Annotated in this window: 64 protein-coding genes, 1 tRNA gene and 1 pseudogene (1 of these 66 running past the window's edge); 41 read left to right on the forward strand and 25 right to left on the reverse strand. The window is 63.9% G+C overall.

What is annotated here, in order from left to right:
• Positions 1–283 (forward strand): annotated as a pseudogene (locus NCS03_RS30085) (hypothetical protein); the annotation flags it as partial.
• 199 nt (positions 284–482) lie between these two features.
• Here the strand turns inward: NCS03_RS30085 and NCS03_RS30090 are convergent.
• On the reverse strand, positions 483–1652 hold the full coding sequence (locus NCS03_RS30090; protein WP_008345760.1) for a zinc-dependent alcohol dehydrogenase: 1170 nt from the start codon (positions 1650–1652) through the stop codon (positions 483–485).
• A gap of 142 nt (positions 1653–1794) precedes the next feature.
• On the opposite strand from NCS03_RS30090, the gene NCS03_RS30095 reads away from it, so the two are divergent.
• Positions 1795–2307 carry a flavin reductase family protein gene (locus NCS03_RS30095; protein WP_250530434.1) on the forward strand — a complete coding sequence of 171 codons (513 nt, stop codon included), beginning with the start codon at positions 1795–1797 and terminating at the stop codon, positions 2305–2307.
• An 86-nt stretch (positions 2308–2393) separates the two neighbouring features.
• Here NCS03_RS30095 and NCS03_RS30100 read toward each other — a convergent pair whose 3' ends face one another.
• The 3 genes from NCS03_RS30100 to NCS03_RS30110 all read right to left on the reverse strand — a co-directional run bounded on the left by NCS03_RS30100 (position 2394) and on the right by NCS03_RS30110 (position 4330).
• Positions 2394–2876 carry a DUF3597 domain-containing protein gene (locus NCS03_RS30100; protein ID WP_175982181.1) on the reverse strand — a complete coding sequence of 161 codons (483 nt, stop codon included), beginning with the start codon at positions 2874–2876 and terminating at the stop codon, positions 2394–2396.
• 67 nt (positions 2877–2943) lie between these two features.
• Complete coding sequence (locus NCS03_RS30105) at positions 2944–3390, reverse strand: response regulator (protein ID WP_008345755.1); 447 nt, start codon at positions 3388–3390, stop codon at positions 2944–2946.
• 64 nt (positions 3391–3454) lie between these two features.
• On the reverse strand, positions 3455–4330 hold the full coding sequence (locus NCS03_RS30110) for a manganese catalase family protein (RefSeq protein ID WP_008345754.1): 876 nt from the start codon (positions 4328–4330) through the stop codon (positions 3455–3457).
• A 324-nt stretch (positions 4331–4654) separates the two neighbouring features.
• On the opposite strand from NCS03_RS30110, the gene NCS03_RS30115 reads away from it, so the two are divergent.
• The 4 genes from NCS03_RS30115 to NCS03_RS30130 all read left to right on the forward strand — a co-directional run bounded on the left by NCS03_RS30115 (position 4655) and on the right by NCS03_RS30130 (position 6773).
• Entirely contained in the window at positions 4655–5755 is a 1101-nt protein-coding gene (locus NCS03_RS30115) for a YihY/virulence factor BrkB family protein (protein ID WP_008345753.1), read from the forward strand.
• A 57-nt stretch (positions 5756–5812) separates the two neighbouring features.
• On the forward strand, positions 5813–6277 hold the full coding sequence (locus NCS03_RS30120) for a hypothetical protein (RefSeq protein WP_008345752.1): 465 nt from the start codon (positions 5813–5815) through the stop codon (positions 6275–6277).
• Positions 6278–6323: 46 nt separating this feature from the next.
• Positions 6324–6527, forward strand: a complete 204-nt coding sequence (locus NCS03_RS30125; protein ID WP_008345751.1) for a CsbD family protein — start codon at positions 6324–6326, stop codon at positions 6525–6527.
• A gap of 72 nt (positions 6528–6599) precedes the next feature.
• A complete protein-coding gene (locus NCS03_RS30130; RefSeq protein WP_008345750.1) occupies positions 6600–6773 on the forward strand; it encodes a hypothetical protein in 174 nt (57 codons plus the stop codon).
• A 6-nt stretch (positions 6774–6779) separates the two neighbouring features.
• On the opposite strand, the gene NCS03_RS30135 is transcribed toward NCS03_RS30130, so the two are convergent.
• Genes NCS03_RS30135 through coxB form a run of 7 tightly spaced genes read right to left on the reverse strand, consistent with a single transcriptional unit; the run spans position 6780 to position 13165 of the window.
• A complete protein-coding gene (locus tag NCS03_RS30135; protein WP_250437854.1) occupies positions 6780–8057 on the reverse strand; it encodes a c-type cytochrome in 1278 nt (425 codons plus the stop codon).
• Positions 8058–8059: 2 nt separating this feature from the next.
• On the reverse strand, positions 8060–8422 hold the full coding sequence (locus NCS03_RS30140) for a c-type cytochrome (RefSeq protein ID WP_008345748.1): 363 nt from the start codon (positions 8420–8422) through the stop codon (positions 8060–8062).
• A 4-nt stretch (positions 8423–8426) separates the two neighbouring features.
• Positions 8427–9353, reverse strand: coding sequence for a cytochrome c oxidase assembly protein (locus NCS03_RS30145; protein ID WP_250530435.1), 927 nt, complete (start codon positions 9351–9353; stop codon positions 8427–8429).
• Positions 9332–9667, reverse strand: coding sequence for a hypothetical protein (locus tag NCS03_RS30150; protein ID WP_250530436.1), 336 nt, complete (start codon positions 9665–9667; stop codon positions 9332–9334). The genes NCS03_RS30145 and NCS03_RS30150 overlap by 22 nt, the downstream gene beginning before the upstream one ends.
• Positions 9664–10293 (reverse strand): cytochrome c oxidase subunit 3, encoded by a 630-nt coding sequence (locus NCS03_RS30155; protein WP_250530437.1) that lies wholly within the window; start codon positions 10291–10293, stop codon positions 9664–9666. Before NCS03_RS30155 ends, NCS03_RS30150 begins: the two co-directional genes overlap by 4 nt.
• A complete protein-coding gene (ctaD, locus tag NCS03_RS30160; RefSeq protein WP_034471079.1) occupies positions 10290–12212 on the reverse strand; it encodes a cytochrome c oxidase subunit I in 1923 nt (640 codons plus the stop codon). The genes NCS03_RS30155 and ctaD overlap by 4 nt, the downstream gene beginning before the upstream one ends.
• Entirely contained in the window at positions 12209–13165 is a 957-nt protein-coding gene (gene coxB, locus NCS03_RS30165; RefSeq protein WP_250504462.1) for a cytochrome c oxidase subunit II, read from the reverse strand. Before coxB ends, ctaD begins: the two co-directional genes overlap by 4 nt.
• Positions 13166–13305: 140 nt before the next feature.
• On the opposite strand from coxB, the gene NCS03_RS30170 reads away from it, so the two are divergent.
• From NCS03_RS30170 to NCS03_RS30180, 3 genes are all read left to right on the forward strand, one after another.
• Positions 13306–13743, forward strand: a complete 438-nt coding sequence (locus NCS03_RS30170; RefSeq protein ID WP_033535648.1) for a CBS domain-containing protein — start codon at positions 13306–13308, stop codon at positions 13741–13743.
• Positions 13744–13848: 105 nt separating this feature from the next.
• A complete protein-coding gene (locus NCS03_RS30175; protein WP_008345740.1) occupies positions 13849–14193 on the forward strand; it encodes a response regulator in 345 nt (114 codons plus the stop codon).
• Positions 14194–14303: 110 nt separating this feature from the next.
• The gene (locus NCS03_RS30180) at positions 14304–14522 is read left to right on the forward strand and encodes a hypothetical protein (protein ID WP_250458505.1); all 219 of its coding nucleotides are present in this window, start codon (positions 14304–14306) and stop codon (positions 14520–14522) included.
• Between the two features lie 18 nt (positions 14523–14540).
• On the opposite strand, the gene NCS03_RS30185 is transcribed toward NCS03_RS30180, so the two are convergent.
• Positions 14541–15668, reverse strand: a complete 1128-nt coding sequence (locus tag NCS03_RS30185) for an L-dopachrome tautomerase-related protein (RefSeq protein WP_175982171.1) — start codon at positions 15666–15668, stop codon at positions 14541–14543.
• A 158-nt stretch (positions 15669–15826) separates the two neighbouring features.
• On the opposite strand from NCS03_RS30185, the gene NCS03_RS30190 reads away from it, so the two are divergent.
• A complete protein-coding gene (locus NCS03_RS30190; protein ID WP_250530438.1) occupies positions 15827–16846 on the forward strand; it encodes an FUSC family protein in 1020 nt (339 codons plus the stop codon).
• Between the two features lie 62 nt (positions 16847–16908).
• Entirely contained in the window at positions 16909–18120 is a 1212-nt protein-coding gene (locus NCS03_RS30195) for a DUF2252 family protein (protein WP_250437863.1), read from the forward strand.
• 14 nt (positions 18121–18134) lie between these two features.
• Here NCS03_RS30195 and NCS03_RS30200 read toward each other — a convergent pair whose 3' ends face one another.
• Positions 18135–19526, reverse strand: a complete 1392-nt coding sequence (locus tag NCS03_RS30200) for an aminotransferase-like domain-containing protein (RefSeq protein WP_008345729.1) — start codon at positions 19524–19526, stop codon at positions 18135–18137.
• Between the two features lie 401 nt (positions 19527–19927).
• Here NCS03_RS30200 and NCS03_RS30205 point away from each other — a divergent pair, with 401 nt between their 5' ends.
• Genes NCS03_RS30205 through scpA form a run of 9 tightly spaced genes read left to right on the forward strand, consistent with a single transcriptional unit; the run spans position 19928 to position 28543 of the window.
• A complete protein-coding gene (locus NCS03_RS30205) occupies positions 19928–20410 on the forward strand; it encodes an MSMEG_0572/Sll0783 family nitrogen starvation response protein (RefSeq protein ID WP_008345727.1) in 483 nt (160 codons plus the stop codon).
• Between the two features lie 5 nt (positions 20411–20415).
• Positions 20416–21423 carry a Nit6803 family nitrilase gene (locus NCS03_RS30210; protein ID WP_250530439.1) on the forward strand — a complete coding sequence of 336 codons (1008 nt, stop codon included), beginning with the start codon at positions 20416–20418 and terminating at the stop codon, positions 21421–21423.
• Positions 21416–22486, forward strand: coding sequence for an MSMEG_0568 family radical SAM protein (locus tag NCS03_RS30215; protein ID WP_008345724.1), 1071 nt, complete (start codon positions 21416–21418; stop codon positions 22484–22486). The genes NCS03_RS30210 and NCS03_RS30215 overlap by 8 nt, the downstream gene beginning before the upstream one ends.
• A gap of 1 nt (position 22487) precedes the next feature.
• Positions 22488–23048: an MSMEG_0567/Sll0786 family nitrogen starvation N-acetyltransferase gene (locus NCS03_RS30220; RefSeq protein WP_250530440.1), complete on the forward strand. Its 561-nt coding sequence runs from the start codon at positions 22488–22490 to the stop codon at positions 23046–23048.
• Positions 23045–23995: a sll0787 family AIR synthase-like protein gene (locus NCS03_RS30225; RefSeq protein WP_250530441.1), complete on the forward strand. Its 951-nt coding sequence runs from the start codon at positions 23045–23047 to the stop codon at positions 23993–23995. The genes NCS03_RS30220 and NCS03_RS30225 overlap by 4 nt, the downstream gene beginning before the upstream one ends.
• 22 nt (positions 23996–24017) lie before the next feature.
• Complete coding sequence (locus NCS03_RS30230; protein WP_008345717.1) at positions 24018–24302, forward strand: MSMEG_0570 family nitrogen starvation response protein; 285 nt, start codon at positions 24018–24020, stop codon at positions 24300–24302.
• A 30-nt stretch (positions 24303–24332) separates the two neighbouring features.
• Positions 24333–25622, forward strand: coding sequence for an MSMEG_0569 family flavin-dependent oxidoreductase (locus NCS03_RS30235; protein ID WP_008345715.1), 1290 nt, complete (start codon positions 24333–24335; stop codon positions 25620–25622).
• Positions 25623–25631: 9 nt separating this feature from the next.
• On the forward strand, positions 25632–26456 hold the full coding sequence (locus NCS03_RS30240; RefSeq protein ID WP_250530442.1) for a Pnap_2097 family protein: 825 nt from the start codon (positions 25632–25634) through the stop codon (positions 26454–26456).
• Positions 26453–28543, forward strand: coding sequence for a methylmalonyl-CoA mutase (scpA, locus tag NCS03_RS30245; RefSeq protein ID WP_250530443.1), 2091 nt, complete (start codon positions 26453–26455; stop codon positions 28541–28543). The genes NCS03_RS30240 and scpA overlap by 4 nt, the downstream gene beginning before the upstream one ends.
• Here the strand turns inward: scpA and NCS03_RS30250 are convergent.
• Both NCS03_RS30250 and NCS03_RS30255 read right to left on the reverse strand, forming a co-directional pair.
• Positions 28536–30845 carry a M48 family metalloprotease gene (locus NCS03_RS30250; RefSeq protein WP_250530444.1) on the reverse strand — a complete coding sequence of 770 codons (2310 nt, stop codon included), beginning with the start codon at positions 30843–30845 and terminating at the stop codon, positions 28536–28538. The genes scpA and NCS03_RS30250 overlap by 8 nt on opposite strands.
• 7 nt (positions 30846–30852) lie before the next feature.
• A complete protein-coding gene (locus NCS03_RS30255) occupies positions 30853–31326 on the reverse strand; it encodes a hypothetical protein (RefSeq protein ID WP_250522693.1) in 474 nt (157 codons plus the stop codon).
• Between the two features lie 353 nt (positions 31327–31679).
• Here NCS03_RS30255 and NCS03_RS30260 point away from each other — a divergent pair, with 353 nt between their 5' ends.
• A complete protein-coding gene (locus NCS03_RS30260; protein WP_008345706.1) occupies positions 31680–32714 on the forward strand; it encodes a methyl-accepting chemotaxis protein in 1035 nt (344 codons plus the stop codon).
• A 15-nt stretch (positions 32715–32729) separates the two neighbouring features.
• On the opposite strand, the gene NCS03_RS30265 is transcribed toward NCS03_RS30260, so the two are convergent.
• A complete protein-coding gene (locus NCS03_RS30265) occupies positions 32730–33692 on the reverse strand; it encodes a LysR family transcriptional regulator (RefSeq protein WP_250437872.1) in 963 nt (320 codons plus the stop codon).
• Positions 33693–33810: 118 nt separating this feature from the next.
• Between NCS03_RS30265 and NCS03_RS30270 the strand changes: the two genes are divergently transcribed.
• A complete protein-coding gene (locus tag NCS03_RS30270) occupies positions 33811–34977 on the forward strand; it encodes a mandelate racemase/muconate lactonizing enzyme family protein (RefSeq protein WP_350029381.1) in 1167 nt (388 codons plus the stop codon).
• Positions 34978–35009: 32 nt separating this feature from the next.
• Here NCS03_RS30270 and NCS03_RS30275 read toward each other — a convergent pair whose 3' ends face one another.
• Positions 35010–35231 carry a DUF2795 domain-containing protein gene (locus NCS03_RS30275; RefSeq protein WP_008345700.1) on the reverse strand — a complete coding sequence of 74 codons (222 nt, stop codon included), beginning with the start codon at positions 35229–35231 and terminating at the stop codon, positions 35010–35012.
• 124 nt (positions 35232–35355) lie between these two features.
• On the opposite strand from NCS03_RS30275, the gene NCS03_RS30280 reads away from it, so the two are divergent.
• The 8 genes from NCS03_RS30280 (at position 35356) to NCS03_RS30315 (ending at position 41398) form a co-directional block, all read left to right on the forward strand.
• On the forward strand, positions 35356–35901 hold the full coding sequence (locus NCS03_RS30280) for a DUF4142 domain-containing protein (protein WP_008345698.1): 546 nt from the start codon (positions 35356–35358) through the stop codon (positions 35899–35901).
• A 149-nt stretch (positions 35902–36050) separates the two neighbouring features.
• Positions 36051–37013, forward strand: a complete 963-nt coding sequence (locus NCS03_RS30285; protein ID WP_250530445.1) for an alpha/beta fold hydrolase — start codon at positions 36051–36053, stop codon at positions 37011–37013.
• A 128-nt stretch (positions 37014–37141) separates the two neighbouring features.
• A complete protein-coding gene (locus NCS03_RS30290) occupies positions 37142–37639 on the forward strand; it encodes a YciE/YciF ferroxidase family protein (protein ID WP_250504472.1) in 498 nt (165 codons plus the stop codon).
• A gap of 24 nt (positions 37640–37663) precedes the next feature.
• Positions 37664–37885, forward strand: a complete 222-nt coding sequence (locus NCS03_RS30295; RefSeq protein WP_008345692.1) for a hypothetical protein — start codon at positions 37664–37666, stop codon at positions 37883–37885.
• Positions 37886–38042: 157 nt separating this feature from the next.
• Complete coding sequence (locus tag NCS03_RS30300; RefSeq protein ID WP_008345691.1) at positions 38043–38558, forward strand: CinA family protein; 516 nt, start codon at positions 38043–38045, stop codon at positions 38556–38558.
• The gene (gene nadE, locus NCS03_RS30305; RefSeq protein ID WP_250504474.1) at positions 38555–39412 is read left to right on the forward strand and encodes an NAD(+) synthase; all 858 of its coding nucleotides are present in this window, start codon (positions 38555–38557) and stop codon (positions 39410–39412) included. The genes NCS03_RS30300 and nadE overlap by 4 nt, the downstream gene beginning before the upstream one ends.
• A gap of 8 nt (positions 39413–39420) precedes the next feature.
• A complete protein-coding gene (locus NCS03_RS30310; protein ID WP_250530446.1) occupies positions 39421–40311 on the forward strand; it encodes an MBL fold metallo-hydrolase in 891 nt (296 codons plus the stop codon).
• Between the two features lie 55 nt (positions 40312–40366).
• A complete protein-coding gene (locus NCS03_RS30315) occupies positions 40367–41398 on the forward strand; it encodes an SDR family oxidoreductase (RefSeq protein WP_034471084.1) in 1032 nt (343 codons plus the stop codon).
• Between the two features lie 25 nt (positions 41399–41423).
• Here NCS03_RS30315 and NCS03_RS30320 read toward each other — a convergent pair whose 3' ends face one another.
• Together NCS03_RS30320 and NCS03_RS30325 are read right to left on the reverse strand one after the other, a co-directional pair.
• A complete protein-coding gene (locus NCS03_RS30320) occupies positions 41424–41615 on the reverse strand; it encodes a DUF2934 domain-containing protein (RefSeq protein ID WP_008345682.1) in 192 nt (63 codons plus the stop codon).
• Between the two features lie 34 nt (positions 41616–41649).
• A complete protein-coding gene (locus NCS03_RS30325) occupies positions 41650–41994 on the reverse strand; it encodes an ElaB/YgaM/YqjD family protein (protein WP_061164684.1) in 345 nt (114 codons plus the stop codon).
• Between the two features lie 171 nt (positions 41995–42165).
• Here NCS03_RS30325 and NCS03_RS30330 point away from each other — a divergent pair, with 171 nt between their 5' ends.
• Together NCS03_RS30330 and NCS03_RS30335 are read left to right on the forward strand one after the other, a co-directional pair.
• On the forward strand, positions 42166–42582 hold the full coding sequence (locus NCS03_RS30330; protein WP_250442213.1) for a hypothetical protein: 417 nt from the start codon (positions 42166–42168) through the stop codon (positions 42580–42582).
• Between the two features lie 58 nt (positions 42583–42640).
• Positions 42641–45058: a glucose/quinate/shikimate family membrane-bound PQQ-dependent dehydrogenase gene (locus tag NCS03_RS30335; protein ID WP_250522699.1), complete on the forward strand. Its 2418-nt coding sequence runs from the start codon at positions 42641–42643 to the stop codon at positions 45056–45058.
• 52 nt (positions 45059–45110) lie between these two features.
• Here NCS03_RS30335 and NCS03_RS30340 read toward each other — a convergent pair whose 3' ends face one another.
• The 4 genes from NCS03_RS30340 to NCS03_RS30355 form a co-directional block, all read right to left on the reverse strand.
• Positions 45111–45380 (reverse strand): hypothetical protein, encoded by a 270-nt coding sequence (locus NCS03_RS30340; protein ID WP_250522700.1) that lies wholly within the window; start codon positions 45378–45380, stop codon positions 45111–45113.
• Positions 45377–45604: a hypothetical protein gene (locus NCS03_RS30345; protein ID WP_008345673.1), complete on the reverse strand. Its 228-nt coding sequence runs from the start codon at positions 45602–45604 to the stop codon at positions 45377–45379. Before NCS03_RS30345 ends, NCS03_RS30340 begins: the two co-directional genes overlap by 4 nt.
• A 113-nt stretch (positions 45605–45717) precedes the next feature.
• A complete protein-coding gene (locus tag NCS03_RS30350; RefSeq protein WP_008345671.1) occupies positions 45718–46359 on the reverse strand; it encodes a DUF1109 domain-containing protein in 642 nt (213 codons plus the stop codon).
• On the reverse strand, positions 46356–46901 hold the full coding sequence (locus NCS03_RS30355; protein WP_033535687.1) for a sigma-70 family RNA polymerase sigma factor: 546 nt from the start codon (positions 46899–46901) through the stop codon (positions 46356–46358). The genes NCS03_RS30350 and NCS03_RS30355 overlap by 4 nt, the downstream gene beginning before the upstream one ends.
• 365 nt (positions 46902–47266) lie before the next feature.
• Here NCS03_RS30355 and NCS03_RS30360 point away from each other — a divergent pair, with 365 nt between their 5' ends.
• Genes NCS03_RS30360 through NCS03_RS30370 form a run of 3 tightly spaced genes read left to right on the forward strand, consistent with a single transcriptional unit; the run spans position 47267 to position 48983 of the window.
• On the forward strand, positions 47267–47896 hold the full coding sequence (locus NCS03_RS30360) for a cytochrome b/b6 domain-containing protein (RefSeq protein ID WP_250530447.1): 630 nt from the start codon (positions 47267–47269) through the stop codon (positions 47894–47896).
• Positions 47897–47910: 14 nt separating this feature from the next.
• Positions 47911–48687: a molybdopterin-dependent oxidoreductase gene (locus NCS03_RS30365; RefSeq protein ID WP_008345666.1), complete on the forward strand. Its 777-nt coding sequence runs from the start codon at positions 47911–47913 to the stop codon at positions 48685–48687.
• 47 nt (positions 48688–48734) lie between these two features.
• A complete protein-coding gene (locus tag NCS03_RS30370; protein WP_250442215.1) occupies positions 48735–48983 on the forward strand; it encodes a pentapeptide MXKDX repeat protein in 249 nt (82 codons plus the stop codon).
• Positions 48984–49024: 41 nt separating this feature from the next.
• Here NCS03_RS30370 and NCS03_RS30375 read toward each other — a convergent pair whose 3' ends face one another.
• Positions 49025–49879 (reverse strand): alpha/beta fold hydrolase, encoded by an 855-nt coding sequence (locus tag NCS03_RS30375; RefSeq protein ID WP_034471088.1) that lies wholly within the window; start codon positions 49877–49879, stop codon positions 49025–49027.
• A 143-nt stretch (positions 49880–50022) separates the two neighbouring features.
• Between NCS03_RS30375 and NCS03_RS30380 the strand changes: the two genes are divergently transcribed.
• Positions 50023–50652 (forward strand): CGNR zinc finger domain-containing protein, encoded by a 630-nt coding sequence (locus NCS03_RS30380; protein WP_175982153.1) that lies wholly within the window; start codon positions 50023–50025, stop codon positions 50650–50652.
• 122 nt (positions 50653–50774) lie between these two features.
• Here the strand turns inward: NCS03_RS30380 and NCS03_RS30385 are convergent, their stop codons facing one another.
• Positions 50775–51158: a hypothetical protein gene (locus tag NCS03_RS30385; protein ID WP_033535688.1), complete on the reverse strand. Its 384-nt coding sequence runs from the start codon at positions 51156–51158 to the stop codon at positions 50775–50777.
• A gap of 245 nt (positions 51159–51403) precedes the next feature.
• On the opposite strand from NCS03_RS30385, the gene NCS03_RS30390 reads away from it, so the two are divergent.
• The 5 genes from NCS03_RS30390 to NCS03_RS30410 form a co-directional block, all read left to right on the forward strand.
• Positions 51404–51844, forward strand: coding sequence for an Hsp20/alpha crystallin family protein (locus NCS03_RS30390; protein ID WP_250504481.1), 441 nt, complete (start codon positions 51404–51406; stop codon positions 51842–51844).
• Between the two features lie 28 nt (positions 51845–51872).
• Positions 51873–52280, forward strand: coding sequence for an Hsp20/alpha crystallin family protein (locus tag NCS03_RS30395; RefSeq protein WP_008345656.1), 408 nt, complete (start codon positions 51873–51875; stop codon positions 52278–52280).
• A gap of 189 nt (positions 52281–52469) precedes the next feature.
• Positions 52470–52542, forward strand: a tRNA-Lys gene (locus tag NCS03_RS30400).
• 81 nt (positions 52543–52623) lie between these two features.
• Positions 52624–52863, forward strand: a complete 240-nt coding sequence (locus NCS03_RS30405; protein ID WP_008345654.1) for a DUF3072 domain-containing protein — start codon at positions 52624–52626, stop codon at positions 52861–52863.
• 104 nt (positions 52864–52967) lie between these two features.
• Positions 52968–53630, forward strand: the 5' portion of a protein-coding gene (locus NCS03_RS30410; protein WP_250530448.1) for a GGDEF domain-containing protein. The gene runs 555 nt beyond the window's last position; the window shows 663 of its 1218 coding nt (coding positions 1–663); the start codon lies at positions 52968–52970; the stop codon falls past the right edge of the window.

Raw genomic sequence — 53630 nt, forward strand, 5'->3', positions numbered from 1 at the left:
GCTCGGCGGGGCGGTGGGTGGCGGCGCCGGCGGCGCGGTCACGTCGAACCGTCGCGAGCGCACGGGCGCGATCATCGGCGGCGCGCTCGGCGGCGGTGCGGGCACGGCGGCAGGCAACGCCATGGGCGGCCGCGGCGGCGGTCTGATCGGCGCGGCGCTCGGCGGCGGCGCGGGCGCGGCATTGGGCGGCAATGTATCGCGCTCGAATTCGTACGCGGACGACTACAGCCGCGGCTATAACGGCCGTCGCGGCAAGCATCACAAGCATCATCGCCACGACTGACGTTCACGCGTCGGCATGCTGTCTGCGCGCGCCTTTCATCGCATCGAGCACGGTCCTTGAATGCGATGGATGCGCGCAATGATCACGCACGTCGCAGAGGCGCCGCTTTCGGCGTCCGCGCGCTCGCGCGCCGCTTCGCCGGCCCGAGCGCGCATCCAAACGCGAAGCGACGCGTCCTCACCCTGCGCGGGTGCGTCGACTAAGGCTTCAAAACCACCTTGATGCACCCGTCTTGCTTATCGCGGAAGGTTTCGTACATCTGCGGCCCGTCCGCCAGATTCATCCGGTGCGTGATGACGAAGGACGGATCGATCTGTCCTTCTTCGATGCGCTTGAGCAAGTCGTCGCTCCATCGATTGACGTGCGTTTGCCCCATGCGCCAGGTGAGACCTTTGTTCATCGCCGCGCCGAACGGAATCTTGTCGATCAGTCCGCCATACACGCCCGGCACCGAGAGCACGCCCGCCGGACGGCACACGTAGATCATCTCGCGCAGCACATGCGGCCGGTCGGATTCGAGCATGACGGCCTGCTTGATTCGATCGTAGATGCCGTCGAACGAGCGCGTCGCGTGCGACTCCATGCCGACGGCATCGATACACTTCTCGGGGCCTTTGCCTTGTGTCAGATCGCGCAAGCGGTCGAGCACGCTTTCGTCCTTGAAGTTGATCGGGATCGCGCCCGCCGCCTGCGCCATCGCAAGCCGCTCGGGAACGTGATCGATGACGATGACCTGTCGCGCCCCCAGCAATATCGCGCTGCGGATCGCCATCTGTCCGACGGGGCCCGCGCCCCAGATCGCGACGGTGTCGGTCGGTTCGATTTCGCAATTGACCGCGGCCTGCCATCCAGTCGGGAAGATGTCGCCGAGAAAGAGCACCTGTTCGTCGGAAAGGCCATCGGGAATCTTGATATGGGTCTTGTCCGCGAACGGCACGCGCACGTATTCGGCCTGTCCGCCCGCATAGCCGCCTGTCAGATGCGTGTATCCGAAGAGGCCGGCCGTCGTATGACCGAAGAGTTTGTCGGCGGCGTCCTTGTTCCGGTTCGAGCGTTCGCAAACGGAGAAATTGCCCCGCTTGCATTGATCGCATTCGCCGCAGATGATCGTGAACGGCACCACGACACGATCGCCCACTTTGAGGGCGGTGTTATCACGGCCGACTTCGACCACTTCGCCCATGAATTCGTGACCCATCACATCGCCCGATTCCATGCCGGGCATGAAGCCATCGAACAGATGGAGGTCCGAGCCGCAGATCGCGCAAGTCGATACCTTGATGATCGCATCGCGGCCGTGCTCGATCACGGGGTCCGGAACGGTGTCGTAACGGATGTCTTTCTTGCCATGCCAGATGAGTGCCTTCAAGGTCGCCTCCTGCGGATTGATCCGATCGTCGGATAGGTGCGTCGTCGCTGCCATTCGACTTGCGCAACGCGTATTCCCGCCGAGGCATGGCACATGCACATGCACGCTTGAACGATTCCTCCGACATAAAGGATAAAGCGCGATGACAAACGGTATGGCCGACCTCTTCCGGCGTCTGACGGCAGGCGTCCATGTGATCGGCGTGGCGGACGGCGCGACCAAGAACGCGTTTACGGCGAGCTCGGTCATGCAGGTCTCGTTCGACCCGCTGCTCGTTGCGATCGCAATCAATCCGGCGCATGCGTCCTATCGGATACTGCAACGCGGACGCGCGTTCTCCATCAACGTGCTGCGTTCGGATCAGCAGACGTTGGCCGCGCACTTCGGGACACAATCGGGCCGCACGATCGACAAGCTGTCGTCGACGCCTTGGAAAACCGGCCGAAGCGGCGCGCCGATACTGCCCGATGCGCTGGCGTATTTCGACTGTCAGGCTATCGGCGATATCGAAGCCGGGGATCATCGCCTCGTGACAGGCAGCGTGATAGACGGTGCGGTGCTTTCTCCCGAAGCGCAGCCGTTGCTCTATGCCGCGACGGAAGATCTGGACCGGAGCGCGCAGCTCTACGCCAAGTCGTTCAACGAATCGAAGTAGAAGTTACGCTTGCGGCGGCCGGTGACGAAGCGCGTCGCATGCTGTGTCGAGATTCGTTCATGGATCGATCAGGGAAAAGCGGGTTCTCATTTCAGATCGGCCGGCACCTTGCCGCCGTTCTCCGCGAGCTTCGTCATGACCTGCTTGTGCAGCCAGATGTTCATCGTGGCGGAGTCGTCGGTGTTGCCGGTGTAGTGCAGTTCTTGCGCCAGCGCCTTGCGCGATTCGAGACTGCTATCGAGATCGAGCAGCTTCAGCAGATCGACGATGGACGATCGCCAGTTCAGCGCCGCGCCGTTTTGCTGCTGCTTTTGCGTGAGGATCGCAATGACGTCCACTTCGGGCAATGGCGTGACCGGTGGCCGTGCAGGCTCGACGCCGGGCGTTGCGGGTGTGCCGGCGGCGCCGCTCGCCGAACCCAGAGGCGTGCTGGTCGGATTGCCCGATGACGTCGTGCTCGATGGCGGCGCCGCATTGGGTGCCGCAGGCGGCACGGTCCCGCCGGAAGCGGTTGCCGCCGGATGGTCGTGCGGAAAGATCTTGTTCAATATGTTCGAGAAGATGCTCATGTTTTCCTCTGTGCGTCAGTGATGTCGATGTTCCGCGCATCGCGCATCGAGCGTGCCGCGCGTCTCGTCATGCGACGGGCCCGTGCACGAAGTAACGAAGCAACGGCGCGAAGGTCATCGCGTCGGTCGGCTTCGCGCAAAACGCGTCGAATCCCGCTTGCTTCGCGCGTTGCAGATCGGCCTCGCTTGCTGCCGCCGAATGGGCGATAAGAATGGTCCCGGACGTGTTCGCGTCCGCGCGAAGGCGGGCGGCGACTTCGAGCCCGGACATGTCGGGCATCCAGATATCCAGCAGGACGACTTCCGGTTTGCATCGCGTGGTCGCGTCGATTGCGCCGAGGCCGCCGTAGACGGCATCGGCATCGAATCCGCACACGGCCAGAACCATGCTGATGGCGTCGGCCGTATCCACATAGTCGTCGACGACGAGCACGCGCGGCGTGCCGGGCGCGGTTTTCGTTCTACGTGTCCAGATCGCGCATTTCGGTACCAGGTATTCGCTCACGGCACTCATGATTCGTTGGCGCATCGATAACGCTCGAGCGGCGCTGCCCCGAACCGGAGCAGCGCCGCGGGTCTTACACCTCGTTCGCCTTTCCAGCGCCCAGGTCGGCGCCGGTGGTCGGATCGGCGGACGGATCCGAAGCCGTGCGCGATGCCATCGCCTGCAGCACTTCGACATCGCGTTCGGTCACGGTCACGGTGGCCGCTCCGTCGCCGCCATCGACGGCCGGTTGCGGATCTTCGACGAACTTCCAATCGCCGCCTTCGTTCCACGGCCCGCGCGCGTCATTGCCCTTCGACATGTTGAAGTACACGCTCGTGAACTCCGGCTCGCCCGGCAGCTTGCCTTGCGGGAAGTTCGGCTGAATCGAATGAAGCGCCTTTTCAAACGACTTCTGATGCGCAATTTCGCGCGTCATCAAAAAGCCCAGCGCTTCCTTGATGCCCGGATCGTCCGTCACGTTGATGAGACGCTCATAGACGATCTTCGCGCGTGCCTCAGCGGCGATATTCGAGCGCAGGTCGGCCGTCGGTTCGCCGATGGTGTCGATATAGGCAGCGGTCCAGGGCACGCCCGCGGAGTTGGTGAGGGCAGGGCCGCCGCCATAGAGCAGCGCGGTGGTGTGCGAATCGTTGCCGCCGCCCGTGAGCGAGCGATACAACTCGGCTTCCGATTCCACTGCTTCCGCGAGCTGGCCCTTTGCGCCCTTGTTCAGCATCGCGACGATCGAGCCGATCACTTCGAGATGGCTCAGTTCTTCGGTGGCGATATCGAACAACAGGTCCTTGCGGCCCGGATCGTCTTCGCCGACAGCTTGCGTGAAGTACCGGCACGCGGCAGCCAGTTCGCCCTGCGGCCCGCCGAACTGCTCGAGCATCAGATTGGCGAGACCCGGATTGGGCGCGCTCACGCGGACGGTGTATTGCAGACGCTTGTTATGCACGAACATTGCATGGCTCCTTTTAGGGCGCACGAAACCCTTCACGGTCCCGGCGCGAATCATCAAGGTTGGACGGTTATGCTCGCAGCGACCAAGAGGACGTCGAAGGCGTCGGTTACGGTCATGCTGCTGCAAGCCTCAGCGCGATGCATCGCGCTGGCGTATCGCGGGGGAAAGCCGCGTCGTGGAATGGAAGGCCGGCTGTCCGGATCGAGTCCGCGGCATCGGCCTGAATGGGAATCAGCAACGCGTATGCCACGCGATCCAACTGACTTCGAAGGAGCGGGCATCGACGATGCTTGATGCCGAGCGGATGAATCAACGGAGACAACCATGAACGTCAAGTCGCTTATGGGACGAACCTTCGCGTGGCCCGCACGCACGTTCAAACGTTTCAGCGCGGATCGTGCTGCGCCGATGGCCGCGAGCATCGCGTTCTATTCAGCGTTCTCGCTCGCGCCGACGCTCGTCATGGTGATCGCCGTCGCCGGCCTCGTGTTCGGCGCGGAGGCCGCTCGCGGTCAGCTCTTTCATCAGATCAACGGCATGCTCGGCAAGGATGCCGCCGCGAGCGTGCAGGCGATCGTCGAGCACGCGCATCAGAGCGGCGGAAGCGGCATTGCCGCGGTGATCTCGTTCGTACTGCTGGCCGTGGGCGCATCGGCGACGTTTTCATCGTTGAACACGGCGCTATCGATCATCTGGCCGAAAAGCGGCAGAGAAAAATCGGGCGTCGCCACGCTCGTCAAGGTTCGGCTGATCTCCTTCGGTCTCGTGATGGGCGTCGCGTTCCTGCTGATCGTGTCGCTCGTGCTGGACACCGCCGTGCAGGCCGCGGGCAAATGGGTGTTCGGGGAATCGCCGCTCGTCGTCATCGGCGACATCGTGCAGTTCGTGCTCGGTCTCGCGATCCTTTCGTGCGCTTTCGCCGCGCTGTTGAAGTATCTGCCCGATGGTCACGTACCGTGGCGCGATGCGCTCGTAGGCGGCGTTATCTCCGCGGTGCTGTTCTCGGTCGGCAAGAAGCTGTTCGCGCTCTATCTCACGCATGCCGGGACCGCGAGCGCATTCGGCGCGGCCGGCTCGCTCGCCGTGCTCCTGATGTGGCTGTATTTCGCGGCAGCCGTCATGCTGCTGGGCGCGGAAGCCGCTGCAACGCGAGTCGAGGCGCGCGAAGGCAAGACCGACGAATCGAACGAGAAGCGCGAGCCTCATGCAGCGCCGGCGACGAACGTGCCCGCCACGACACGTCCGCAAACCGCGCCCGCGATGCAAACGCGCCCGAGCGTCGCGCCGAACGGTTCGCCCGTGATCGCGAAGGTAATCGGTGCGGTAAAAGCGAACCCCAGTCGATTCGCAATCGCCGCGGCAGGCGCGACGCTCTTCGTGTTCGCGAGGGGCGGACATCGACATCACACGGAAAGACGTTCCTGAGCAACTTCGGCACGGCGGATGCTGCGAAACGCGTGAGCGTTCGGCAAGGAGGCACACATGCAAGGGCATTTCGACGACCTGATGAAGCGGGCCATCTATTCAGGCTCCGCTGCGGGACTGGCTTCGGCTTGCGCCGCGTCGACCGCGGCCGTTCGCGCGGGACACGAGCCATACGCGGCGATCAACGCCGTATCCCATTGCTTATGGCCGAGAGCAATCTGGCATGAAGAACCGAGCTTCAGATACAGCGCGTTCGGCGCAACCATTCACATGGGAAGCGCGGCTTTCTGGGGCGTGTTGTTCGAGTCGTTATGCGGACCGCGTTCCCGGCCAGCGACGATCGTCGCCGCCGCCGCGACGACCGCGCTCGTCGCCTATGTCGTCGATTACCACGCCGTGCCCAAACGAGTCACGCCCGGCTTCGAAGCTCATCTGTCGAAGCGCTCGCTCGCGATGACCTACGTCGCGCTCGGCGCAGGCTTCGCGATCGCGGCGCTGATTCGCGGACGCGCGGCGCGCTGAAGGCATCGGCTGTCATCGCCATTTGTCCATCACACAGGAGCACACGATGAACAAGGATCAAAGGGAAGGGATCAAGGAACAGATCAAAGGCTGGACCGATACGGCCATCGGCACCGTGACGGGCAATGAAGATCGCAAGGTGAAAGGCGATGTCGAAATTACCAACGGCGCCAATCGCAAGGACTATGGCGATCAGAAGGACAACATCGAAAAGGGCGTGGAAGACCCGGGCGATCCGACCAACGAGTAATCGATAGCGCGCAAGCGTTGAAACAAGAGTGGCCGTATGGTGCGGCCGCCGTAACCGTAAGGAGCATCGAACATGAGCACGCCATCCCAGCAAAGCGGACAGGACCAGAAGCCCTCCGACGACGAAACCTTCACCACCGATGTCTCCGAAACGGACGACGAAGGCACGACCGTGCGCGAAGCCGAAGTGCGGAAGGACGACCTTTCCGAAGTCAAGCCGAACGAGGGCGCGGGCACGCCGGAGTAACGCACGTCATTTGTGGATGGTCGCGCGAAACGATCCCACGTCGTTGGCCGTGACCGGGCGCGCGTCGTTGCCCCACGACGCGCGCACATACGTGAGCACTTGCGCGATCTGTACGTCGGTGAGGCGTCCGGCGAAGGGCGGCATCGCCTGACGTGGCGGGCCGTGGATCGTCGCGGGGCTGTTGCCGCCTTCGACGAGCAGCCGGATCAGCGAGGTCGTATCTTCGCTGATGACCGAGGGATTGCCCGCCAGCGCGGGAAACGCATTCGGCACGCCCTTGCCATCGCTTCGATGACACTGCGCGCAAAACCCCGCATAGACCGCCGCGCCCTGTTCGGGCGCAACGTCGGGCGCGCGCGTCTTGAGACGTCCCGGCGACGCAAGCGACGGATCGAACACGCCGTCCGCCGCGCCGGTCGCGGGCAGCGTCTTCAGATAGACGGCGATCGAGCGCAGATCGTCATCGGTCAGGTATTGGGTGCTGTCCTCGATCGTTTCGACCATGCTGCCGAATGCGGCCATGCCCGCGCCGTGGCCCGTCTTGAGAAACGCGGCGATATCGTCCTGCGCGATGCGCCCGAGCCCCGAGCCGGAATCTCCGCGCAAATTCGGCGCGAACCAGTTGTCGTTGACGCCGCCGGAGAGGAACGTTTTCGATGACTCGTCGTATCCGCGTTCCTGATATGCGATCCCGCGCGGCGTGTGGCACGAGCCGCAATGCCCGAGCGACTGCACGAGATAGGCGCCGCGATTCCAACTCGCATCGCGATCGGCGTGCGGTTCAAACCGCTGCTTCGGCGCGAACGCCATGCGCCACAGAGGCAACGCCCAGCGCTGGTTGAACGGAAAGGGTACTTTCGTTTCCGGCGGCCGGTGATTCACGGGCGGCACGCCATGCATCATGTAGGCGTAGAGCGCGCGCAGATCGTCGTCGCTGATCTTCACGAACGCCGGATACGGCATCGCGGGATAAAGCCCCTTGCCGCCCGGCGCGACGCCCTCGCGCAACGCCTTCGCAAAGTCCTCGTAGCTGTATGTGCCGATGCCCGTCTCGCGATCCGGCGTGATGTTGCTGCTGACGATGGTGCCGAACGGCGACGTCATCTCGAGCCCGCCCGCATACGGCGCGCCGTTCGAGGGCGCGGTATGGCATCCGGCGCAGTCGGCGGCTTTGGCGAGATACGCGCCGCGCGCAATCAGTTCGGGCGATGGCGACGCCCTGTCGTCCGCCATGACGGCGAGCGGCCACAGAAGCAGAACGGAGAGGAAGCGGGATACATTCATCGTTATTGGTGATACAGGTATGCGGCGATGTCACGCGCATCGATTTCGCCGACGCCGAGATCGGGCATCGCGCTCTGCGGTGAAATGCGCTGCGGAAAGCGGATCCATGTCTGCAGATTCTCCGGTGTGTTCGGCAGCTTGCCCGCGACATAAGCCCGCTCGCCGATGTTCTGCAGCGTCGGTCCGACCTTGCCGTAAGCGCCCGGCACGCCGTCGATCCGGTGACACGCGCCGCAGCCGTAACGCTGGATCGCATCGAGGCCGTGTCGCGGATTGCCGCCGGTGATCGCGTCGGCCGAAGGCGGCTTGCCCTGGCAAGCGGCGAGCGTAGCGATCAGAAGGAGCGCGATTGGAGTCGTGTGCATGTGCTCATCCTTCGCTGGCCACGTCGGCGACGGCGCGCGGCGGCGGCCGCCGCATCAGCCAGCGCGCGCCGACGAGCAATCCGCCGATCAGATACGCAAGCCCGCCCGGAACCCACATCACCAGACCGCCGAGTTGCTGATCCTGCAAGGGATCGAAGCCGAGGGCGCGCGTCGTCTCGATGTACGACGGATACCAGACACCCGGCGCGAGCGTCAGCAGCGCACCGAGCGCGCCGGTGTGGACCATCGTCGTGAAGAGGGAAAGCATCGCGTGGGCATTGGATGCGCCCTGCGCTTCCGATGCGCGGCCGAACACCGTCCACCAGAACAGCAGCGCGCTCGCCAGAAAACTGGCGTGCTGAAGCGTGTGGATGCCGGGGCGCGCGAGCGCCGCCTCGAAGAAGCGCGGCGCGTGCCAGCACCACAGCGCGGCGGCGTGCAACGTCCACGCGACGACGGGCAAGGTCAGGAAGCGCCATGGCAGTTTGATCCAGCGTGAACGCGTCGCCGCGCCGATGCGCGCTCTCGCGTTCGCGGGAAACGCCCAGAGCCACACGGCGAGCGGCCGGCCGATGACGAGCAGCGGCGCGGCCACGAGCATGAAGAGCTCGTGCTGCAGCATGTGCGCGGAGAAGAGCCATTCGCTCAATGCGTGCAGCGGCGAAACCAGCGCGACGACGAGCGTCGACCATCCGGCGGCGAACGCGATCAGCTTCGCGGTCCGCTCGCGACGGCCTTGCGCGCCGCGCTTGTGCAGCTTCAGATAGCCGGCGAGGTAGAGCGTCAGGCTCGCCGCCAGCACGGCGACGATCCACGGCTCGAACGTCCACGCGAGCGGCGATGCCTCCGCCGCTGCGACGTGGGCATACGCATCGGCGGACGACACGAGCACGCAAGGCAGCGCGCATTTCAGCAGGCGGACAGTAGCCATTGCGGTATCGAAATCGCGATCACGGAAAGCACCGACAGCGCGCCCACACCGGCCGCCACCGCCGCGATGAAACCGGCGCGTGCCGGACGGTCGCCGGTATCGGGCGTCGGCAGGGCGAGTTTGCGCCGCGCGTCGCGCCAGCGCTGCCATGCGAGCAGCGTCGCGGCCACGCAGACGATCGCGCTCGCGCCGCTCACGCCGTCGAGCAACGCACGGCCTCCGAGCCGGCACGCGGGCGTCACCAGCGCGTAGTTCAAGCTGAGACAGGCGAGAACGATGAACGGAGCGCCGAGCAGCGCGAGCCAGGTTTTCATAGCCGCGCCGCCCAATAGATGACGCCGTAGATCGGCAGCCAGCTAAACACGACGAAGTACCAATAGAGCGCGTTTTCGCTGACATCGACGAGCCGCTTGCCCTCGAACGGCCCCGTAAAGAGCAGCACCGTGAGCACGGCTGTATCGACGGTATCGGTGATGAGGTGAGTCGTGTGCAGACCGAGCAGCAGCCAGATGACCGAGCCATACGCGTTCGCGTACCAGCTCACGTTGAGCGATGCGAATTCGAATCCGCGTATCACGAGGAAAATCACCGATGCGACCAGGCACACCGCGAGCCAGATCGCCGCTTTCCGGCGATCGCCACGTTCCGCCGCGTTCTTCGCGAGCTGGTTCGGCCACAGGCTGGCGAGCAGCACGACCGTGTTGAGCGTGCCCCAGAAAAGACGCGGTGGCTCGGCCGCCATCGGCCAGGCGGGGGCGCGCGTGCGCAGATAGAAGACCATCATCACCGCGATGGCGAACACCGTGCCTTCGATCAGCATCAGGCCGGCCGTGCTCCACCACATGAGGCTGCGGTGACTGAAGGCGAAGGTCGGCAACGCGCGCACGTCGAGCACGAGCTCGCCGGTGCCGTGCGCTTCGCGGCGCGTTTCGGCGTTCATGGCCGGCGCTCCCGCGCGACCGCGAGCCGGTTCTCGCCGCGACTCGGCCAGAACCAGCCGATCATCGCCACGGCGACCGGCAGCGACGCCCATACGATCGCCCACGGCGTGTAGATCGAGCCGATGAACAGAATCGTCGTGGCGACGGCGCTTGCGAACGGCCACAGAGAGGGCGTCGGAAACATCGGCCGATGATCGGGCTGCGCATCGAGCACGCTCGTCACGAGCACTTCGCGCGCATCGGCGGCGAGACCCGCGACGAAGGCCGGTTGCGCGGACGGCTCCCACAGCGGATCGCGTCCGTGCACGACCGGAATCGCATCGAAGTTATGCGGCGGCGGCGGCGACGGCACGCTCCATTCGAGCGTGCCCGCGCCCCACGGATCGGCGGCGGCGCGTTCGTCGCTGCGCATCGTCTTCACGACATTGACGATGAAAAGCAGCACGCTCAACGCGATCATGTAAGCGCCGATCGTCGCCGTGAAATTCATGCCGTCCCAGCCCATGCCGTGCGGATACGTCCACACGCGCCGCGGCATGCCTTCGAGTCCGAGCAGATGCATCGGAAAGAAGGTCACATTGAAGCCGATGAAGAACAGCCAGAATTGCCATTTGCCGAGCCGCTCGTCGAGCAAGCGTCCCGCGAATTTCGGAAACCAGTAGAAGAACGCGCCGAAGAGCGGAAACACCGCGCCGCCGAGCAGCACGTAATGCAGATGCGCGACGACGAAGTACGTATCGTGAACCTGGAGGTCGAGCGGCACCGACGCGACCATGATGCCGGTCATGCCGCCCATCACGAGGATGAAGAAGAACGCGAGGACGAACAATAGCGGCACACGCAGATTGAGCTTGCCGGTCCATAGCGTGCCGATCCAGCAGAAGATCTGTATCGCCGATGGAATCGCGATCATCAGGCTCGCCGCCGTGAAAAAGCTCTTGCCGAGCTCGGGAATGTTCGTCGCGAACATGTGATGCACCCACAGCCCGAAGGCGAGAAACGCCGTGGCGATGAGCGACAGCACCATCGCCGGATAGCCGAATATCGGGCGGCGCGCGAACGTCGGAATGATCGACGAGATGAAGCCGAGCGGCGGAATGAAGATCAGATACACCTCGGGATGGCCGAAGAACCAGAAGAGGTGTTGCCACAGCAAAACGTCGCCGCCCTTCGCCGGGTTATAGAAATGCGTGCCGACGAGGCGGTCGAGAATCAGCGCTGTGCTGCACAGCATGACGGCGGGCATCGCGAAGATCACCATGAACTGCGTCACGAGCGTCGCCCAAACGAAGAGCGGCATGCGGTTGAGCGACATGCCGGGCGCGCGCAGCTTGAAGATCGTCGTGATGAGAACCACCGCTTCGAGCAGGCCGGAAAGCTCGGTGAAGGTAATCATCTGCGCCCAGATGTCCGTGCCCTTGTTCGGCGAGTAGTCGGGACCGGCGAGCGGCACGTAGCTGAACCAGCCGGTGTTCGGCGCGGTGTTCACGGCGAGCGCGGCGAACAGCAGCAAGCCGCCGAACAGGAACACCCAATACGCATACGCGTTCATGCGCGGAAATGCGATGCTGCGCGCGCCGATCATCAAAGGCACGAGGTACGCGGCGACGGCCTGCATCACCGGCACGGCGAAGAGGAACATCATCGTCGTGCCGTGCATCGTGAAGAGTTCGTTGTAGAGGTTCGGGCCGATCAGCCGCTGATCCGGACGCGCGAGCTGCGTGCGCATCGCGAGTGCGAGCAAGCCTGCGAGCACGAAGAACACGAAGGTCGTCACGATGAAGCGTCGCGCAATCGTCTTGTGATTGACCGCGCTCAACATGCCGATGAAGCCCGGCGGATCGCTCCAGGTTTTCGCGAGCGCATCGCGCACTTCGGGCGATGCGTGCGGACCGTCTGTCAGCGGTGCTTCACTCATTTGAGCGTCTCCATCCAGACGAGCAGCGCTTGCAGATCGGCGGGCGGCAGGCGCGTCGGCGGCATGACGGTGCCGGGCTTGAGCGCGCGCGGATCGACGATCCATCCGGCGAGATTGCCGCGATTGTTGGAAAGCGTCCCGGCCGCGATGAACTGCCTGCTCGCGACATGCGTGAGATCGGGGCCGATCGTGCCTTGCGCTTCGGTGCCGCGCACGGTGTGACAGCGCGCGCAGTCCTGGCTCATGAACACGTCGCGGCCGCGCACGGCGATGTCGTCCGATGGCGCGATGGACGGCTGGCGCTGACGGGCCGCCCACGCTTCATACTGTGCAGGCGGATCGGCGATGACCTGAAACGCCATCAACGCGTGTTCGTAACCGCAGAACTCGGCGCATTGTCCGCGATACACGCCCGCCTTGTCCGCGCGAAACTCGATGGTCGCATCGCGGCCGGGAATCATGTCTTTCTTGCCATGAAGATTCGGCACCCAGAACGTGTGGATCACATCGGCGGCTTTCAGCGACACGACCACCGGCCGTCCGACCGGCACATGGAGTTCGTTGGCGAGCGTGAAGCCGGGCGCGTCGCCATCGTTCGCGTAGCGCACCTGCCACCACCATTGATAACCCGTCATCTCGATGCGCAACGCGTTGTCGACGGGCAGGCGCGAGAGCGCGCGGTCCGTGAGGACATCGGCGAGAACGAGACCGAAGAGCAGAAAGGTGGACACGCCCGTCGCGGCGACGACCCAGAAGCGCACGCGCGGCTCGCGATGCCCGACAGCGGAGAGATCCGCAGGCGTTGCGCGATTCGCGCGAGGCGCGCGCATCATCGCGATGAGACACGCGAGCAGAATCGCCGCGAACACAACGCAGCAGACGGCCAGCGTCAGATGCCACAGGTCGAGAATGCGGCTGGCTTGAATGCCCGCGGGCGTCAATGCGCTTTGCATGGGTGCATCGTCTCTATGGACAGAAAGCGGACGTGCGACCTGATTAGCAATCGCCGTGCCGCACGCTGACGCGAGACGAGGGCATGACGGATGCTGTTCCTCTCATCGCGAGAACAGCGTGATTGAGACGGGAGAATGTCATGACCAAGGTAGCCGATGTAATGACACGAGACGTGCAGGCGATCGCGTCGGGCGACACGATTCGCCGCGCGGCCGAGCTGATGGACGAATTGAACGTGGGCGCGCTGCCGGTATGCGACGGCACGCGGCTCAAGGGCGTCGTGACGGATCGCGATATCGTGGTTCGCGCGGTATCGGCGGGCAAGGATGCTTCGTGCGCCGTGCAGGAAGTGGCGAGCGAGCCGGTGGAATGGTGCTTCGAGAGCGACGATATCGAAGACGCGATGCGCCGGATGGAACGGTTGCAGATACGCCGTATGCCCGTCGTGAACGGAGAAAAGCAACTCGTCGGGATGCTTGCGCTGGGAGATATCGCGACATGGTCGGACGGCGAAGTTGCGTCGACGCTCGGCGCGATATCGACGCCGTCCGTGCCGAGTCGCGATGAACCGAAATAGCGTCGTGTCGAAGTCCGTCCGAGCGGTACGGGATTTGCTCGCGTTGCGACAGGATGCGCGTCCCTTCAAACACCGGGAGCCGGCCGCAATCGGCCGGAATCGACAATGCTGTTTCTGTTCGTCGAAGATGATGCAAACGTCGCCGCGGCATTCGCCGAACTGGCCGCCTCGCTCGGCCATCACGCGGACGTCGCGCGTACCGGCGGCGAGGCGCTGCGCATGACAGGCCAGACTCGCTACGACTCCGTGTTCATGGATATCGGCTTGCCGGATATCGACGGACGCAAGCTCTGCGAATTCGTGCGCTGCGCGGGCGCATCGACGGAGGCGTGCATCGTCGCGGTGACCGGTACGCGCGGATTCGACATGGATTCATCGCGTCAATTCGACGGCTATCTGCGCAAGCCCGTTACCGCATCGGAACTCACGGATGTCATACGAAGCTGCTGAGGCGCCGTGCGTGCGACGTTGCGCGGATCGCGCGGCTACGTATCCTGCATAACATTCGCTTGAGGTGAGCGACGCTACGATCGCAGCACGACAACGCACGTGCTGCCTTCATGAACCGATACTTCACCAACACGCAGGGCGCCATCCGCCGCATCATCGATCTGAAGCGCAACGGGCCCGAGGCGAGCCGCGCGAACGTCGTCGGCCAGCAGAAGGACGGCAGGGAAGTCCACGGACTCGAGCAAGTGCTTCTTCACTTGCGCATCGGACGCATCGCCCATTTCACTTGCAGCAGTTCATATGTTCAGGAGATCGTCTTCGTCAGCTAGCGACGAAGACGGCATTCGCTAGCGTCCCCTGATCGCATAGAGCCGCGTCGGTAACGCGACGGGGCTTTGCGGGTCGAACCAGCTCATGTCGGGAATGCGCGAATCCGTGACGTAGATCGTGCCGTCCGCGCCTTCCGAGAACGTGTCGGGCCAGACGAGACGCTTGTCGCGCAGCAGCGTCGTGAAGCGATCGCCGTCACGCACGCGGATCGCGTGATGTTCGACCGACGACACGTAAAGCCGTCCGCGCTCGTCGAACCAGAGACCGTCCGCGGGACCGTCGATGCCGACCGCTTCGACGCGCGACGAAACCTGCTGCGCGCTCAACTGCGCGTTCTGAAGCGCGTCGGTCGCGATGCGATACAGCGTCTTGCCCTTCACCGCCTGCCAGTACAGATAGCGCCCATCGGGCGTCAGCGCGATGCCGTCGGCGGAAAAGCTCACGCGCCGTCCGTCGGTCTGCTGCAGCGGCTTGCCGTCGACCATCACGGTCACGCTCTTGTCGGCCTGCGTGCTCGGGTCGCCGTCGAGCACGCGGCGCGCCGAGCCGGACGCCGTATCGACAACGACGATCGCGCCGCGCACGCCCGAATCGGTGATATAGACGAAGCGGCCGTCCGGGCTGATGCGGACATCGTTGAGATAGCTGCCTTGCGGTGCGATCGTTTCATCGAACGAATAGACATGCGCGACGCGGTTCGATGCCAGATCGATCTGCACGAGCTTCGGCGCGCCCGGCACGACGAGCGACTGCGCCGGCGCACCCGGATCGATGACCCACAGATTGCCGCGCTTGTCCGCGACGACGGACTGAACGCAGACCCAGTGATCCTGCGGCGTGACTTCATCGCGACGTGAATTGCGCCAGCTATTCCAATCGGCATCGGGATAGGGTCGCAGGTCGCCGGTGCTGCCGAGCTCGGCGACGGATATCGGCGCGTCTTCCGTCCAGCGCGGAAAGTTGACGAAGGTGCGGCCATCGGGCGTCACGGTGACGCCGGTCACTTGATGCTCGAAGGTCGCGACGAGCCGAAGCCTGGCATCGCCGCCTTGCCGGTCGTGTCGGCTGGCGGTTTCCTGTGCGGCGGCCATCGGCGAGAGGGCGGCGAGGCTCAGAACGAGGAGGGTTTTGACGAGCGGTCTCATGATCGGCTCCGATTCGGGGATGCGCCATTTCAGCAATCGCAATGCCGTGGCATGGGCACAGGCGATGCTCGCATCGTGCAAACCTCTCAGCGACTCAAGCCGAATTGACAATCATACGAAGACGCCCCCGACGCATCGGCCGGTTCGATGCGCTGCGCATGTGCGTGCAATCGCTCATCGCGAGCGTGCTGACGTATGCGTGCATGAATTTCATCGGTTCAGCGAGTACAACGTGGGGCGTTTTTTCCAGCCTGTTCGCGCTGCAGGTGAGCTTCGACCGCAGCCTCAAGTACGGCGTAGGCCAGATGATCGGCGCGGCAATCGGCACCGTGGTAGGCCTCGCGACGCTGCATTTCTTTCCCGATGCCGCCGATGCCTTCCCGCGACTCGGTCTCGCGACGCTCGTCACATGCCTTGCGTCGACGCTCTTCCCGACGACGAACTACAGCATCGTCGTGGCGGCGGCGCTCGCGCTCGAACCATCGGCGGGCGTTGCAGGCGCGGTGTCGCGCGCCGAAGCGATCGCGCTGGGCGCGGTCATCGGCATCGGTGTGTCGTCGAGCGTGTGGCCGCAACTGTCGCGTTCGCGCGCCTTCGAGATCATGGGCGAGCTTCTCGATGACTGCCGTGCGTTGCTCGCGACGATGCCGATCCTCGGTCCGCTCGAAAACCGCGAACGCGTCGATGCGCTGCATGAGCGCTTTCTGCGCCATCTCGTCGAAGCGCGCGCGGTCTGCGGCGAGACGCGCGTGCGTGCGCGCTTCGAAACCGGATCGTCGCTCGGCGCCGCGCTCGTCGCTTTCGAAACGCTATGGCATGGACTGGTGCTGCTCGATCGCATCGGGCAATCGCAATGCGGCTGGCTGACGAACGAGGAAACGGAGCCGCTCGCGGAGCGCATCGAACTCGTGCGCGATTGCGCAAGCGGCTATCTGCAGGCACTGGCTGCATGGATGCGCGGCGGCGCACCGCTGCCGCCTGCCGAACGCTTTCTCGGGCCGCTGAACGATGCGTCCGCTGCCGTCCAATCGGATATCGCGAACGTGATTCTCGGCTACGCGAACGACTCACGGCAGTTGCAGGCGTTGTCGACGCTGTCGTTCGCACTGGAACAGATCAAAGCGAATCTCGCGAATATCGCCGGCGTGCTGGAAACACGCTTCGATCGATCCGCGTAAGCCGTTTGCAAGACGACGGCACACCATCTGCTCTGTCTTCCGACCACCTACGGCGATCGGATATGAGCAAGAACAGCAAAGCGAACAAAGGCATGCCCGCGCCCGATGACCGGCAGGCGCTTCTGACCGAACTGCGCCGTTGCAAAATGGCGCGCTCGCCGCACGCGTACGTCAGGGGCAATACCGAACGATTCTATGAGTGGGTGATGGAGGCGAACGGCGATTCGTTGCCTCGCGGCCCGGCGGTGTGGATTTGCGGCGACTGCCACACGGGCAATCTCGGACCGATTGCCAATGCCAAAGGCAAAGTGGAAATCCAGATTCGCGACCTCGATCAGACGGTGATCGGCAACCCGGTGCATGACGTCGTTCGTCTGGGCTTGTCGCTTGCGACGGCTGCGCGCGGATCATCGTTGTCGGGGCTGAACGTCGTGCGAATGATCGAGGCGCTGGCCGCAGGATATGAATCGGCATTCGCGGATGAAGTCATCGACATCAAGCGTCCCGAACCCGTTCACGTGACGATGAAGGAAGCCGTGCATCGATCGTGGCAGCATCTCGCGCGCGAGCGCATCGAGGACCTGCATCCGACGATTCCCTTGGGCAAACGCTTCTGGCCGCTTGCCGGAGACGAGCGAAAGGCGATCGAAGCGCTCTTCGCCGATGAGGACATCGCAAGCCTGCCGACGAGCCTGAAGGGACGCAAGGATTCGGGCGAGATCGTCGTGCTGGACGCGGCGTACTGGGTGAAGGGTTGCAGCTCGCTCGGCCGTCTGCGTTATGCGGTCCTGCTCGATGTCGATGGTGGCGTCGTCGAAGGCGACGACCTGTGTCTGATGGACATCAAGGAAGGCGTGAAGGCCGCCGCGCCCCGTTACGACGACGTCGCGATGCCGCGCGACAACGCCTTGCGCGTCCTCGAAGGCGCGCGAAACCTGTCGCCGTTTCTCGGTGAACGCATGCGCGCGGCCCGCCTGCTCGATCGCGGCGTGGTGATCCGCGAGTTGTTGCCGCAGGACATGAAACTCGAGATCGAGCAACTCGGCAAGGATGACGCGATGCACGTCGCGCACTATCTCGCGGGTGTCGTAGGCAAGGCGCATGCGCGTCAGATGGACGACGCAACGAAGCGCGAGTGGCGAGCCGAACTCGGCCGCAATCGATCGAAGACCATCGACGCGCCGCTATGGCTTTGGAACAGCATCGTGCAGTTGGTGAGCAGCCACGAAGCGGGCTACCTCGAGCATTGCCGTCGTTACGCGACCGACGCGTGAGGGTACGCATCGCTTCAAAGCATCGGCATATGCAGATGATGCGGATCGGCCATCATGTCCGCCACGCGCCTTAGCGCTTCGCGGCAATCCTCGCGATCCTGTGGCCCGCCGAGACACAGCCGCAGCGCATTCGGCGGATTGCCATCGGTAGAGAACGCGGCGCCGGCCACCGCGCCGATGCCTTGATTGCGCAACTGCAACGCGAGTTCCGGCGCGCTCCAGTCGGACATCGAAGGCACGGGCAGCCAGAGATGAAACCCTTGCGGATCCGCGTCGAAGGCGAGACCTCGAAGCTCCGCCGACGCGATAGCCTGCCTCGCCGCCGCTTCATCGCGAATGGAATCGAGCACGTCGGCGGCGGTGCCATCGTTGATCCATTGCGTTGCGAGCAGCACGGTGAACGGGCTCGGCATGACCGACGTCGCCCGCAACGCTCCCGCGATGCGCTGAGTCTGCCGCGACGTCGGCGCCTTCAGATACGCGACACGCAACCCCGCGCCAAGCGTCTTCGATAAGCCGGTTACGTGATACGTCAGTTCCGGCGCGAGTTCGGCAAGCGTGGCGGGTGCATCGCAAGGCAACATGCCATAAGGCTCGTCCTCGATGATCGGCACGTTATAACGCAAGGCCACATCGGCCAGCGCTTCGCGCCGCTGCCGCGTCAACGTCAACGTGCTCGGATTCTGCAAGGTCGGATTGCAATAGAAGCCGCCGGGCTTTTCCGTTCGGCACAATGCCTCGAACGCATGCGGCAGCGGCCCTTCATCGTCGCGCAACACGGCTTGCAGACGCACGCCCAGTTGCGATGCGATCGCCTTGATCCCCGGATAAGCGAGCGAATCCAGACAGATCATTTCACCCGGCCGCGCAAGCTGCGAAACGAGCGCGACGAGCGCGCCATGAATGCCGGGACAGACGAGCACGGTATCGACATCGACATCGGGAATGCGCGCCTTGAGCCACTCGCGGCCCGCAACGCGATCCGCCGTCGTGCCGCCGAAATCCTGATAGCGCAGCAACTGAAACGGATCGGCGCGTTCCATCAGACTCGCCGCCGATGCACGCAGCCGCGCCGCGAGCGCGGGCGGTTCGGGTGGCATGTTCATCGACATCTCGACACTGCTGCCGCCCGCGAGCGGCAAGGTCTGCGTCCTGCCGCGCACGAACGTGCCGCTGCCCGCGCGTGAATCCAGCAGGCCGCGTTTGCGCGCTTCGGCATACGCGCGCGCGACGGTCGTGTAGTTGAGCCCGAGCAGATCGGCGAGGTCGCGCAGACCGGGCAGCCGGTCTCTCGGACGAAGCCGGCCGCTCGCCAAGTCTTCCTCGATCAGATCGGGAATCGTCAGATAAGCGGGCTTTCTGCTGTCTTCGAGCTTCCTGACCCAGTGATGCGCAAGCTGATTCATGACCGCGATGTCTCCGGCGATGGTTCGGATGACCTTAGCATGACAAAACAATCGATCGAAAAGAGATCGCATGCGCTGATCGCACTTGATTGCATTGATCGCATCGATGCACGGCTTCGGTGTGCCGCGCACCATGCACACGCTTTTCTGCGCTGAAATCGTGCGTGGGGTAGGCGGGCATGAGCGAGGCGGCGCGTCGCGAAGGCCCGTGAATCAAGGCTTCCGCAAAAAATTTTCGCTTCGCGCATGCAAGATCGTTTTGCTTGATTGCAAAGTGATTGCATTTCGCGGGCCAATCATTGGCATATCCGTTGCGTTTTAGCGTTCGCCGTCGCGATGAATGCGATCGACCACGATCGAGAGCGACGGCTCGTTCGCGAACCCATACATCGGAGAATGCCATGCCCGCAGTCAATCAACCGCTTCACAAGAACGGCGACTTTCTGGTCGACTACGAAGAGAAAGTCTTCGAGGATGTGAAGGCCGAACCCGGCGAAAAGGCGCTCGTCACGTTTCATACGGTTGCGTTCGAAGGCTCGATCGGCTTCGTGAACATGCTGCAGGCCACGCGTCTGCAACGCAAGGGTTTCGATACGTCGGTGCTGCTCTACGGTCCCGGCGTCACGCTCGGTCTGCAACGCGGTTTTCCGACGCTCGGCGACGAAGCCTTCCCCGGCCATCTCAACTTCAACAAGCAACTGCAGAAGTTCATGGCCGAAGGCGGCAAGGTGTACGCGTGCCGCTTCGCATTGCAGGCGCTTTACGGACACGGCGAAGCCTCGCTGATCGAAGGCATTCGTCCGATCAACCCGCTCGACGTGCTCGATCTCCAACTGCTTCATCGCAAGGAGAATGCGCTCGTCATCCATACGTGGACCGTGTGACGATCATGGCCGATGCCCTTTCGAAAAAGCGCATCGTGCGCGCCGCCGCCGTGCAGATCACGCCGGACTTCGAGCGTCCGAACGGCACGCTCGACCGCGTCTGCACGGCCATCGACGAAGCCGCGGCGCAGGGCGTGCAGCTCATCGTGTTCCCCGAGACCTTCGTGCCGTATTACCCGTATTTCTCGTTCGTGCGCGCGCCGGTGGCATCGGGCGCGGATCACATGAAGCTCTACGAGGAAGCGGTCGTGGTGCCGGGGCCGGTCACGCAGGCGGTGGCCGAACACGCGCGGCTCGCGAACATGGTCGTCGTGCTCGGCGTGAACGAGCGCGATCACGGCAGCCTGTACAACACGCAGCTCATCTTCGATATTGACGGCAAGCTGCTGCTCAAGCGCCGCAAGATCACGCCGACGTTTCATGAACGCATGATCTGGGGACAAGGCGACGCAGCCGGTCTCAAGGTCGTCGAAACGGGCGTCGGACGAGTCGGCGCGCTCGCGTGCTGGGAGCACTACAACCCGCTCGCGCGCTATGCGCTGATGACGCAGCACGAAGAGATCCATTGCAGCCAGTTCCCCGGCTCGCTGGTCGGTCCGATCTTCGCGGAGCAGATCGAAGTGACGATCCGCCATCACGCGCTCGAATCGGGCTGCTTCGTCGTCAACGCGACGGGCTGGCTCACCGATGCGCAGATCGAAGCCGTCACGCCCGACCCGAATCTGCAACGCGCGCTGCGCGGCGGCTGCAACACGGCGATCGTCTCGCCCGAAGGCCAGCATCTCGCCGAGCCTTTGCGCGAAGGCGAGGGCATGGTGATCGCCGATCTCGACATGGCGCTCATCACGAAGCGCAAACGCATGATGGATTCGGTCGGTCATTACGCACGGCCCGAACTGCTGAGCCTCGCGATCAACGATCGCCCGGCATCGCCCGTCACTTCCTTCAAGGACACCGAACACGATGAGCGCCCGAGAGAACCTGCCGGCATCGGCACGGCAATTGATGACTGAGCTTCAGTCGACGGGCCTGCGGCTCGTCGATCCGCGCGCGGGCGTGTCGAGCCGGCGCGGCGGCGCGGGACCGTCGGATCACAAGGCGGTCACGGTCGATGGCGTGACCATCATGGTGCCCGTGCATACGAGCACCGCGTGGGAATCGCCGTTCGTCGCCGGGGAGCCCGATGCGAACGGCAAAAGCGCGCTGATGCGCAACACCATTCCGATCGCGAGCATCAGCTTTCCGAAGGCGCCGCGCTTCTATGCGATGCAGACGCTCGACGGCGTGCCTTACTCGCACATCGCGACGCTGCATAGCGCCGACGTGCTCGCGACGACCGTGCTGCAAACCTGCATCCGCTACGAGAGCCGGCGCAAGTCGTGCAAGTTCTGCGCGATCGGCCAGTCGCTCGCGGCGGGGCGCACGATCGCGCGCAAGACGCCGGAGCAGCTTGCCGAAGTCGCGCGCGCAGCCGTGCTTCTCGATGGCGTCAAGCATATGGTGCTCACGACCGGCACGCCGCCCACATCCGATCGCGGCGCGCAGATCCTTTGCGAAAGCGCGTTCGCGATCAAGGCCGCGGTCGATCTGCCGATCCAGGCGCAATGCGAGCCGCCCGACGACGATCGCTGGTTCGAGCGCATGAAGGCAAGCGGCATCGACACGCTCGGCATGCATCTCGAAGCGGTGACGCCTTCCGTGCGCGAACGCATCATGCCGGGCAAGGCGACGGTGCCGGTCGCGCGTTACATGGAAGCCTTCGAGGCGGCGGTCGCCGTATTCGGACGCGGACAGGTGAGCACGTACATTCTCGCGGGGCTCGGCGACAGCGCGCAGGCCATCGTCGATACGGCGCGCGAGCTCATCGCGCTCGGTGTGTATCCGTTCGTCGTGCCCTTCGTGCCGATCAGCGGCACGCCGCTCGAAGATCATCCCGCGCCCACGCCCGAATTCATGCGCTCGGTGCTGGCGCCCATCGGCGCGATGCTCGCAAACGCCAACATGCGTTCCGCCGATATCAAAGCGGGCTGCGGCAAATGCGGCGCGTGCTCGTCGCTTTCTTCGTACGAGGTGTGACATGTTCGTCGAAGCCATCGAGGGCGATGCATTCGATCTCGCCTATACGCCGGTCGAATATCGCGTCAAGTGGGCGACGCTGCCGTGGGAAGCGGATGAAGCGTACAAGCTGCGCCGCGCGGTGTTCTGCATCGAGCAGGGCGTGTTCGTCGGCGACGATCGCGACGAGATCGACGAACGCGCGCAACTGCTCGTTGCGCTGAGTTGCGTCGCGGGCATGCCGGAGCAGGTCGTCGGCACGGTACGCATCCACGAGACGCAGCCGCGCGTGTGGCTCGGCTCGCGGCTCGCCGTGCACGCCGCTTTCCGTTCGCACGGCAGGATCGGCTCGACGCTGATCCGGCTCGCGGTGTCGAGCGCACACGCGCTCGGATGCGAGACTTTTCTCGCGCATGTGCAGGCGCAGAACGTGCCGCTTTTCCGGCGTCTACGCTGGGACACGCAGCGGGAAGAGACGCTCTTCGGCCGCCCGCATCATCTGATGCGCGCGCAACTCGATGCGTATCCGCCGTGCGTCACGCCGCAAAGCGGATTCGTCGCGCTGGCGCGGAGGCCGTCGTGAACGCGCTGGCCGGTCTCGTCGAACGCTTGCGCGAGAGTCGCGGCTTTCGTCACAAGAGCGATATCTCGGGCGTGTTGTCGCGGCTGCCTGAAGGCGCTCAGGCCGTGCCGATAGGCGACGACTGCGCCGCGATTCCCGATGGCGACGGCTATCTGCTCTTCGCCATCGAAGGACTGGTGAGCGACTTCGTGGGCGCGATGCCGTGGTTCGCGGGCTACAGCGGCGTGATGGTGAACGTGAGCGATATCTACGCGATGGGCGGACGTCCGCTCGCCGTCGTCGATGCGCTGTGGAGCGGCGACGCGCAAGCGGCATCCGAGGTGCTCGCGGGCATGGCGGCGGCATCGTCGGCGTATGGCGTGCCGATCGTCGGCGGCCATAGCAACGTGCGCAGCGACGGCGCGCAGCTCGCGGTGGCGATCGTCGGGCGGGCCAGGAAGCTTTTGACGAGCTTCGACGCGCGCCCCGGCGATGCGCTCGTGATGGCCGTCGATTTGCGCGGCCGTTTCGAGGAGCCTTATCCGTTCTGGAATGCATCGGTGAGCGCGCCTGCTGGCCGCGCGCGCGGCGATTACGAACTGCTGCCCGCGCTAGCCGAAGACGGCCTGTGCGATGCCGCGAAGGACATCAGCATGGCGGGCGCGCTTGGCACCGCGCTGATGTTGCTCGAATGCTCGAAGGCCGGCGCGCGCATCGATCTCGATGCGTTGCCCTGTCCCGAAGGCGTCGATTTCGAGCGTTGGCTCACGGCGTTTCCGAGCTTCGGCTTCGTGCTGTCCGTGCGTCCCGAACAGGTCGATGAAGTGCTCGCGCGGTTTGCTTCGCGCGACCTCGCGAGCGCGGTGATCGGCGAAGTGGATGCATCGCGTGAAGTCGTGTTGACGCGCGACGGCGATGCCGCGTTGCTATGGAACCTGCACGAGGCGCCGTTCATATGCGCGCGATGAACCCCGCAACCGAGGCTACACCATGCCAGTGATGCATTTTCTGATTCGTTGGCCCGACGGCGTCGAGGCGAACTGCTATTCGCCTTCGACGGTCGTCGGCGAGTATTTCGCGGCAGGCGAAAGCTATAGCGTCGGCGATTTCGTCGCGCGTTCGCGCGAGGCGCTCCACATCGGCTCGGAGCGCGTGCGGGAGAAATACGGCTTCGCGTGCTCGGCCGCGCTCGATCAGCTTGCGCGCATCGAAGAGGATGCGAGCCGCTTCAGCGAAGCGCACGAGGCACGCGTCACCGTGCTGGCGCTCGATTGACTCACTTGTCGAATGGTAGAGGGATTGAATATGTCGAACATCGATTCAGCACAGACCGCGCCGGCGCATTACAGCGTGATCGTCATCGGCGGCGGACAGGCCGGGCTTTCGGCCAGCTACTTCCTGAAGCAGGCCAGCATCGATCATCTCGTGCTGGAAAAGCACAGCGTCACGCACACATGGCGCACGCAGCGCTGGGACACGTTCTGCCTCGTGACGCCCAACTGGCAATGCGCGTTGCCGGGGCATCCGTATCAGGGCGCGGACCCGCACGGCTTCATGAAGAAGGACGAGATCATCGACTATCTCGATGCGTTCATCGCCAAGGTGAATGCGCCGGTGCTCGAGGACGCGGCGGTCACGCGCGTCACGCGCGACGCGCAAGGACGCTTCGCCGTGACGAGCACGCGCGGCGCGTTCACGGCGGATCAGATCGTGGTCGCGTCGGGCGGCTATCACACGCCGATCGTGCCGCGCATGGCCGAGCGTCTGCCCGCTGACATCGTGCAGGTGCAGTCATCGGAATATCGCAACGCCGGTGCGCTGCCGCCCGGCGCGGTGCTCGTCGTCGGCTCGGGTCAGTCAGGCGCGCAGATCGCGGAAGATCTGCATCTGTCGGGACGCAAGGTTCATCTCGCGGTCGGCGAGGCGCCGCGTTGCGCGCGGTTTCATCGCGGTCGCGATGTCGTCGACTGGCTCGCGGACATGCGCTATTACGACATGCCCGTGACCGATCATCCGCTGCGCGAAGGCGTGCGCGACAACACCAATCATTACGTCACGGGCCGCGACGGCGGACGCGACATCGATCTGCGCCGCTTCGCGCTCGAAGGCATGGAACTGTTTGGCCGGCTCGAAGACTTCCGTGACGGCAAGCTGCGTTTCGCGACCAACCTGCGCGCGAATCTCGATGACGCCGACGATACCTATAACCGCATCAACGCGAGCATCGACGGTTTCATCGCGAAGCACGGCATCGACGCGCCTCCCGCCGCGCCTTATGTACCCATCTGGCAGCCGCAGGAAGAGCGCGCGGAGCTCGACCTGCAGGCGAGCGGGATCACATCGATCGTATGGTGCATAGGGTTCACGCCGGACTTCGCGTGGCTCGATGCGCCGGTGTTCAACGGACGCGGTTATCCATCGCATACGCGCGGCGTGACGGCGGTGAAGGGCCTCTATTTCGTCGGCTTGCCGTGGCTGCATACGTGGGGCTCGGGCCGCTTCTCCGGCGTGGCGCGCGATGCGCAATACATCGTCGATGCGGTGTGCGCCGAGCGGGCAAACGCGCCGGAGCGCGCGTCGATCGCGTGCGCGTAAAGGAAGCTCATGCCTCGTCACGACGATACGTATCGCGCCGGCATGCCGCAGCTCAATTGCGCGGGGCTCTCGGAGAACTGGCTGCTGAAAGAGTGCGGCGACCGGCATTGGGACGCGCTCGCACGCGAAACGGCGAGCGACTTCATCTCCGACGAAGGCGGCCGCGCGTATGCCGCGTTCACGTCGATCCGGCTGCGCGCCGAAGGCATGCACGATGTGCGCGAGAACGACGCGCTCTGCATACGCACCGAGCTTTCGCGTGTGGGTCCGGTGCGGCACTTCAGCGAGCATCGCGTAAGCGGCAAAGGCGGCACGATCGCCGCGTTGTCGATGATGTCCACCTTCGTGCGACGCACCGAAGCGCGCAACAATCGCTCGGTCGCGCGGGCGAGCTTTGCGAACCTCAAAGGCGAGATCGCGCCGATGAATCCGCTCATCGCCGACATGCAGGATAGGGCGCGCAAGCTGCGCCTGCGTGAAGCAGGAGCGAGCATCGACGGAATCGCTTTGCACGAGGCAGAATGCGCGCCGGTCGAGTTTATGCCGTGCCCGTACAGCGACTTCAACGGCGCCGACTTTCTGTACTTCGCGAGCTTTCAGGCGTTCGTCGATCGTGCGGAATGGCAAACGTGGCGTCTCGCGGACTTGCCCGCGCTGGTGTCGCGCGAGCTGCATTATCACGGCAACATCAACGTCGGCGAAGGGCTGCGGGCCACGTTTCGGCGCGCGTCGATCGACGATGCGCGCATCGCGCACTGGTGCGAGATCGAGCGCACGCGCGATGGCGTGAAGATCGCCGACGTGCTGACACACAAGACACGGAGACGCGCATGAACCGCGTGCCGCGCAAGCCGCTTTACACGGCGGCCGATCTGGAAGGTCTCGCGCATCTCGACTCGATGCCCGGCGCCGCGCCGTTCGTGCGCGGACCGTATCCGTCGATGTACACGACGAGACCGTGGACCCTGCGCCAGTACGCCGGTTACGCCGATGCCGCCGATTCGAACCTCGCGTTTCGCCGGGCGCTCGATCGCGGCGCGCAGGGCTTGTCCGTCGCGTTCGATCTGCCGACGCAACTCGGCTACGACTCGACCGACGATGAAGCGCGCGCCGATGTCGGTCTTGCGGGCGTGGCCATCGATACCGTCGACGACATCGCGCGTCTTTTCGAAGGCATCGCGCTCGAACGCGTCTCCGTGTCGATGACGATGAACGGCGCGGTGCTGCCCGTGCTCGCGGCGTACATCGTCGCGGCGGAGGAACGCGGCATCGCGATGGCGTCGCTCTCCGGCACCGTGCAGAACGACATCCTCAAGGAGTTCATGGTGCGCAACACCTGCGTGTTCCCGCCGGAACCGTCGATGCGAATCGTCGCGGATGTCGTGCAGTTTTTGAGCGAGCGGATGCCGCGCTTCAAGGCGCTGTCCGTTTCGGGTTATCACTTTCAGGAAGCGGGCGCGGATGCATCGCTGGAGCTGGGGCTGACGTTCGCCAACGCCCGCGCGTATGTGCGTGCGCTGCGCGCGCGCGGCCTGAACGCGGATGCCGTCTGCGAGCAACTGAGCTTTTTCTTCGGCGTCGGCGCGGACTTCTTTGCGGAGATCGCGAAGCTGCGCGCGGCGCGGCTCATCTGGTCGGGCATGGCCGAGGAAGAGGGCGCGACGTCGGCGAAGAGTCGCGCGCTGCGGATGCATTGCCAGACGTCGGGCTGGTCGCTCGGCGCGACGCGCACGCAAAACAATATCGTTCGCACGACCGTCGAAGCGATGGCGGCAGTGTTCGGCGGCACGCAATCGCTGCACACGAATGCACATGACGAAGCGCTTGCGTTGCCATCGGCATCCGCTGCGCAGCTCGCACGCGACACGCAATTGATTCTTCAGCACGAGATGGGGCTGTGCGAGGTCGTCGATCCGTGGGCGGGCTCGTACATGATGGAATCGCTGACGGCGAGCGTCGCTGCGCAAGCGCGCGAGATCGTCGACGAAATCGAGGCGCGCGGCGGTGCGCTCGAAGCAATTCGCACGGGCTGGGTTCATCGGCGGATTCAGGAGCGTGCGGCGGCGACGCAGGCGCGCATCGATTCGGGAACGCAGACGATCGTCGGCGCGAACGCGTTTATTGCCGACCATGCCGACGACGATGCGCCCGCCTGTCTCGCGATCGATGGCGAACGCGTGCGCGTGCAGCAGTCGCACAGAATCGCCGACGTGCTGCGTCGGCGCGACGAATCTCGCGTGCGTGCCGCGCTCGCCGCATTGACGCGCGCCGCACGCGACGATGCCGGCAATCTGCTCGCGCTGACGATCGATTGCATGCGCGCCCGCGCGACCGTGGGTGAATGCACGCGCGCGCTCGAAGCCGTGTGGCCGCGTCATGATCCGGCATCGGCGAATACGACACGCGTGTACGGTGAATGTCGCCGTGACGACGACGCATGGCACACGGCGTGCGCTCGCGTCGCGCAACTCGGCGAAACGCTCGGCCGAAAGCCACGCATGTTGATCACGAAACTGGGACTCGACGGACACGATCGCGGCGCGAATGTCGTGGCGTGCGCGCTGGAAGATGCAGGCTTCGATGTGACGGCTACCGGATTGTTTGCATCGCCGGCGCAGGCCGCGAAGCTCGCTGCGCAACGGCCGTACGATGTCATCGGCGTCTCGTCGCTTGCCGGTGCGCACGGCACGCTCGTGCCTCGATTGCTGCGCGAGCTTGCGGAGCGCGACGTGCACACGCCGCTCGTCGTCGGCGGAATCGTGCCCGACGAAGACGCCTTCTTGCTGCGAAAGAAAGGCGTCGCCGACATATTCAATCCAGGTTCGACGATGCACGAGATCGTCGAACGGCTGGTGAAGTTGATCTGCCCGGACGCGCGATCCGAATCGCGCCTGGTCAATTCGCAGGCCGACTTCAGATGACGTCGCTCAGCGACTTGATCCATCCGGCGATGACCACGATCCCGAGCATGGCGACGACCGTTTTGCGAACCATCGACAAGCGGTCATGTCCGTCCGAAGACCTGCGCAATGTGCCGGCGAGCGCGCCGATCATCGAAGCGGGAAGGGCGGCCAGCGACGCCACGCCGAGGTACAGCAGCACCGACGTCATGCTCGACTCGAACGTCGATTGCGCGTTGAGGTCGATGGTCACGAGGCCGCCCACGCTCATCACCGCGCCCGCGATCGATCCGGCGCACAAGCCGTAGAGCGCGTTGAACGCGCCCCGACGCGACGCCGCGATCAGCGCCGCGAGCGCCGCCGTCAGCGCGATCGGCATGACGATCGCGAAGCCGCTTTCGCCCGCGCGTTGCGCGACGTGCAGCAGCGCGGAGAACGTCGCGTAGATCGTGCTTTCGGCATCGTGCGGAAGGAAGCGGCGAAACCGCAACAGTTCGATCCAGAGACAGAAGACGAGCCCGGCGATGATGCCCGTCGACAGCGCGCGGCCCGGTCTGAACTCGGGAAGACGCAAGCGGAATGCGTCGTCGAGAAAGACCCACGACGACGGCGCGAGCTCGCGGCGCGCGCGGCCGAACCATCGCGATGCCCACGGAAAAAGCCACGACCCGAACGCCGCGATGACCACGGGCGGCGCGGCCATCACGAGCGACGTATAGAACGTCTGATGCGGCCTGAGCGTCACGATCGACATCGACGCGAACGTGCCCCACGCGAACATCCCCGCGACGCCCGCGATGGAAACCGCGCTCGTCAGCCTGAGCGCGAAAAGCGGCGAGCGGCTTCTCACGGCGACGCCAGTCCACGCGGCGGCCGAGCGCGCGATCCAGTCGCAGATCATCCAGCATCCGATGGCCGCGAGCACGAGCGCGACCGCGTGGACTTCGAGCACCGTCGTCAGCGTGTCGGCGGTCATGCGCGGCTGGGCCGGGCCGCCCCAAAGCAGCCCCGCGCCGAGGAGCATCTGATTGACGAAGTAGCCGAGCGCGAACACGGCGCCCGCCGCCGCCGTGCCCTTCACCGGATCGCGGCCGTTCAGCACCGCTGCATAGGCGCCGCGCCAGACGCCCGTCGTGAGCGCGCCGATCGCGAAGATCATCACGGCGAGCGGCACCACCGCCGACGCGATGATCGTCACGCGCAAGACCGCCGCTTGCGCTTCGCCGGGCACGAGGCCGAGCACGAGACCGTTCATCGTTTCGATGACGACGCCCGCGCCGAAGCCGATGCCGAGCGCATCCCACTTGCCGAGGCGAAAGAGCGGCGTGGTGTCGGCGAGCACGGCGCGACGCGCATCGCCGCGCGGATGCAGGCTCAGGAACGTGCGCGCGCGCTTGTTGCTGTCGTCGCGCATCCGCGCGAGCACACGATCGACGTGAACGGGCGAGCCGTCCCATTGCGACGCTTGCACGTCCGCGTAAAACTCCCTCACGCGCAGCACCGACGCGCCCGACAGCAGCACGAGCGCGCTCCACAGCCCGGTCTTTGCGAGCAGCCAGGCGGTGTCGCGCAGCGCGTGCCCGGCAAACAGAGTGACGCCGAGCAAGGGCACGACGCTCACGATGACGAACGCGAAACACGCGGCAATCGTCATGAACGTCTTGTCGATGTCGCGGTTACGGATGTGCGCCAGTTCATGCAGGACGATCGCGCGGAAGGCGGCGCGATCCGCGTAGAAATAATTGGCGACGAACGCGCCGGAGAGCGCAACGTAATAGTCGCGGCGACGCCCGAACGTGACCGGCAGGCCGGTCGCGAGCGGATTCCAGACGAACGCGGGCGGCGGATTCAACTGCGCTTCGCCGCAAAGGGCGATGAGGGCATCGAAAAGACCGGGCGGATCGTCCTTTGCGATCGGCACGAGCCGCTGCGACTTCAGCTTCCACGCGGGAAAGCGCCAGTAGAAGACGCTGGCGAGCGCGAGCGTCGCGACGATTCCCGCGCCTTTCCACGCCATTTGCGGCCGCAGAAGCGCCATGCAATGCGCGAATTGCGGTGCGAACTGCACACGCATTTCCGAAGCGGACAGCACGTCCCGAGTCAGTAATCGCGGATCGAAAACGCCCGCGAACATATCCGACGCGCACGCGACGAGCTTTTCCGTCGCCTCGACGTGCAGGCTTTCCCAGAAATGCCCATAGAACTGGATGCTGACGCACACGATAAGCACGATCAGCAGATCGAACCTCAGCGCGATGTCGGACGGAAACGGCAACGGATTGAGCCGCGGCCTGCCCGTGTTCGTCGTGACGGATTGCAGCACGATTCGCTCACTTCTTCGGCAGGGCCAGTTGCGCGACGACGGCATCGGCGAGGTGCGCGGCTTGTGCGCGATCGAGACGCAGGCGCGAGCCGGCCGCGATCACATGGCGATGGACTTCGCCCAACTGTTCGGGGCTCAGGATCGCGACGGCTTCGGGTTCTTCGCCCCGGAACATCTTCCGCACGCGCGCGGACACTTCTTCGCCGATGGCCGTTTCCGCCGCCTTGAGCGCGATGCCGCCGAGGATCGGCATGATCTCCGACACGACCTGAAGCACGAGCGGCGTGAAGAGGATCGAGAACGATTCGGCGCCGAAGCCGAGCGCGGCATCGCGATTTTTCGATGCCCTCATCGCGGCGTCCGGATCGGCAAACCACGCCGCGCTCGCCGCCGCGAAAAGCGGCAGCTCGTTCGGCGCGAGCTGCATCAGGACATTGCGGGACAAGTCCCGGATCAGATCGTGTTCGGCGGTCGAGTCCATGTGTTGTCTGAACGCGTGGCTGCGTCTTCGCGTGTGGAAGAAAAGTGTTCGTCGTTAAGGACGAAGCAGCGCATCCGGTTCTGAACCGTTGCGGTCAACACTTCTGAACAAAATGTGCGCTACCGCACGTTTCGCCGCCTTTCAGTTTGTTTTTACGATTGAAGCCCGTTCGCTGATAACACGACTAGCGCGACTGACGCGGCTCGAAACAGGGCATGTTTTCGCTTCACTGGTGCTCGGTGAAAGCACGCGTCACTTCACAAACGTTTGCTTCGTAAAAGCTCAATCGTCAGACAAACAGGCGCGAACCTTGCATTGATCGGGATACAAAACCGACCCTACGAAGAAGCCACATGTCCAATCCGCAAGCGATCGTCGATCTGACACATGAAGTCAAACGCCTCGCCTCGGGCAAGATCAGCGACATCAACGATATCAACCGCGAGACCACCTTCCTGGCACTGAACGCGCTGATCGAAGCTGCCCGCGCCGGCGATGCGGGCAAGGGCTTCGCTGTCGTCGCCAAGCAGGTGAAGCATGTATCGACACGCATCTCCGACATCACGGCCGGCCTCAACAAAGAGCTTGCCGGATCGCTTGCGACGCTCACGGAACTCGGCGACAGCATGATCGAGCGGATGCGATCGCTCGACGGTCAGCGGTACACGGACCTTGCGTTGAACATGATCGACATCATCGACCGCAACCTGTACGAGCGCTCCTGCGACGTGCGCTGGTGGGCGACGGACTCGGCATTGGTCGGATGTCTCGCCGATGAGCGCGCGGCGGCGCGCGATCATGCCTGCAGCCGCCTCAAGGTCATCCTGGATAGCTACACGGTTTATCGGGATCTCTGGGTCGTCGATGCGAACGGCGTGGTCGTGGCGAACGGACGTCACTCGACTTACGCGGTGCGCGGGCAGAACGTGGCGGGCGCGGAGTGGTACAAGGCCGCAATGAAGACGGCGTCGGGCGCGCAGTACGTGGCCTCGGATGTCGAGACAGTCGCGCCGCTCGACAACGCACAGGTCGCGACGTATTCGACGGCGATTCGCGAGGGCGGCGCGCCGGATGGTCGCGTGCTCGGAGCGCTCATCATCTTCTTCGACTGGGCGCCTCAAGCCGAGACCGTCGTCAAAGGCGTTCGCCTGAGCAACGAAGAGTGGGCGCGCTCGCGCTGTCTGATCCTGGATTCGTCGTTTCGGGTGATCGCCGCGTCGGACGGCAAGGGCATCCTCAACGAGCGCTTTCGCTTGCAGACGGGCGGCAAGGAATCGGGCTTCTACCGCGATGCCGGCGGTGCAGTCGTATCGTTTGCAGCGACGCCCGGTTACGAGACCTATCGCGGTCTGGGCTGGTACGGCGTCATCTGCCAGATGCCGGCATGAGACATCGGCGGCCGCTCAACGGCGCGGACTTCGCTTCTTGCGCTCGCGAAGTTCGCTGCCTGTATCGACCGGCGTGAAGGGCGCCTGAAACCGGCTGACCAGGAAATCGATGAACGCGCGCGCGCGAGCAGTCTGATTCTTCTGCCGCGGATAGTAGACGAAGAGATCGGCCGAGGGCAGCACGGTGTTCGGCATCACGAGATTGAGCCTTCCGCTTTGCACGTACTTCGCGAGATCCCATTCCGAGCGGATCAGAATGCCGTGTCCGTCGAGCGCCCAGCGAAGCACGATATCGCCGTCATTGCTCGACAGCGCGCCCTTGACCTTGATCGCCTCGATGTGGTCATTGACGATATAGCGCCACACGCCGTAGGCATCGTCGTTCTGTCGATGAATGATGCAGCGATGCCGAGCCAGTTCTTCGACGCGCTCCGGCGTGCCGTATTTCTCGAGATATTTCGGCGACGCGCATAAGAACCGCCGGTTGCTCATGATTCGCCGCGCACTGAGCCGGCTGTCCGGAAGATCGCCGAAGCGTATCGCCAGATCGAACGCGCCTTCGATCAGATCGACAGGACGGTCCGTTACTTCGAACTGGACTTCGACGCCCGGATAGCGCTTCGCGAATTCCGAAACGATCGGGGCGATGGTCGTCCGGCCGAATCCGAGCGTTGCATTGATGCGCAACGGGCCTTGCGGATCGCGGCTCGCGACCGATAACGCCTCTTCCATCTCACGCACCTGTCCGACGATGTGAGTCGCGTAGCGCAGATACGTTTCCCCTTCAGGCGTGAGGCTGACGCTGCGGGTCGTCCGGTTGACGAGGCGCACGCCGAGCCTTTGCTCGATGACGCCAAGCCGCTTGGTCGCGGCGGGCGGAGACAGATCGAGCGCACGCGCCGCCCCCGACAAACTCCTGAGCTTCGCAAGCAGGATAAAGAACTCGAAGTCGGTCGCGGTCTGCGTTTCGGTATTCACCGGATGTGAATAATGATGTGAACGGAAGTGCAGTTTAGCAGCGTTCGTCGCGGGTAAGCTACGTTCCACGTTGCAGCCGCCGGGTTGCAATACCTGCCAAGACCCTGGAGACATTGCCGTGAGAATCGTCGAAATCCGCGAGAAGACCGTACCGATCAGCTCACCCATCCGTAACGCCTACATCGACTTCAGCAAGATGACGTTGAGCGTGGTTGCCGTCATCACCGATGTCATGCGCGATGGCGAGCCGGTCGTCGGCTACGGCTTCAACTCGAACGGCCGCTACGGCCAGGGCACGCTGATGCGCGAGCGCTTCATTCCGCGCATCCTCGAAGCCGATCCCGCTTCGCTCATGAACGACGCAGGCGACAATCTCGACCCGCACAAGATCTGGGCGACGATGTTCACGAACGAGAAGCCGGGCGGTCATGGCGAACGCTCGGTCGCCATCGGCACGATCGACATGGCGATCTGGGACGCGGTCGCGAAAATCGAGGGCAAGCCGCTATTTCAACTGCTCGCCGACCGCTATGGCGACGGTGAGCCGGACCGCAGGATTTTCGTGTACGCGGCGGGCGGTTACTACTATCCGGGCCAAGATCACGAAAAGCTCAAGGACGAGATGCGCAGCTACATCGATCGGGGTTATACGGTCGTGAAGAAGAAGATCGGCGGAGCATCGCTCGATGAAGACCTGCGCCGTATCGACTCCATCCTGAGCGTGCTGCAGGACGGCCAAAAGCTCGCAGTCGATGCAAACGGCCGCTCCGACCTCGACACGGCCATTCGCTATGCGAAGGCGCTCTCGCAATACGACCTCTTCTGGTACGAAGAGCCGGGCGACCCGCTCGACTTCGGACTGCAAGCCACGCTGCGCAACTACTATGCCAATCCGATGGCCACGGGCGAAGACCTGTTCTCGATGCAGGACGCTCGCAATCTCATCCGTTACGGCGGCATGCGTGCCGACCGCGACTGGCTTCAGTTCGACTGCGCGCTGAGTTACGGTCTCGTCGAATATCTGCGCACGCTCGACATGCTGCGCGAGCACGGCTGGTCTCCGAGCCGATGCATCCCGCACGGCGGCCATCAGATGTCGCTGAACATCGCGGCGGGCTTGGGTCTCGGCGGCAACGAGTCGTATCCGGACCTGTTCCAGCCATACGGCGGCTTCCCCGACGGCGTCAAGGTCGAGAACGGCTACATCACGATGCCGGACCTGCCGGGCATCGGCTTCGAAGGCAAGTCCGATCTCATCGTCGAGATGAAGAAGCTGCTTACCTGAGCGGCAATGCGCTGCGCGCGCCGTCTACCGACTCAGCCTTCTTCCTGACCGACTGCCTTCGACACTTCCGCGGGCGTCTGAAACTGCTGATCCGGCAACGCATCGAGCGCGGACATCACGTCTTCGCTTGCGCCGTTGCTGCGCGCGGTTTCGACGAGCGTCTGCTTGTCGGCGGGATAGTCGACGCCCTTCAAGGCTTTCTGCATGTCGATGAACACGCTGTTGGAACCGCCGGAGGATGAGTTGCTTGCCATGATTCGCTCCCTTGATCGATGAATCATGGGCTTCGACAGCAGCCGTTGTGCCTGTCCAGCGCGGGGCACGGCATCGCAATTGCTGACATATGCCGCGAATCGACCATTTACTCAGGAGGCTTCCATGAAGGCACATTCGGCTCTCGTTACACTCGTCGCGGCAGGTTTCATCGGCGCGGCGCCTATCACCGTGCTGGCACAGACGCAGGCAGCGAGCACCACCCAGGCCAACGACCTGCCGGCGGTGGACAAGGCTTTCGTACAGGCCGCCAGCGAATCGAGCTCGACCGAGATCGACACGGCCAAGCTGGCGACCAGCCAGTCGCAGGACAAGGACGTGAAAAGCTTCGCGCATCACATGATGATCGATCATACGAAGCTGACGATGCAGCTGAAGATGGCGGCGCCGCATGGCGTCGAAGTGCCGAAGGACAATTCGGACACGACGGTTATCGATGCGCTCAAGCCGCTCAAGGGCAAGGAATTCGACACCATGTACATTCAGAAGGTCGGCGTCGAAGGGCATCAGAAGGCCGTCGCCGCTTTCCAGAAGGAAGCGCAGGAAGGCCAGAACGCAGACCTCAAGAAGGCGGCGCAGAAGGCGCTGCCGACCATCCAGAAGCACCTGAAGATGGCGCAGGATCTCGCCGCGAAGAAGGGCGTGCAATAAGCCCGGCTGACGGTTTCGGAGCACCGAAGCCGAAGCGATGGACGAAGCCCCGCGCGGAACCACGCGGGGCTGCTTTTTCTTGCGGGCTCGCTGGCGCGTCTACGAGGCAGCGCGGGTTCGCCGGATTCATCAGACCGAACGGGTAACGCATGTCAGATACACGAACCGGATCCCTGCTCTCGCGCTGCGCGATAGCCGGCGGCGCGGCTGTCGCGTCGATCGGTCTTGCCGCATGGACGGCCATGCGAGCGCGGCGCGCGGAACGCGACTTTCCGCCCACGGGCCAATTCATCGATGTCGATGGCGTGCGCCTCCACTATCTCGACGAAGGAGAAGGCCCGGTCGTCGTCCTGCTGCATGGCAATCTGGTCGCGTCGCAAGACTTCGTGGCGAGCGGATTGTTCGAGCGGCTCGCCCGGCGTCACCGCGTAATCGCCTTCGATCGTCCCGGCTTCGGGCACAGCGAGCGGCCGCGCGAGCGCATCTGGACGCCGCAGGCCCAGGCCACGTCGATCCAGCTTGCGCTTAAAAGGCTGGGACTGACGCAAGCGGTGGTCGTCGGTCATTCGCTCGGCAGTCTCGTCGCAGCGGCGATGGCGCTCGAACCACGTCTGGACATTCGCGGACTCACGCTGATCTCGGGTTACTACTATCCCACTGCGCGCGCGGACGTTGCGATCAGCGCGCCCGCGGCCATGCCGATCGTCGGCGATGTGCTGCGCTACACCGTGTCGCCGATCGTCGCTCGCATGATGTACGGCCGCACGGTGCAGGCCATGTTCGCGCCGCGCGCCGTACCCGATGCCTTTCACGGCCATGTACCGCGCGAACTGGTCTTGCGCCCGTCGCAGATGCGCGCGACGGCAGAGGACGCCGCTTGCATGATTCCGGCCGCGGCATCGATGTCCGGGCGATACGGCGAGATCGACGTGCCGGTTCGCATTTTTGCCGGCAGCGACGACGCAATCGTCGATACGGACTCGCAGTCGGGCCGTCTTTACAAGGACATCGCACAAAGCGCGCTTTCGATCATGCCGGGCCTCGGGCACATGGTGCATTACGACGACGCGGGCCGCATCGGCGACGCCATCGAGACGATGGCGCTCGAATAGCCGCGACTGCGCATCCAGAACCGTTAGGCAAGCTGATCAAGATTGCACGGCACGCGAATTGCGCGGAAAGAAGCGGGCGCCGGTCGAGCCGGCGCGTCCCATCAACCCGATCCCGAACCGGAGGCATCATGGCATCGAAAACGTTGCAGGACCTTTTCATTCATGCACTTTCCGACGTGTACAGCGCCGAGAAGCAACTGACGAGAGCGCTGCCGAAGCTCGCACGGGCGACGACCAACGCGCAACTGAAGCAGGCGTTCGAGACGCATCTGGAGGAAACGAACGGGCAGATCGAGCGCATCGATCAGGTGGTCGAACTCTTCGGCGTCAAGTTGAAGCGCATCAAATGTGCGGCGATGGAAGGTCTCGTCGAGGAAGCGCAGGACGAAATCGAAACCTTCGAGCAGGGCCCGATTCGCGACGCCGCGTTGATCGCCGCCGCGCAAAAGGTCGAGCACTACGAGATCGCGACCTACGGCACGCTGGCGACGCTCGCGAAGCAACTCGGCAACGAGGACGCGATGAAACTTTTGCTCGATACCTTGCAGGAAGAGAAGGCCACGGACGAGAAACTGACCCAGCTCGCGAAGACGCAACTCGCCGAGGAAGTGCAGCAGAAGGGCTGAAATTCGTTCACTCTGGAGATGAAGATGGCAGGCGACAATTCATACAAGCCGGGCGAGATCGTGAAGGTCTCGGGTATCTACTCGGTGGTCCACGATGACGGCAAGGACACGTTCGAAGTGACCTGCGTGGAAGGCGAGCACTTTCCGCCCACCCGGAGCGGAAAAGGCGCGCACTTCGAGCTCAAGTACGGCGCCACGCATGCTCACAAGCATGGAAATCTCAAAGGAACGGAAGCCCGGTCCTGATCGACGCCTTGCCGTAAGCGCGACATCGACGCACGCCGACAGGGTTCGGCGTGCGTCGTTTTCTTTGCGGCTGTCACACGACATGCCGGGCTCCCGCAGTGGCATATGAACTGCTAACAGCATCGCAACAGACCAGAACCTTTCGGAAGGCCGAATCATGGACATTCCCCGTCAGGCCGTGTCATTCCTCACCTCGCGCGGACTCATGCTCGCGACAGCCGAATCGTGTACCGGCGGATTCATCGCCTCGCTGGTGTCGTCGGTGCCCGGCAGCGGAAGCTGTCTCGACGTGGGCTTCGTCACGTACTCGCCGACTGGCAAGGCCGGCTTCCTCGGCGTGCGCGAGGACACCATGCAGCAGCATGGGCTGACGAGCGAAGCCGTCGCGCGCGAGATGTCGGAGGGCGCGCTGCGGCAGGAAGCATGTTGCGCGCAGATCGCGGTATCGAATACGGGCGTCGCCGATGCGGTGCCCGACGGACCGCCATCGGGTACGCAGTGCTTCGCGTGGTCGTATCGTGCGCGCGATGGCACCATCGTCACCTTCAGCGAGACGAAGAAATTCGAAGGCGAACGCAACGATGTCCGGCGCGAAGCGGCGCTTTATGCGCTATCGCGCATCGAACACTACTTCGATCAGCAGCACGCACAGCGAGTCAGGGAGAAACGATGAACGAGCACGCTACCGATTGGCGCAGCTGGCAGGCAGCCGTGATTCGCGAACTAGGTGTCGCGAGCGGTTTCGACGTCGAAGCCGAGCGCGAGCGGCGCATCGACTTTCTTTGCGGCTATCTCTCATCGCAGGGACTTCGCACTTACGTACTGGGGATCAGCGGCGGCGTGGATTCGTCGACGGCGGGGCGCCTCGCGCAACTGAGCGTCGAACGTCTTCGCGCGAGCGGTTATGACGCGCACTTCGTCGCGCTGAGACTGCCCTATGGCACGCAGCGCGATGAGGAAGACGCCCGGCTCGCGCTCGATTTCATACGTCCGGACGAAACGCTGACCGTCAACGTCAAGGGCCCATCCGACGCCATGCTCGCGGCGCTCAAAGAGGGTGGCGCGCAGTACACGGACGACTTCCAGGAAGACTTCGTGCTCGGCAACATCAAGGCGCGCGAGCGCATGATCGCGCAGTACGCCGTTGCGGGCGCGCGGGTGGGCGTCGTCATCGGCACCGATCACGCGGCCGAATCGCTGATGGGATTCTTCACGAAGTTCGGCGACGGCGGCGCGGACGTGCTGCCCTTGTCGGGTCTGAACAAGCGCCGTGTGCGTGCGCTTGCGCGTTCGATGGGCGCGGTGGATCGCCTCGTGATGAAAGTGCCGACAGCCGATCTCGAATCGCTTACGCCGCAACGCCCCGACGAGGATAGCTATGGCGTGAGCTATGAAGACATCGACAACTTTCTGGAGGGCAAGGAAGTCAGCGAAGAAGTGCTGCTGACCATTCGCCGCTTCTATACGGCGACGCGCCACAAGCGCGCGCTGCCGGTCGAAGTGCCGCGCGAAGACCGCTCTGCTTGAGGCATGGCGTGCGTGTTCATCACCTCAACTGCATATCGAGTTGTCCGCTCGGCGGCAAGATCTTCGATGGCCGCACGCCCGGCCTTCTGCGCCGGGGCGAACTGACGTGCCATTGCCTGCTCGTCGAAACGGGCGAAGGGCTCGTTCTGATCGATACAGGCTTCGGATTGCGCGATGTCGCCGATCCGCGCAGCCGCCTGTCGGCGTTCTTCCTGCTGATGCTCAAGCCGGACTTTCGCGAGGAGATGACCGCGCTACGCCAGATCGAACGGCTGGGCTTTTCGGCCAGCGACGTGCGGCATATCGTGCTCAGTCATCTCGACTTCGATCATGCGGGCGGCCTCGATGATTTCCCGCACGCGAAGGTGCATATGCTGCGCATCGAGCGCGACTATGCGGTGCGTCAGCAGACGTGGCTCGATCGGCAGCGCTTCAGACCTCAACAATGGTCGACGCAGCCGAACTGGCAACTTCACGACGCCACCGCCGGCGACCGCTGGCATGGCTTCGAATGCGTGCGGCCGCTCTCGGATTCGTTGGACGATATCGCACTCGTGCCGCTCAGAGGACACACCTTCGGTCATGCGGGCATCGCGGTACGCAAGGAAAACGGTTGGCTGCTGCTGGCGGCCGACGCGTATTTCTTTCATACGGAGATGGATCTCGAACATCCGCGCTGTACACCGGGACTGGCGTTCTATCAATGGATGATGGAAAAGGACCGCGCGGCGCGGCTAAGGAATCAGGCGAGGCTGCGTGAGCTGTGCGCCAGCGTCGATTCGCGCGGCAAGCTCGACGTGTTTTGCAGCCACGACCCGATCGAATTCGAGCGCATGGCCGGACGATCGGCGGGCATTCCGGCCGACGCTTTCATACGGCCCGCGCGCTCGTGGGCGTAACGCGGCATGTCGCATGCTCTCCCGGTTTGGTCCAACCATAACCGGCGAGATCATCATGCGAGTACAGCTCAAACCACTCAGCGAACAAGTGATCGTCATCACGGGGGCGACGAGCGGTATCGGTCTCGTCACCGCGAGAATGGCGGCGAAGCGCGGCGCGCGCCTCATGCTCGTGGCGCGCGACGAAGCGGCGCTCAAGGCGCTGTCGGACGAGTTATCGCACGGTGACACCCAGCGAGCGGCTTACGCCGTTGCGGACGTGGGCGACGCGGCACAGTTGCAGGCCGCAGCCGATGCGGCCATCGCGCGATTCGGGCGCTTCGATACATGGATCAACAATGCGGGCGTATCGCTCTATGGCCGATGTACCGACGTCCCGCTCGAAGACCAGCGCAAGCTCTTCGATACGAATTTCTGGGGCATCGTGAACGGCTCGCTCAGTGCGTTGAAGCATCTGCGCGAGCATGGCGGCGCTTTGATCAATCTCGGCAGTGAACTGTCGGATGTCGCCATTCCGCTGCAAGGGGCATATGTCGCGTCGAAACATGCGGTGAAGGGCTATACCGATGCGTTGCGCATCGAGCTGGAAAACGATCGTGCGCCGGTGTCCGTCACGCTCATCAAGCCTGCGGGAATCGACACGCTCTTCGTCGAGCACGCGCGAAACTATCTCACGCACGAGCCGAAGCTGCCGCAACCGGTTTATGCGCCCGAGGTGGTCGCTAAAGCGATATTGCATTGCGCCGAGGTGCCCGAGCGCGATGTCCATGTCGGTGGGGCGTCGCGCGCGATGGCGTCGTTCGGCCAGCGCGCACCGCGACTGTATGACAGGCTGGTCAGTCTCGTCGGCGTGAAGGCGCAACTCACGCGGCAGCCTCATGGCGAAGGCGACGCGTTGTATGAAGGGGCGGGCAGTCTGCGCGAACGGTCGGGCCGCAACGGCAAGGTGCGCGAGCGAAGCCTTTACACCGATGCGCGCATCGATCCGCCCGGCATGCGCGGCGTGGCGATGGGCGTCGCCGCCTTGCTGCTGCTCGACGCCGGCCGCCGCTATCTTCGGGCGACGCGCAAACCGAGGTTCGAGTAAGCGCGTCGTCGAGTCATCTTCGAGATCAGCGAGAGGACGGCGATGCGCCGGCGGGCTCGCCTCCCGGCAATTCGTTGCCGCCCATGCCAGGCTCGGTCGCCAGTTGCTGCTGCGCGATGATCCAGAACTCGTCCGAGCGGCCTTCAGGGCCGCCCGCTTCTTCCCAAAGCCGATAAGCGAGTGCCCGAATCTGTTCTTCGCTAGCCGGGACGTCCATGATGCTTTCCTCCTTTTCAGCGAACGAGCGATGCTCAGCGCGCGGCGAGCATGCCCACGACCACGCCGACCAGCGCGGCCATCGTGATCGCCTTCCACGGATTCTCGTGCACGAAGTCGTCGGTCGTATCGGCGGCGGCGCGGTACTTTCGGGTCATCGCGTCTTGCATGTCGGCGAACCGGGCCTTCGCATCGGAGCGCAGATTGCTCGTCGACGTTGCATCGTTGCCTGCATCCCATGACTTCGATGCTTCGCGAAAGCTGCTGTGGTCTCCATTCGAGGATGTCATGTTGTCGCTCGTCGGGAATTCATAGGCGCTGTCGGCTCTTTCGGTCTTGATAGCGTTGACGGGTTCGAGCGCGCGGTCGTTGTCAGCCATGCTTGCCTCCACTGGAAATCGTTTGAATGCGATGAAGTCGCGGTGCGCGTCGAGAGACGCGCATGTGCGTGGCGCAATCGGCGTGCCGTCCTGACGAAACGAAAGTCCCGCGTGTATGGCATACCCGTTGCTCCATGATTCGCCGACTTTCATCGCTAATGGAGCGTACAAATGTTTCCCGTTCTGATGCAGCCTTTCTTCTCCGTCGCGCGCACGAATCTCGAGACGGGCTTGCGCGCCGCTTCCAGTTTTGCGGTCGGTTTCCGGCAACTCGGAGAACTGAACGAAAAGACGATGCAATCCGCGCTCGCCGATGTGCGCGTTCAGTGGGGCGCGCCGCAGGCCAGCGAAGCGCAGCCTGCATTGCCGGTCGCGTTCCTGTCGTACGCAAGCGATCTGCTGTCGATCATCGCCGCGACAGCCGCCGATGTCATCGATGCAATAGGCGCCACGTCATCGCAGCCGGACCCGGGCGCGCCGAAACTCGTGCTCGCGGAATCGATCGAGCCGCCGGCATCGGTGAGCGCATCGGGCGAGACCGCAATCGTCGACGCGACCGGCGCGGTCGTGGCCCACGTCCCCAAGTAAAGCAAACGACAGGCACGACGACTGCTGCGTTGCCGGCAACGCATCCTTTTTCCATCGAATGAACACATCCTCCTCGCCGCCGCCCGCGCGGCATCGTTCGCCTTCGTCCGTGCCGAAGTGGATCACGATCGTCTTTCTCGTTCTGTCGGGGCTTTACATGGCCATCGGCGGCGGATGGCTGATCGCGGTGGGCGGCTCGCCATACTACGTGGTCGCCGGCGTGGCGATGCTCGTGATCGCGTGGCTCGTCTGGCGCGCCAACGGCCTCGCGCTGTGGCTCTACGCGGCGCTGTTGCTCGGCACGCTGATATGGGCGATCGTCGAGTCGGGCTTCGACTTCTGGGCGCTCGCGCCGCGTCTCGATGTGCTTGTCATCGTCGGCATATGGATGGTGCTGCCGTTCGTGCTGCGCATCTTTACGTGGCCCCGGCAGTCCGGCGCACTCGCGCTCGGTGCGACCATCGTGCTGTCGGGCATCGCGCTCGCATATGCGGTGTTCAACGATCCGCAGGAGCTGGACGGCACGGTGCGCGCGGCGCCGTCGGCTGCCGCCACTGCGCCCGCGCAGCAAGATGGCGACTGGCGCGCTTACGGCAATACGCAGACCGGCACGCGCTATTCGCAACTCGCGCAGATCAACGCGGGCAACGCGCACGAACTGAAGGAAGCCTGGCGCTTTCGCACGGGCGACATGAAAGGCCCGAACGATCCGGTCGAGATCACCGATGAAGTGACGCCGCTCGCCATCGACGGCACGCTCTTCTTCTGCACGCCGCATCAGAATGCGATCGCGCTCGATGGCGCCACGGGCAAGGAGAAATGGCGCTTCGATCCGAAGCTCAAGCCCGATCCGAGTTTTCAGCACGTGACTTGCCGCGGCGTGTCGTACTACGAGACGCCCGCCGCCGAGCAGGCGCGCGCCGCCGGCAACACGACGAATCTGCCGATGTGCGCGCGCCGCATCGTGTTGCCCGTCAACGATGGGCGTCTCTTCGAACTCGACGCCGCGAGCGGGAAGCCGTGCCCCGAGTTCGCGACGAACGGCGTGCTCGATCTTCAGCATCTGCAGCCGGTCAAGACGCCCGGCCAGTACGAGCCGACGTCGCCGCCGATCGTCACGTCGAAAGTGATCGTCGTCGCGGGCGCGGTCACGGACAACTACGGCACGCGCGAGCCGTCGGGCGTGATCCGCGGCTTCGACGTGAACACCGGCAAGCTGCTGTGGGCCTTCGATCCCGGCGCGCACGACCCGAACGCGATCCCCGACGATCAACATAGCTACACGCAGAACTCGCCGAACTCGTGGGCGCCCGCTGCCTACGATGCGAAGCTCGATCTCGTCTATCTGCCGATGGGCGTGACGACCCCCGATATATGGGGCGGCAACCGCACGCCCGATCAGGAGCGCTATGCGAGCGGGCTGCTCGCGCTCAACGCATCGACGGGCAAGCTCGCGTGGTTCTATCAGACCGTGCATCACGATCTCTGGGACATGGACCTGCCCGCGCAGCCGACCATCGCGGATATCAGGGATCAGAGCGGCAACATCGTTCCGGCGATCTACGCACCGGCTAAGACCGGCAACATCTTCGTGCTCGACCGTCGCACCGGCAAGCCGATCGTGCCCGCGCCCGAGCAGCCGGTCCCGCAAGGCGCGGCGAAGGGCGATCGCCTCTCGCCGACGCAACCGTTCTCGCAGCTCACTTTCCGGCCCGCAAAGAACCTGACCGACGCGGACATGTGGGGCGCGACGATGTACGACCAGCTCATGTGCCGCGTGATCTTTCATCGGCTGAAGTACGAAGGGCCGTTCACGCCGCCGTCCGAGCAGGGCACGCTCGTGTTCCCCGGCAATCTCGGCATGTTCGAATGGGGCGGGCTCGCCGTCGATACGGACCGACGCATCGCAATCGCCAATCCGATCGCGCTGCCGTTCGTCTCGAAGCTCGTGCCGCGCGGCCCCGGCAATCCGATCGATCCGCCGCAAGCGGGCCAGGCGGGCACCGGCACCGAAGTCGGCATTCAGCCGCAATACGGCGTGCCGTATGGCGTGGAGCTGAATCCTTTCCTGTCTCCGCTGCGTCTGCCTTGCAAGCAACCCGCGTGGGGTTATGTCGCCGCGCTCGATCTCGACACGAACAAGGTGATCTGGAAGAAACGCATCGGCACGACGCGCGATGCATCGCCGATTCCGGTTCCGTTCCGCATGGGTATGCCGATGCTGGGCGGACCGATGACGACCGCCGGGCACGTCTTCTTCATCGGCGCGACGCAGGACGATTACCTGCGCGCCTTCAGCACCGACACCGGTGAAAAGCTCTGGGAAGCGCGTTTGCCCGCCGGCGGCCAAGCCACCCCGATGACCTACGAAGCGAACGGCAAGCAGTACGTGCTGATCGCGGCGGGCGGTCACGGCTCGTTTCTGACGAAGCTCGGCGATTACGTGATCGCGTATGCGCTGCCGGACAAGCATTGACCGCGACTCGTCCCGCCTGATCGATCGATTCGGGCGGGACGGCGGAGCCCGGCTAGTCGCCTTGCTCGTCGAGGTTCTTGCTCGATGAATTCGATCCTTCCGTGTCCGGTTTCGACGACTGGTCTTTTCCGGACTCGGTTCTCGATACGTCCAGTTCATCGAGCTTTTTGTCGATTTTTTCCTTGTCGCCGCGGTCCAGCGCTTCGCGAGCCGCGCGGTCTTTTTCGCGCTCGTCCTCTGCATTGGCTGCGTTGTTTTCCGGCTGGTTCATGCTTTCGTCTCGGTGGTCGATATCAGGGATGGGATCGTGCGGACGCGTCATCGCGTATTGAGCCGCACGAAAGCGTCGATCCAGTCGCGGGCCCAGATCCTTGCGTACGCGATCGCGTCTTCGCGCGTGTCGAATCCGGCAAGATCGCCGCTCATGAAGATCTGGCCCTCGCTTCCGTTTTCCGCGGGCATGGTGATTCGCGCGTGGGCCATGAACTCGCCGTCTGCCCGGCGCGGGGTGGGATCGATGTCGAAAGTAAGGGAAGTGGGGCCCATGGCGTTGCTCCGGCTGACATCTGATCGGACGCGGCGACGTCGCGCTTCCTTACATCAGCATTGATCGGGCCTGGCAGGATCGGCTTCGGTACGCTCGCGCCTCACGACGCCGATCACCAGCGCAGCAGCCTGGGCCCGAGCCAAGCGCCGATGCCCGCGGGCAGCATCATGCCGATTGCGTACCACACGCTCCAGAACGCCGGGCTCATCTCCGGGCAATGCAGGCAATAGGCGACGGTGGCGATCGCGCTCGCGAGCAGACCGGCGACCGCGCCCACGAGGCGAAGGCGTGTGGGCGCGAGACTCTTCATCGCCCAGAACACGGCGGGAAAAGTCGGGACCGACAGCAGCAGAATGTTGAACGGACACGTACGCCACGACTGGCCGAGCACGATGGGCAGACGTTCGGCCGGCGCGGCGCCCTCGAGCACCAGCCAGCCCGCGAGCCACACCGCGACGAACGGCACGCCGACGAGCGCCCACGCATAACCCGCACGAACGCCCGGACGCCCGAGCCGCGTCACGGCGATGAACGCGCCGATCGCCACCACGAACGGATACGCCATCTTGGCCCAGAACACCGGCGTGCGCGCGATGCTCGCGAGATCCGGCCGCACGCCGTAGACGATGGCCATCAGGATCACCGAGCCGAGCGCGCCCAGCAGCAGCGCCCTGGCGAAGCGCCGCGCCACCGCGCCGCGATCGATGCGCGTCACCTGATTCGAGAGCAGCCCGATGAGGTCGTCGGTTTTCATCGCAACCCCCGAAGCCGTGCGGCGAGCGCCTTGAGCCCACGATGCACGCCGACCTTGACCGCCGATTCCGACAGCCCCGTGATGCGCGCGGTTTCCATCACCGACAAGCCTTCGAGTTTCATATGCACGATCGGCAGGCGCTGCTTGTCCGGTAAGTCCTCCAGCAATTTGCCTATGTCGCGCCGCGCTTGCGCGGGTTCGTCGTCGGAGACGGCGAGCAAGTCGGCATAGTCGTCGATGGGATCGTTCAGGGATTCGCGGCGTGCGCGCGAGCGGAAATAGTCCATCAGCTTGTAGCGCGCGATTGCGTGCAGCCACGCGGTCAGCGGTTCGTCGGTGCGATAGGTGTGACGCGCATTATGCACGGCGAGCAGAATGTCCTGGACGAGATCTTCGACATCGTCGCGATGCTGCGGAATGCGTCTGCGCAGATAGCCGCGCAAGTGCCGCGTAAGCGCCTGCAGAAAATCGCGGTATGCGTTCGGGTCGCCATCGAGTCCGGCGATGAAAAGCACTCTCAGGCGGTTTTCCGCTTCTTGCAAGATGGTTCCCGTATTGGCGAGACGGCCGGACGGCGATTCATACACGGCGCCTGACGTGCGCGTACGGGGCGCGGACGCGTCGTGTGTGAGATCGGGCGCTTCAGAATAGACGAAGCCGTGGTGCGCCGCAATAGCGCTCACGAGGGTCGAAAACGCGCCGTCGCGGTCCATCTTTTTCATTGCGCAAGCGTGTTGAAAGCCGTGCGTATCCGCATGACGAACTCCTTGCATGTCTTGTGAGCTAGTTCGTCTTTGCGTGCCGATTGGTTACACGACGGGAAACAGAAAAAGAAAAACCCGTCTGTAACCGAACGCGGACTCGCGACGAATTCACCCGTATCCGACGCTTCATCACGGGGACCGACATGCAAACGACACTCACGCAGACGCGCGAAACCGCGCAACGCATTCCGCCCATTCATCCGCTCTGGCTGCGCATCACGCATTGGCTCAACGCGTTCGCCGCGCTGATCATGATGCTTTCGGGCTGGCGCATCTACGACGCTTCGCCGGTGTTTCCAGGCATCGTCATTCCGACGTCGATCACGCTCGGCGGATGGCTCGGCGGTGCATTGCAATGGCATTTCGCCGCGATGTGGCTGCTGGTCTTCAACGGCATCGTGTATCTCGCGCTCAATCTCGCGAGCGGCCGCTTTCTTGCAAAGTTCTTTCCGCTCTCGCCGCGCGCCGTCCTGCACGATCTGACCGCGGCGCTCACCGGCAAGCTTTCGCACGCGGACCTTCGTCAATACAACGCGGTGCAGAAGCTCGCTTATCTCTTCGTCGTGATCGATCTGATCGTGCTCGTCCTGTCCGGTCTCGCGATCTGGAAGTCGGTGCAGTTTCCGTTGCTGCGCGAAATGATGGGCGGCTATGACCGCGCGCGCGTCGTGCATTTCTGCGCGATGGCGTTGATGGCTGCGTTCGTGGTCGTGCATGTCGCGATGGTCGCGCTCGTGCCGCGTTCGCTGCTCACCATGCTGCGCGGCCGCTGATCCGGAGACTCGCGATGAACACGAACGACAGAAAGATCATGAAGCTCGACCGCGCCTCGATACTCGCGGACGCGCGCCGCGAACTCGACATGCCTTCGCGGCGTCTCTTCGGCAAGCGCATGCTGACGCTCGGCGGCCTGTCGCTGTTGACCGGCTGCTCCATCACCGATGAAGACTCGGTCAACACGTTCCTGACCGCCGTCTCGCGCCTGAACGATCGCGCGCAGGCGCTGCTCTTCGACCCGAAGCGTTTCGCGCCCACTTATACCGAAGCGCAGCTCACGCGACCGTTTCCGTTCAACGCGTATTACGGCATCGACGACGTGCCGCATGTCGATGGCGGCGACTATCGGCTGAAGGTGAGCGGCCTCGTCACGGGCAAGCGTGTGTGGACCTTGCCCGAGCTGTATGCGCTGCCTCACGCGGAGCAGATCACGCGGCACATCTGCGTCGAAGGCTGGAGCGCGATAGGGCGATGGGGCGGCACGCCGTTCTCCGAGTTTCTGCGTCGCGTGGGCGCGGACACGACCGCGAAATACGTCGGCTTTCGCTGCGCGGACGACTACTACGAAAGCATCGACATGCCGACCGCGCTGCATCCGCAGACCTTGCTCACGTTCGAATACGACGGCGAGCGTCTGCCCGCGAAATACGGTTATCCGATGAAGCTGCGCATGCCGACCAAGCTCGGCTACAAGAACCCGAAGCACATCGTCGAGATGTTCGTCACCAATACGTATCCGGGCGGCTACTGGGTCGACCAGGGCTACAACTGGTTCGGCGGTTCCTGATCGCCGCACCGCATTTTTTGCTTTTCAACCCACGAAGGAGATGCACCATGAAGCGACTGATGACCGTAGTGTTTGCAACCATGATGGCGCTCGGCGCTTCGTCCGCGTTCGCGCAGGCGAGCGGCGCGATGTCCAACGACGCCATGTCTCACGATGCCATGAGCAAAAACAGCATGTCTCACGACTCGATGAGCAAGGACGCGATGTCGCACGACTCGATGAAGAAGAGCGACAAGATGAAGAAGAACAACGCGATGGGCATGGACCATCCGGCTTCGGGCGCGATGTCGCAGTAAAAGCGAAGGCCGGGTGCGCGCCCGGCCTTGCTTACCCGTGATTAGTCGGCGAGGAATTCCTTGATCGCCGCCGCGATCTGCGCCGCGTGCGTTTCGAGCGCGAAGTGGCCCGTATCGAAGAAGCGCACGTCCGCGTTCGGGATGTCGCGCTTGAACGCTTCCGCGCCCGGCGGCAGGAAGAACGGATCGTTCTTGCCCCACACGGCGAGAAACTTCGGCCGATGCTCGCGGAAATACGCCTGAAACGCCGGATAAAGCGCGACGTTGTTGCGATAGTCGGCGAACAGATCGAGCTGCACTTCGTGCGCGCCGGGACGGTTCAGGTAGTAGTCGTCGAGCGAGTAACCATCGGGCGAAACCGCCGACGCATCGGGCACGCCGTGCGTGTATTGCCACTTCGTCGTGTCCTTCGTGAGCATCGCGCGCAACGCATCGCGATTCGTCTGCGTCGGCGTCTGCCAATACGCGCGGATCGGACTCCAGCCGTCGCTCAGTCCTTCCTCATAGGCATTGCCGTTCTGCGAAACGATCGCCGCGATGCGTTCCGGATGCTTCAGCGCGAGGCGGAAACCGGTCGGCGCACCGTAATCGAAGACGTAGACCGCATAGCGATCGAAGCCGACCCGTTCCGTGAAGCGGTCGATCACGCCGGCGATGTTATCGAACGTGTATGCGAAGCTGTCGCGGCTCGGCATGTCGGAGAGGCCGAAACCGGGAAGATCGGGCGCGACGATATGAAAGCGGTCGGCCAGGAGCGGAATCAGGTCGCGAAACATGTGGCTGGAACTGGGAAAGCCATGCAGCAAGAGCAGCTTCGGCGCGTCTGCCGGACCGGCTTCGCGATAGAACACGTTGAAACCGTCGACGTCGATATGGCGATGAGCAATGGTGGACATGTTGTTTCTCCGCGAGTGAGGGCGTTCGTTCGTGTAACCGTTAAACGTCTGCGATGAAGGTTACTTATCGACTAGGTAACTTGTCAAGTGCGTTTTTAGCGGTTACGATGAAGTCATCGTAGAAACACCGCTGTACCGAAGAAATGGAATACCGCTCACTTCCCGCATTCTTCGTGGCTGACGCGCCCGGCCTCGACTTTCTCAACTCGGTTGCCACGCCGGTCGATGAACCCGTCGACTGGCTCGCCGACGGCGAAGGCTTTTTGTCATGGCTCGAACAGGCGAGCCTCGTGCCCGCCGACGTGCTTGCGCACATGCGTTCGCAAATCGCACCCGCCGAACTGGACGAGGTCGCGGCGAAGGCGCGCGGCTTGCGCGAATGGTTCAGATCGTTCGTGCAGAAGAACAAGGGGCGGCCGCTCGCGGCTAAAGACCTGCGCGAACTGGAAGCGCTGAACACCGTGCTGATGCGCGATGAACAACACGGCGCGATCGTCGCGGATGCGAGCGCTTCGAGCGGGCTTGCATTCGCGATGCAGCGCCGCTATCCGACGGCCGAGTCGCTGCTGATGCCGATTGTCGAGGCGCTCGCGAAACTCGTCTGCGAAGAGGATTTCACCTACGTCAAAGCGTGCGAAGGTCCGACATGCACGCTGCTATTCGCCGATCACACGCGCGGTCACGCTCGCCGCTGGTGCAGCATGGCCAGTTGCGGGAACCGCGCGAAAGTCGCCGCGCATCGCGCGCGGCTCAGGGAAGGAAAGGGCGGTTGAGTTCTAATGGCGTGACGCGAGATCGAAGGTCCGGCCCCTGCTCGAGGTTACCGGACGCCGGGACAAGGTCGCGCACTCATTGTTCGCCGCAGGTCTGGAGCTCTGGTGTCGCGTGCGACGGTTCACTGGATCGGCGGCACCACGCCGAGCTTTTCGGCCAGCATTCTCTCGTAGACTCCGAAGTGCAGATCGACCTCTTCCTGCGTGACCACCGTCACGGAAATATTGATCTTCGTGGGCTGCAGGCCGAGGACCGTCGCGATCGCCACCTCCAGTTGCGGCGCACATAACCGGTCGTCGGCGAACGTGGTGCCGACGGCAATCTCGTAAGCAGATTCCTGCTGGAAGACGACTTCAACGAGCCGCGCACGCGCGCTCATGTTGCTGTCGATCGCCAGCCGGATGACCTCGACCGCCGTACGCATCGTCTCGGTCGGAAAACCCCTTGTCGAGCGCAGCCGGATTCGGTGCCGGCCCAGGGTCAGCCAATCGTATTCGAATTCCATGATGTCCTCGCATGGTCCGTCGGAAGCGTCGTGAAGATAGGGTGCGAGCATTCCAATTCAAGAGCGGAAAGTCGCAAAAATCCCCTTGAAATTTCCGCTCGGGATCCTATCTTGAATTCCGCTCAGGCAGTCGCGCCAGCAGTCCGGCGCGCTGCGTGTTTCGATTTGTTTGCCCGCAGCATGGCAGACGAACTGGAGCGCGTAGGCCGGTTCGTCTTCCTGCTGGTTTCGAGGAGGAAATGACCATGAGCGATCTCTACTTCGGGACCGACCTTTTCAGCGAGTTCGACCGTCTGCAACAGCAGATGGCGAGCCTCTTCGGCGGTTTCCCCTCCAGCATCCGTTCCGGGCGCTCGGGCGCCTTCCCGCAGGTCAACATCGGTTCGACCGACGACTCGATCGAGATCGTCGCGTTCGCGCCGGGTGTCGATCCGGCCAGCCTCGATGTATCGATCGACAAGGGGCTGCTGACCATCAGCGGCGAGCGCGGGAGCGCACAGCCGGAATCCGGCGACGACACGCGTACCTATGCGCAGGAGCGGTTCGTCGGCGCTTTCCGGCGCGTCATCGAACTGCCGCAGCACGCGGACCCGGACAAGGTCACGGCGCAGTACACCAATGGCTGCCTGACCGTGAGCATCGGCAAGCGGGAGACGTCGAAGCCGCGCGCCATCACGGTTCAATGAAACGCGTCGCAGAACGTAGGAGGACATCATGAACGACACGACCAAACTTGCCAGGAAAGACGACACGACGGTGGCTCGGCGCGACGACGAGCAGTCGCCACGCCGGATCACGCTGGCGCCGCCCGTCGACGTCTTCGAGGATAGCCAGGGCGTCACTCTGTGGGCGGATCTGCCCGGCGTGACGAAGGACCGGCTCGATGTGAAGGTCCACGACGGCAACCTGTACATCGAGGCCGAGGCGGTGGTGCCCACGCCGGCAGGACTGCGCCTGCAGCATGCGGAGATCCGCCAGCCTCATTTCGCGCGGGCGTTCTCGCTGGGGGCTGACTTCGACGCATCGAAAATCGATGCGAACCTGAAGAACGGCGTGCTGAAGCTGACGATACCGCGCCGCGACGAAGCCCGGCCGCGCCGAATCGAAGTGCGTACGAACTGAGGCCGGCGGGCGGGCAGCAACGACAGGAGAACGTGGGTGGCGGCCGTCTGCCGCCACCCTCCGACTGCGCAGACCCGGATGCGCACCGTCATCAAGGAGCGCTCGCGCGGACATACACGCGATTGCCGGCCATCGGCCAGGGCAGGCACCCAAGAAGCGCCTCTGTGGCGGGCGGAGATCGGGCGAGCCGGGCCGTTAGCTCAGTTGGTAGAGCAGCGGACTTTTAATCCGTTGGTCACTGGTTCGAATCCAGTACGGCCCATATCGGCATCACACGTCGCGGCTTTCGCCCAGGCAGGGCACATTCTTTGCGCAGCAAGGGGCATTGCAAGGAGATCCCAGCATGACCCAGAAATCCGCCGATCCGCAAGACAACCCCAAATCGCACCCGACGTCGAACGCGGAAAAAGACCCCGCCGACTGGACCACAGGCGATGAGCCGATGACCGGCGCGCAGGCGTCTTACCTCAAAACGCTCTGCGAAGAAGCCAAGGAACCTTTCGACGAAACCCTGACGAAAGCCGACGCGTCCCGCCGCATCGACGAACTTCAGCAAAAGACGGGGCGCGGTAAATCAGGCTGACGGCACGCGTCCGAATCCGGCACGCGTGCCTAAATTTTCCGATTCTGCCGCCGTAAACGAGTCATGTCAGATCGTCTTCGGCCGGAAGAAGGCTTAACGAGCGCATGCGTGTCGACCTCATCACCCTTTACCTGTTAGCGATAGGAACGCTCCTCGCCAGCAGCGCGCTGACGCTCTGGGAGCGCCGGTCGTATCCGCGGCGCAGGCGCGAACTCGGCGTGCTCGCGGCCGGTTATGCGACGCTCGCGCTCGGCTGCGCCGCCGCGTCGATGCGGCACGGCGTGCCCGGCCTCCCCGGCGTCGTGGGGGCCGCGGTGTCGAATCTCATCATCGTCGGCGGGTATCTGCTCAATCTGCAAGGCGTCGCGCTCCTGAACGGACGCCGCTACGGCCGGTTCGCCGTCGGCATCCTGTCGATGCTCGCGCTCGCCTGGGCCATCGCGGGCAAGCGCGGCGAAGCGGTCATGTGGGCGTACATCAGCGCCATTCCCATTGCCGTGGTGTGCGGTCTGACTGCGCGCGAACTCCTCGGCACGCGGGATTCGAAATGGAAGCAGTCGCGCAACATCGCCGTGGCCGTCACGGGCGGCCACGCGCTCTTCTACGCATTCAGGGCCGCGATTCTGCCGTGGCTGGCGGCGTCGTTCGGACCGCAGTTGCTGGCGATCGCCGGTCAGGCGACGATGTATGAAGGCGTGCTCTATTCCGTCGTTCTGCCGATGACGCTCCTGCGCCTCGCGCGCGACGAAGCCCACGCCGATCTGCGA

The organism is Caballeronia sp. ATUFL_F1_KS4A (genome assembly GCF_023630905.1).
GTDB lineage: Bacteria > Pseudomonadota > Gammaproteobacteria > Burkholderiales > Burkholderiaceae > Caballeronia > Caballeronia zhejiangensis.

What these genes read in the sequence shown, in the direction of transcription:
- coxB (WP_250504462.1), bottom strand. Translation starts at nt 13,165, where the DNA reads ATGCAAAGCGCATTGACGCCCGCGGGCATTCAAGCCAGCCGCATTCTC.
- NCS03_RS30385 (WP_033535688.1), bottom strand. Translation starts at nt 51,158, where the DNA reads ATGGAATTCGAATACGATTGGCTGACCCTGGGCCGGCACCGAATCCGG.
- nadE (WP_250504474.1), top strand. Translation starts at nt 38,555, where the DNA reads ATGAACGAGCACGCTACCGATTGGCGCAGCTGGCAGGCAGCCGTGATT.
- NCS03_RS30170 (WP_033535648.1), top strand. Translation starts at nt 13,306, where the DNA reads ATGACCAAGGTAGCCGATGTAATGACACGAGACGTGCAGGCGATCGCG.
- NCS03_RS30115 (WP_008345753.1), top strand. Translation starts at nt 4,655, where the DNA reads ATGAACGTCAAGTCGCTTATGGGACGAACCTTCGCGTGGCCCGCACGC.
- NCS03_RS30365 (WP_008345666.1), top strand. Translation starts at nt 47,911, where the DNA reads ATGAACACGAACGACAGAAAGATCATGAAGCTCGACCGCGCCTCGATA.
- NCS03_RS30145 (WP_250530435.1), bottom strand. Translation starts at nt 9,353, where the DNA reads ATGGCTACTGTCCGCCTGCTGAAATGCGCGCTGCCTTGCGTGCTCGTG.
- NCS03_RS30235 (WP_008345715.1), top strand. Translation starts at nt 24,333, where the DNA reads ATGTCGAACATCGATTCAGCACAGACCGCGCCGGCGCATTACAGCGTG.
- NCS03_RS30130 (WP_008345750.1), top strand. Translation starts at nt 6,600, where the DNA reads ATGAGCACGCCATCCCAGCAAAGCGGACAGGACCAGAAGCCCTCCGAC.
- NCS03_RS30280 (WP_008345698.1), top strand. Translation starts at nt 35,356, where the DNA reads ATGAAGGCACATTCGGCTCTCGTTACACTCGTCGCGGCAGGTTTCATC.
- NCS03_RS30185 (WP_175982171.1), bottom strand. Translation starts at nt 15,668, where the DNA reads ATGAGACCGCTCGTCAAAACCCTCCTCGTTCTGAGCCTCGCCGCCCTC.
- NCS03_RS30100 (WP_175982181.1), bottom strand. Translation starts at nt 2,876, where the DNA reads ATGAGCATCTTCTCGAACATATTGAACAAGATCTTTCCGCACGACCAT.
- NCS03_RS30230 (WP_008345717.1), top strand. Translation starts at nt 24,018, where the DNA reads ATGCCAGTGATGCATTTTCTGATTCGTTGGCCCGACGGCGTCGAGGCG.
- NCS03_RS30350 (WP_008345671.1), bottom strand. Translation starts at nt 46,359, where the DNA reads ATGAAAACCGACGACCTCATCGGGCTGCTCTCGAATCAGGTGACGCGC.
- NCS03_RS30285 (WP_250530445.1), top strand. Translation starts at nt 36,051, where the DNA reads ATGTCAGATACACGAACCGGATCCCTGCTCTCGCGCTGCGCGATAGCC.
- NCS03_RS30120 (WP_008345752.1), top strand. Translation starts at nt 5,813, where the DNA reads ATGCAAGGGCATTTCGACGACCTGATGAAGCGGGCCATCTATTCAGGC.
- NCS03_RS30340 (WP_250522700.1), bottom strand. Translation starts at nt 45,380, where the DNA reads ATGACGCGTCCGCACGATCCCATCCCTGATATCGACCACCGAGACGAA.
- NCS03_RS30325 (WP_061164684.1), bottom strand. Translation starts at nt 41,994, where the DNA reads ATGGCTGACAACGACCGCGCGCTCGAACCCGTCAACGCTATCAAGACC.
- NCS03_RS30195 (WP_250437863.1), top strand. Translation starts at nt 16,909, where the DNA reads ATGAGCAAGAACAGCAAAGCGAACAAAGGCATGCCCGCGCCCGATGAC.
- NCS03_RS30380 (WP_175982153.1), top strand. Translation starts at nt 50,023, where the DNA reads ATGGAATACCGCTCACTTCCCGCATTCTTCGTGGCTGACGCGCCCGGC.
- NCS03_RS30215 (WP_008345724.1), top strand. Translation starts at nt 21,416, where the DNA reads ATGACTGAGCTTCAGTCGACGGGCCTGCGGCTCGTCGATCCGCGCGCG.
- NCS03_RS30330 (WP_250442213.1), top strand. Translation starts at nt 42,166, where the DNA reads ATGTTTCCCGTTCTGATGCAGCCTTTCTTCTCCGTCGCGCGCACGAAT.
- NCS03_RS30370 (WP_250442215.1), top strand. Translation starts at nt 48,735, where the DNA reads ATGAAGCGACTGATGACCGTAGTGTTTGCAACCATGATGGCGCTCGGC.
- NCS03_RS30275 (WP_008345700.1), bottom strand. Translation starts at nt 35,231, where the DNA reads ATGGCAAGCAACTCATCCTCCGGCGGTTCCAACAGCGTGTTCATCGAC.
- NCS03_RS30300 (WP_008345691.1), top strand. Translation starts at nt 38,043, where the DNA reads ATGGACATTCCCCGTCAGGCCGTGTCATTCCTCACCTCGCGCGGACTC.
- NCS03_RS30205 (WP_008345727.1), top strand. Translation starts at nt 19,928, where the DNA reads ATGCCCGCAGTCAATCAACCGCTTCACAAGAACGGCGACTTTCTGGTC.
- NCS03_RS30135 (WP_250437854.1), bottom strand. Translation starts at nt 8,057, where the DNA reads ATGAATGTATCCCGCTTCCTCTCCGTTCTGCTTCTGTGGCCGCTCGCC.
- NCS03_RS30295 (WP_008345692.1), top strand. Translation starts at nt 37,664, where the DNA reads ATGGCAGGCGACAATTCATACAAGCCGGGCGAGATCGTGAAGGTCTCG.
- NCS03_RS30390 (WP_250504481.1), top strand. Translation starts at nt 51,404, where the DNA reads ATGAGCGATCTCTACTTCGGGACCGACCTTTTCAGCGAGTTCGACCGT.
- NCS03_RS30180 (WP_250458505.1), top strand. Translation starts at nt 14,304, where the DNA reads ATGAACCGATACTTCACCAACACGCAGGGCGCCATCCGCCGCATCATC.
- NCS03_RS30320 (WP_008345682.1), bottom strand. Translation starts at nt 41,615, where the DNA reads ATGGACGTCCCGGCTAGCGAAGAACAGATTCGGGCACTCGCTTATCGG.
- NCS03_RS30210 (WP_250530439.1), top strand. Translation starts at nt 20,416, where the DNA reads ATGGCCGATGCCCTTTCGAAAAAGCGCATCGTGCGCGCCGCCGCCGTG.
- NCS03_RS30360 (WP_250530447.1), top strand. Translation starts at nt 47,267, where the DNA reads ATGCAAACGACACTCACGCAGACGCGCGAAACCGCGCAACGCATTCCG.
- NCS03_RS30240 (WP_250530442.1), top strand. Translation starts at nt 25,632, where the DNA reads ATGCCTCGTCACGACGATACGTATCGCGCCGGCATGCCGCAGCTCAAT.
- NCS03_RS30335 (WP_250522699.1), top strand. Translation starts at nt 42,641, where the DNA reads ATGAACACATCCTCCTCGCCGCCGCCCGCGCGGCATCGTTCGCCTTCG.
- NCS03_RS30155 (WP_250530437.1), bottom strand. Translation starts at nt 10,293, where the DNA reads ATGAACGCCGAAACGCGCCGCGAAGCGCACGGCACCGGCGAGCTCGTG.
- NCS03_RS30200 (WP_008345729.1), bottom strand. Translation starts at nt 19,526, where the DNA reads ATGAATCAGCTTGCGCATCACTGGGTCAGGAAGCTCGAAGACAGCAGA.
- NCS03_RS30140 (WP_008345748.1), bottom strand. Translation starts at nt 8,422, where the DNA reads ATGCACACGACTCCAATCGCGCTCCTTCTGATCGCTACGCTCGCCGCT.
- NCS03_RS30255 (WP_250522693.1), bottom strand. Translation starts at nt 31,326, where the DNA reads ATGGACTCGACCGCCGAACACGATCTGATCCGGGACTTGTCCCGCAAT.
- NCS03_RS30175 (WP_008345740.1), top strand. Translation starts at nt 13,849, where the DNA reads ATGCTGTTTCTGTTCGTCGAAGATGATGCAAACGTCGCCGCGGCATTC.
- NCS03_RS30110 (WP_008345754.1), bottom strand. Translation starts at nt 4,330, where the DNA reads ATGTTCGTGCATAACAAGCGTCTGCAATACACCGTCCGCGTGAGCGCG.
- NCS03_RS30315 (WP_034471084.1), top strand. Translation starts at nt 40,367, where the DNA reads ATGCGAGTACAGCTCAAACCACTCAGCGAACAAGTGATCGTCATCACG.
- scpA (WP_250530443.1), top strand. Translation starts at nt 26,453, where the DNA reads ATGAACCGCGTGCCGCGCAAGCCGCTTTACACGGCGGCCGATCTGGAA.
- NCS03_RS30095 (WP_250530434.1), top strand. Translation starts at nt 1,795, where the DNA reads ATGACAAACGGTATGGCCGACCTCTTCCGGCGTCTGACGGCAGGCGTC.
- NCS03_RS30150 (WP_250530436.1), bottom strand. Translation starts at nt 9,667, where the DNA reads ATGAAAACCTGGCTCGCGCTGCTCGGCGCTCCGTTCATCGTTCTCGCC.
- NCS03_RS30125 (WP_008345751.1), top strand. Translation starts at nt 6,324, where the DNA reads ATGAACAAGGATCAAAGGGAAGGGATCAAGGAACAGATCAAAGGCTGG.
- NCS03_RS30190 (WP_250530438.1), top strand. Translation starts at nt 15,827, where the DNA reads ATGTGCGTGCAATCGCTCATCGCGAGCGTGCTGACGTATGCGTGCATG.
- NCS03_RS30395 (WP_008345656.1), top strand. Translation starts at nt 51,873, where the DNA reads ATGAACGACACGACCAAACTTGCCAGGAAAGACGACACGACGGTGGCT.
- NCS03_RS30220 (WP_250530440.1), top strand. Translation starts at nt 22,488, where the DNA reads ATGTTCGTCGAAGCCATCGAGGGCGATGCATTCGATCTCGCCTATACG.
- NCS03_RS30260 (WP_008345706.1), top strand. Translation starts at nt 31,680, where the DNA reads ATGTCCAATCCGCAAGCGATCGTCGATCTGACACATGAAGTCAAACGC.
- NCS03_RS30290 (WP_250504472.1), top strand. Translation starts at nt 37,142, where the DNA reads ATGGCATCGAAAACGTTGCAGGACCTTTTCATTCATGCACTTTCCGAC.
- NCS03_RS30375 (WP_034471088.1), bottom strand. Translation starts at nt 49,879, where the DNA reads ATGTCCACCATTGCTCATCGCCATATCGACGTCGACGGTTTCAACGTG.
- NCS03_RS30405 (WP_008345654.1), top strand. Translation starts at nt 52,624, where the DNA reads ATGACCCAGAAATCCGCCGATCCGCAAGACAACCCCAAATCGCACCCG.
- NCS03_RS30345 (WP_008345673.1), bottom strand. Translation starts at nt 45,604, where the DNA reads ATGGGCCCCACTTCCCTTACTTTCGACATCGATCCCACCCCGCGCCGG.
- ctaD (WP_034471079.1), bottom strand. Translation starts at nt 12,212, where the DNA reads ATGAGTGAAGCACCGCTGACAGACGGTCCGCACGCATCGCCCGAAGTG.
- NCS03_RS30105 (WP_008345755.1), bottom strand. Translation starts at nt 3,390, where the DNA reads ATGAGTGCCGTGAGCGAATACCTGGTACCGAAATGCGCGATCTGGACA.